The sequence below is a fragment of the Thermoleptolyngbya sichuanensis A183 genome (genome assembly GCF_013177315.1).
Taxonomy (GTDB): domain Bacteria; phylum Cyanobacteriota; class Cyanobacteriia; order Elainellales; family Elainellaceae; genus Thermoleptolyngbya; species Thermoleptolyngbya sichuanensis.
Genome location: NZ_CP053661.1, coordinates 861,376 through 919,046, shown reverse-complemented (window position 1 = coordinate 919,046; position 57,671 = coordinate 861,376). Strand labels below are relative to the sequence as shown.

49 protein-coding genes, 1 pseudogene and 1 other annotated feature (2 of these 51 only partly in view) are annotated in these 57,671 nt (G+C 57.3%); of the genes and pseudogenes, 21 read left to right on the top strand and 29 right to left on the bottom strand.

The annotated features are described in order from the left end of the window. Together HPC62_RS04015 and argG are read right to left on the bottom strand one after the other, a co-directional pair. Positions 1-1,331 carry the 5' end (the start) of a GAF domain-containing protein gene (locus HPC62_RS04015; RefSeq protein WP_172353854.1) on the bottom strand. Its footprint begins 1,408 nt before the window's first position, so 1,331 of the gene's 2,739 nt are visible here — the first part of the coding sequence; it begins with the start codon at positions 1,329-1,331; its stop codon lies off the left edge, out of view. Positions 1,332-1,996: 665 nt separating this feature from the next. Beyond that, positions 1,997-3,235, bottom strand: a complete 1,239-nt coding sequence (gene argG, locus HPC62_RS04010) for an argininosuccinate synthase (RefSeq protein ID WP_172353853.1) — start codon at positions 3,233-3,235, stop codon at positions 1,997-1,999. Positions 3,236-3,501: 266 nt separating this feature from the next. Here argG and HPC62_RS04005 point away from each other — a divergent pair, with 266 nt between their 5' ends. Together HPC62_RS04005 and HPC62_RS04000 are read left to right on the top strand one after the other, a co-directional pair. Further along, the gene (locus HPC62_RS04005) at positions 3,502-4,104 is read left to right on the top strand and encodes a CHRD domain-containing protein (protein ID WP_172353852.1); all 603 of its coding nucleotides are present in this window, start codon (positions 3,502-3,504) and stop codon (positions 4,102-4,104) included. A gap of 227 nt (positions 4,105-4,331) precedes the next feature. Beyond that, on the top strand, positions 4,332-5,033 hold the full coding sequence (locus HPC62_RS04000) for a hypothetical protein (RefSeq protein ID WP_172353851.1): 702 nt from the start codon (positions 4,332-4,334) through the stop codon (positions 5,031-5,033). A 67-nt stretch (positions 5,034-5,100) separates the two neighbouring features. On the opposite strand, the gene HPC62_RS03995 is transcribed toward HPC62_RS04000, so the two are convergent. The 4 genes from HPC62_RS03995 to HPC62_RS03980 all read right to left on the bottom strand — a co-directional run bounded on the left by HPC62_RS03995 (position 5,101) and on the right by HPC62_RS03980 (position 11,804). Further along, positions 5,101-5,547, bottom strand: coding sequence for a tellurite resistance TerB family protein (locus HPC62_RS03995; protein ID WP_172353850.1), 447 nt, complete (start codon positions 5,545-5,547; stop codon positions 5,101-5,103). Positions 5,548-5,722: 175 nt separating this feature from the next. Then, positions 5,723-7,657, bottom strand: coding sequence for a sensor histidine kinase (locus tag HPC62_RS03990; protein WP_225910605.1), 1,935 nt, complete (start codon positions 7,655-7,657; stop codon positions 5,723-5,725). Between the two features lie 224 nt (positions 7,658-7,881). Continuing rightward, positions 7,882-8,820 carry a hypothetical protein gene (locus HPC62_RS03985; RefSeq protein ID WP_172353849.1) on the bottom strand — a complete coding sequence of 313 codons (939 nt, stop codon included), beginning with the start codon at positions 8,818-8,820 and terminating at the stop codon, positions 7,882-7,884. A gap of 176 nt (positions 8,821-8,996) precedes the next feature. Then, positions 8,997-11,804: a CBS domain-containing protein gene (locus HPC62_RS03980; protein ID WP_172353848.1), complete on the bottom strand. Its 2,808-nt coding sequence runs from the start codon at positions 11,802-11,804 to the stop codon at positions 8,997-8,999. 107 nt (positions 11,805-11,911) lie between these two features. On the opposite strand from HPC62_RS03980, the gene psbZ reads away from it, so the two are divergent. Both psbZ and ribH read left to right on the top strand, forming a co-directional pair. Further along, entirely contained in the window at positions 11,912-12,100 is a 189-nt protein-coding gene (gene psbZ, locus HPC62_RS03975) for a photosystem II reaction center protein PsbZ (protein WP_068508879.1), read from the top strand. Positions 12,101-12,120: 20 nt separating this feature from the next. Then, the gene (gene ribH / locus HPC62_RS03970; protein ID WP_172353847.1) at positions 12,121-12,699 is read left to right on the top strand and encodes a 6,7-dimethyl-8-ribityllumazine synthase; all 579 of its coding nucleotides are present in this window, start codon (positions 12,121-12,123) and stop codon (positions 12,697-12,699) included. A 30-nt stretch (positions 12,700-12,729) separates the two neighbouring features. On the opposite strand, the gene murB is transcribed toward ribH, so the two are convergent. The 3 genes from murB to HPC62_RS03955 form a co-directional block, all read right to left on the bottom strand. Continuing rightward, entirely contained in the window at positions 12,730-13,671 is a 942-nt protein-coding gene (gene murB, locus HPC62_RS03965; RefSeq protein WP_390819953.1) for a UDP-N-acetylmuramate dehydrogenase, read from the bottom strand. A gap of 314 nt (positions 13,672-13,985) precedes the next feature. Beyond that, positions 13,986-15,590: a UDP-N-acetylmuramate--L-alanine ligase gene (gene murC, locus HPC62_RS03960; RefSeq protein ID WP_172353846.1), complete on the bottom strand. Its 1,605-nt coding sequence runs from the start codon at positions 15,588-15,590 to the stop codon at positions 13,986-13,988. Between the two features lie 723 nt (positions 15,591-16,313). Beyond that, a complete protein-coding gene (locus HPC62_RS03955) occupies positions 16,314-16,469 on the bottom strand; it encodes a hypothetical protein (RefSeq protein WP_172353845.1) in 156 nt (51 codons plus the stop codon). Between the two features lie 197 nt (positions 16,470-16,666). Between HPC62_RS03955 and nadD the strand changes: the two genes are divergently transcribed. From nadD to HPC62_RS03905, 10 genes are all read left to right on the top strand, one after another. Then, positions 16,667-17,344, top strand: a complete 678-nt coding sequence (nadD, locus tag HPC62_RS03950; protein WP_172353844.1) for a nicotinate (nicotinamide) nucleotide adenylyltransferase — start codon at positions 16,667-16,669, stop codon at positions 17,342-17,344. 162 nt (positions 17,345-17,506) lie between these two features. Further along, positions 17,507-18,130: a TetR/AcrR family transcriptional regulator gene (locus HPC62_RS03945; protein ID WP_172353843.1), complete on the top strand. Its 624-nt coding sequence runs from the start codon at positions 17,507-17,509 to the stop codon at positions 18,128-18,130. 163 nt (positions 18,131-18,293) lie between these two features. Then, positions 18,294-18,968 carry an HAD family hydrolase gene (locus tag HPC62_RS03940; protein WP_172353842.1) on the top strand — a complete coding sequence of 225 codons (675 nt, stop codon included), beginning with the start codon at positions 18,294-18,296 and terminating at the stop codon, positions 18,966-18,968. A gap of 144 nt (positions 18,969-19,112) precedes the next feature. Further along, a complete protein-coding gene (locus HPC62_RS03935; RefSeq protein ID WP_172353841.1) occupies positions 19,113-20,684 on the top strand; it encodes a hypothetical protein in 1,572 nt (523 codons plus the stop codon). A gap of 1 nt (position 20,685) precedes the next feature. Continuing rightward, complete coding sequence (locus HPC62_RS03930) at positions 20,686-21,765, top strand: HAMP domain-containing protein (protein ID WP_172353840.1); 1,080 nt, start codon at positions 20,686-20,688, stop codon at positions 21,763-21,765. 218 nt (positions 21,766-21,983) lie between these two features. Then, complete coding sequence (locus tag HPC62_RS03925) at positions 21,984-23,306, top strand: hypothetical protein (protein ID WP_172353839.1); 1,323 nt, start codon at positions 21,984-21,986, stop codon at positions 23,304-23,306. 111 nt (positions 23,307-23,417) lie between these two features. Next, entirely contained in the window at positions 23,418-24,512 is a 1,095-nt protein-coding gene (gene blsG, locus HPC62_RS03920; RefSeq protein WP_172353838.1) for an arginine 2,3-aminomutase, read from the top strand. A 188-nt stretch (positions 24,513-24,700) separates the two neighbouring features. Beyond that, positions 24,701-25,462, top strand: a complete 762-nt coding sequence (locus HPC62_RS03915; RefSeq protein ID WP_172353837.1) for a MinD/ParA family ATP-binding protein — start codon at positions 24,701-24,703, stop codon at positions 25,460-25,462. A 57-nt stretch (positions 25,463-25,519) separates the two neighbouring features. After that, positions 25,520-26,230 carry a diacylglycerol/polyprenol kinase family protein gene (locus HPC62_RS03910; protein ID WP_172353836.1) on the top strand — a complete coding sequence of 237 codons (711 nt, stop codon included), beginning with the start codon at positions 25,520-25,522 and terminating at the stop codon, positions 26,228-26,230. Between the two features lie 285 nt (positions 26,231-26,515). Further along, complete coding sequence (locus HPC62_RS03905) at positions 26,516-27,817, top strand: valine--pyruvate transaminase (RefSeq protein WP_172353835.1); 1,302 nt, start codon at positions 26,516-26,518, stop codon at positions 27,815-27,817. Positions 27,818-28,078: 261 nt separating this feature from the next. Here HPC62_RS03905 and rplL read toward each other — a convergent pair whose 3' ends face one another. The 10 genes from rplL to deoC form a co-directional block, all read right to left on the bottom strand. Further along, positions 28,079-28,477, bottom strand: coding sequence for a 50S ribosomal protein L7/L12 (gene rplL, locus HPC62_RS03900; protein ID WP_172353834.1), 399 nt, complete (start codon positions 28,475-28,477; stop codon positions 28,079-28,081). A 102-nt stretch (positions 28,478-28,579) separates the two neighbouring features. Further along, complete coding sequence (gene rplJ / locus HPC62_RS03895) at positions 28,580-29,113, bottom strand: 50S ribosomal protein L10 (RefSeq protein WP_172353833.1); 534 nt, start codon at positions 29,111-29,113, stop codon at positions 28,580-28,582. Positions 29,114-29,179: 66 nt separating this feature from the next. Continuing rightward, positions 29,180-29,336, bottom strand: a sequence feature (ribosomal protein L10 leader region). A 96-nt stretch (positions 29,337-29,432) separates the two neighbouring features. Further along, complete coding sequence (rplA, locus tag HPC62_RS03890) at positions 29,433-30,149, bottom strand: 50S ribosomal protein L1 (RefSeq protein WP_172353832.1); 717 nt, start codon at positions 30,147-30,149, stop codon at positions 29,433-29,435. A gap of 115 nt (positions 30,150-30,264) precedes the next feature. After that, positions 30,265-30,690 carry a 50S ribosomal protein L11 gene (rplK, locus tag HPC62_RS03885; RefSeq protein WP_172353831.1) on the bottom strand — a complete coding sequence of 142 codons (426 nt, stop codon included), beginning with the start codon at positions 30,688-30,690 and terminating at the stop codon, positions 30,265-30,267. A 7-nt stretch (positions 30,691-30,697) separates the two neighbouring features. Then, the gene (gene nusG, locus HPC62_RS03880; RefSeq protein ID WP_172353830.1) at positions 30,698-31,351 is read right to left on the bottom strand and encodes a transcription termination/antitermination protein NusG; all 654 of its coding nucleotides are present in this window, start codon (positions 31,349-31,351) and stop codon (positions 30,698-30,700) included. Positions 31,352-31,365: 14 nt separating this feature from the next. Further along, positions 31,366-31,560, bottom strand: a complete 195-nt coding sequence (secE, locus tag HPC62_RS23340) for a preprotein translocase subunit SecE (protein WP_225906908.1) — start codon at positions 31,558-31,560, stop codon at positions 31,366-31,368. A 380-nt stretch (positions 31,561-31,940) separates the two neighbouring features. Further along, complete coding sequence (locus HPC62_RS03870; protein WP_172353828.1) at positions 31,941-33,143, bottom strand: glycosyltransferase family 4 protein; 1,203 nt, start codon at positions 33,141-33,143, stop codon at positions 31,941-31,943. Between the two features lie 58 nt (positions 33,144-33,201). Beyond that, positions 33,202-34,881, bottom strand: coding sequence for an MFS transporter (locus HPC62_RS03865; protein WP_172358768.1), 1,680 nt, complete (start codon positions 34,879-34,881; stop codon positions 33,202-33,204). Positions 34,882-34,903: 22 nt separating this feature from the next. Then, positions 34,904-36,073: a DNA repair protein RecO gene (gene recO, locus HPC62_RS23335; RefSeq protein ID WP_172353827.1), complete on the bottom strand. Its 1,170-nt coding sequence runs from the start codon at positions 36,071-36,073 to the stop codon at positions 34,904-34,906. A 75-nt stretch (positions 36,074-36,148) separates the two neighbouring features. Continuing rightward, entirely contained in the window at positions 36,149-36,850 is a 702-nt protein-coding gene (gene deoC, locus HPC62_RS03855; protein WP_172353826.1) for a deoxyribose-phosphate aldolase, read from the bottom strand. Positions 36,851-37,468: 618 nt separating this feature from the next. Here deoC and HPC62_RS23820 point away from each other — a divergent pair. Further along, positions 37,469-37,597: a hypothetical protein gene (locus tag HPC62_RS23820; protein ID WP_255548856.1), complete on the top strand. Its 129-nt coding sequence runs from the start codon at positions 37,469-37,471 to the stop codon at positions 37,595-37,597. Between the two features lie 164 nt (positions 37,598-37,761). Then, a complete protein-coding gene (locus tag HPC62_RS03850; RefSeq protein WP_172353825.1) occupies positions 37,762-38,838 on the top strand; it encodes an FG-GAP repeat domain-containing protein in 1,077 nt (358 codons plus the stop codon). Positions 38,839-38,876: 38 nt separating this feature from the next. Here the strand turns inward: HPC62_RS03850 and HPC62_RS03845 are convergent, their stop codons facing one another. From HPC62_RS03845 to HPC62_RS03835, 3 genes are all read right to left on the bottom strand, one after another. Further along, positions 38,877-39,140: a hypothetical protein gene (locus tag HPC62_RS03845; protein WP_172353824.1), complete on the bottom strand. Its 264-nt coding sequence runs from the start codon at positions 39,138-39,140 to the stop codon at positions 38,877-38,879. A 7-nt stretch (positions 39,141-39,147) separates the two neighbouring features. Then, complete coding sequence (locus HPC62_RS03840; RefSeq protein WP_172353823.1) at positions 39,148-40,404, bottom strand: hypothetical protein; 1,257 nt, start codon at positions 40,402-40,404, stop codon at positions 39,148-39,150. A 305-nt stretch (positions 40,405-40,709) separates the two neighbouring features. Continuing rightward, entirely contained in the window at positions 40,710-42,122 is a 1,413-nt protein-coding gene (locus HPC62_RS03835) for a metal-dependent hydrolase family protein (protein ID WP_172353822.1), read from the bottom strand. A 597-nt stretch (positions 42,123-42,719) separates the two neighbouring features. On the opposite strand from HPC62_RS03835, the gene HPC62_RS23005 reads away from it, so the two are divergent. Both HPC62_RS23005 and HPC62_RS03825 read left to right on the top strand, forming a co-directional pair. Continuing rightward, positions 42,720-42,881, top strand: a complete 162-nt coding sequence (locus tag HPC62_RS23005) for a hypothetical protein (RefSeq protein ID WP_205370427.1) — start codon at positions 42,720-42,722, stop codon at positions 42,879-42,881. A 364-nt stretch (positions 42,882-43,245) separates the two neighbouring features. Next, on the top strand, positions 43,246-44,841 hold the full coding sequence (locus HPC62_RS03825; protein ID WP_172353821.1) for a DEAD/DEAH box helicase: 1,596 nt from the start codon (positions 43,246-43,248) through the stop codon (positions 44,839-44,841). 655 nt (positions 44,842-45,496) lie between these two features. Here the strand turns inward: HPC62_RS03825 and HPC62_RS03820 are convergent. Then, on the bottom strand, positions 45,497-46,276 hold the full coding sequence (locus tag HPC62_RS03820; protein WP_172353820.1) for a DODA-type extradiol aromatic ring-opening family dioxygenase: 780 nt from the start codon (positions 46,274-46,276) through the stop codon (positions 45,497-45,499). 5 nt (positions 46,277-46,281) lie between these two features. Then, positions 46,282-47,025: a dienelactone hydrolase family protein gene (locus HPC62_RS03815; protein ID WP_216655322.1), complete on the bottom strand. Its 744-nt coding sequence runs from the start codon at positions 47,023-47,025 to the stop codon at positions 46,282-46,284. A gap of 187 nt (positions 47,026-47,212) precedes the next feature. Between HPC62_RS03815 and mgtA the strand changes: the two genes are divergently transcribed. Beyond that, complete coding sequence (gene mgtA / locus HPC62_RS03810; protein ID WP_172353819.1) at positions 47,213-49,861, top strand: magnesium-translocating P-type ATPase; 2,649 nt, start codon at positions 47,213-47,215, stop codon at positions 49,859-49,861. Positions 49,862-49,997: 136 nt separating this feature from the next. Here the strand turns inward: mgtA and HPC62_RS03805 are convergent, their stop codons facing one another. The 4 genes from HPC62_RS03805 to HPC62_RS03790 form a co-directional block, all read right to left on the bottom strand. After that, a complete protein-coding gene (locus HPC62_RS03805) occupies positions 49,998-50,192 on the bottom strand; it encodes a hypothetical protein (RefSeq protein ID WP_172353818.1) in 195 nt (64 codons plus the stop codon). A gap of 144 nt (positions 50,193-50,336) precedes the next feature. Next, positions 50,337-52,385: a serine/threonine-protein kinase gene (locus tag HPC62_RS03800; RefSeq protein WP_172353817.1), complete on the bottom strand. Its 2,049-nt coding sequence runs from the start codon at positions 52,383-52,385 to the stop codon at positions 50,337-50,339. Between the two features lie 245 nt (positions 52,386-52,630). Further along, the gene (locus HPC62_RS03795; RefSeq protein ID WP_205370422.1) at positions 52,631-53,788 is read right to left on the bottom strand and encodes an esterase-like activity of phytase family protein; all 1,158 of its coding nucleotides are present in this window, start codon (positions 53,786-53,788) and stop codon (positions 52,631-52,633) included. Between the two features lie 265 nt (positions 53,789-54,053). Then, positions 54,054-54,812 carry a response regulator gene (locus HPC62_RS03790; protein ID WP_172353816.1) on the bottom strand — a complete coding sequence of 253 codons (759 nt, stop codon included), beginning with the start codon at positions 54,810-54,812 and terminating at the stop codon, positions 54,054-54,056. Positions 54,813-55,378: 566 nt separating this feature from the next. On the opposite strand from HPC62_RS03790, the gene HPC62_RS03785 reads away from it, so the two are divergent. Together HPC62_RS03785 and HPC62_RS03780 are read left to right on the top strand one after the other, a co-directional pair. After that, positions 55,379-55,627, top strand: a complete 249-nt coding sequence (locus HPC62_RS03785) for a DUF6761 family protein (protein ID WP_172353815.1) — start codon at positions 55,379-55,381, stop codon at positions 55,625-55,627. 101 nt (positions 55,628-55,728) lie between these two features. Next, a pseudogene (locus HPC62_RS03780) lies at positions 55,729-56,637 on the top strand (ADP-ribosylglycohydrolase family protein). 7 nt (positions 56,638-56,644) lie between these two features. On the opposite strand, the gene HPC62_RS03775 reads toward HPC62_RS03780, so the two are convergent. Beyond that, positions 56,645-57,671 carry the 3' portion of an ABC transporter permease gene (locus HPC62_RS03775; RefSeq protein ID WP_172353814.1) on the bottom strand. The gene runs 38 nt beyond the window's last position, so the window shows 1,027 of its 1,065 coding nt (coding positions 39-1,065); its start codon lies beyond the right edge, outside the window; it ends in the stop codon at positions 56,645-56,647.

The following is a 57,671-nucleotide window of genomic DNA, read 5'->3' as shown; positions in this document are numbered from 1 at the left end:
GGCGGATGGTCGCCCTGCTTTTTCTTATTGATCAGTTGAGTGACGGCGATTAGTTCGCCATCTGCGTTGAACACGGGCATACACAACATGCTGCATGTGCGATAGCCCGTCTTTTTGTCGGTTTCCTTGGCAGTGTCGGAGTTGGGGTGGTTGTAGAGGTCGTAGGGAATGAGGACTGGCTCACCCGACATCGCCACCTGCCCCGCAAAGCCTGCATCCATCGGGATGCGAATTTCTTGCAGCACGCCGTTGATCGGCAGCTTTGTCCAGAGCTGGTGCTGGTCGCGATCCAAGAGCCAAAGCGTGCTGCGATCGGCCTGCATCAGTTCCTGGGCCTCTTCCATCACGCGTCCCAGGGTTTCCTCCAGATCTAGGCTGCTCTGGCTGAGAGATTTGGTCGCCTTCATCAGCGCCGAGGCGGCCCGCTGCTGCTGGGTTGCCTTGTAGAACGAGCGGGACGATTCCAGAATCAGCCGGATCGAGGGCGCAAACTCTTCAAACACCTGCTCATCTTGCGCGGTAAAGCCGCCCAGGTCGATGCGCTCGTCTAGGTGCGCTTGCAAATCACAGTTGGGCTTGAGCTTGTTGATCAGTTGCACGACGGCCACCAAGTCGCCCTGATCGTTCAGCAGGGGCATGGCCAGCATGGTGTAAGTGCGGTAGTGATTTTTCTTGTCGAGCGCCTGAGCCGCCTTAGAGCGGGGATCGTTGTAAAAGTCGTAGGGAATGTTGACGACCTGCTTGGTGGTGGCGACTTCGCCCGCAATGCCGACATGCTTGGGAATTCGCAGTTCCAGGTTATTGCCGTTTTCGTCTTCGGCGACGATCGCCCACAGTTCGTCTTTCTCGTCGTCTAGGAGAAAAATAGTGGCGCGATCGGCGTTCAGCAGTTCCCCCGTTTTCAGGGTGATGGAATGCAGCATCTCGTTCAAGATGGCATCAAATCCCTGAGAATCCATCAGGTTGTCGAGCATCGAGAGGGTTTGATTAACCACTCTTAGCTTTTGCTCAACATCGGTAACGACCTGCTTGAACGTATCCTGGGTCAGCGGCGCGAGAAAGGACGAGAAAGATCCCTTGGTGGTGGCCAGGGCGCTGCCGGGGTTGGGTCTGCTGGAGGGGCTGGTGGCGCTTGGGTCGCTGTTTGGATTGGGGGGAGGGACGGGGGGGGAAGCGGGTGATTCTGGCGGCTGCGATCGCCCACTCAATTGCCCAGCACTCGAACCATCGGTGAGGACTTCTACCTCTACCGTAACCGTTGCATTGTCCCCATCAAGCGGGTCGGCCGATGGGGAGGATGTGGAATGTAGATGCGAGGAGGGGGCGCTCATGGCAGTTCCAGGTAGAAACAGGGCGATGCGTCTGACTCAACTTCTTTCAAGTTACCCAAACGCCATTACGGATTCACAGCCAATGAATTCGACAGTCCTATGCATCTCCTGTGCATCTTATGCAACGAACCATGCAATGAGGGCTTAGGAGAAGCATCTGACGGGGTTTTGAGGTGGCGATCGCCCTCGTATTTATCCTACCAAGGGGCGATCGCGCAACTCCATCCCCATCCGCAAAATGCCCAAGCTGGATGCACTCATTAAGACTCTAGCCGCCCAACTGGGGATCGACAAGGCGCAGAGGATACGGAATCATCCAGACATAGGCATCCAGACATAGGATTGTTGCTCCCTCAAAACCCCCCTTATCATCAGCGGCGGCGTGGGTGAATCCCTGTTCATCTGATTGGTGATTTATCCACCGCTCCAGTTCTTCCTCCAGTTCTTCATTGCTTGCTTAGTTTGCTTAACGAAGCCCTTGAGCATCTGGTATCGGGCAAGGCGCGGTATCGGATTGTGCTAAAACGTTAGGATTTCGCCTGCCGATGTTTAGCCTGCCAAAGCGCAAAACTCTAGAGATGCGAGTTGACTGCTTGGGTGCATCGCACACAAACAATCAACTCGCATCCGGGTTTCGGCCCACGTTCAACGCAGTCCTCAGTTCTTCAAAGACCGACCTGACCGCTGGTGGCCAACACGCGGGCGCTCACGCCAAAGACCCGCAGCAGCCCCTCCGAGTCGCCGTGGTTATAGTCGCCCACGCCCTCCATTGAGGCGTTTTCTTCGGAATAGAGGATGTGGGGCACGTCGTCGGCCGCCACGAAGGAGATATTGCCTTTGTAAAGGGACACGCTGATGGTTCCGGTGGCGAGTTCGGCCGTGTTGGCGATCGCCGCCAGCATCATCTGCGTTGCCCGGTCAAACCAGTAGCCCTGATAGATTTGCTTGGCCACCAGGAGCGAAAGCTGGTCATAAAACTCCCGCGCCCGCCGATCCAGAATCAGTTGCAGCAGATAAGCATAGCAAGTGCCCAGGGTTTCTACGCCGGGGCTTTCGTATACGCCGCGCGACTTGATGCCCACAAAGCGGTTTTCGACCAGGTGCGTGCCGATGCCGATGCCGTGCTTTCCGGCGATCGCATTCGTCTTCAAAAACGCATCCACCAGATTCACCGATTCCCCATTCACGCTCACCGGACGACCCTTTTCAAACCGCACGGTAAAAGCTTCTGGCGTGTCGGGCGCATCCTGCGGATAGCAGCCCATAATCGGCTTCACAAACTGGGCCGGGGTGGTCAGCGCCTCCAGCATTCCCGATTCATGCGTCAACCCCAGCAGGTTGGCATCGGTGGAATAGGGCTTGTCTTTGGTAGCCGTCACGGGCAGCCCGTTTTCCTGACAGAAATCAATCATCTCGCTGCGGCCGGGGAACCGCGCCAGAAAGCTCTCGTCGCGCCAGGGTGCATACACCTCAAACTCTGGAGCCAGCATATTGGTAATTAGCTGAAACCGCACCTGGTCGTTGCCGCGCCCCGTTGCGCCGTGGCTAAAAATCGTCAGCCCGCGCTGCTTCATTTCCAGAATCATTGCCTTGGTCAGGGAACAGCGGGCGATTCCCGTGGTGTTCCAGTAGCGCCCTTCGTAGCAGGCCTGCGACTGGATCACCTTGAGGCCGTCTTCGGCGATCGCCTCTCGCACAGGCAGCAGCACAAAGTCCACCGCGCCCGCCTTCAGCATCCGCTGGCGCACCGCATCCATGTCTTCTTCATCCGGCTGCCCCAGGTCGGCCGTAAAGCACACCACGTTTACGCCCTGGTTTGTCAGCCAGCGCGTAATGGTGCAGCTATCTAGCCCGCCCGACCCGGCAAACGCAACGGTTTTTCCCTTTAAATCTTGCACTTTCATGAACAGCCTTCCTCAATCTAAGCAGCGCCTTTGCTTGAGCAGCGCACGACCAGTCGTGATGGGTTCAAATACTGGCGATCGCCTCACCCAGAACAGAGAGCATTATCCCCTGTCTTTTGATAAATTCTGTCGGGCTGGGTACAGATTTCTGATGCAGATTCCAGGCTAAGGATGAAATCACACATCCAAACAGCAGTTTTGGGCGTAGTGTTCATTAGGATTCATCGCGAGTCTTGATTCCAAGCGCTATCGAACGCCTCAAAGCCATGATTCATCCCAAAAAGATTCTTTTCCATTTCGTTCTGGGTGCGCTGACGTGCCTATCTCTCATGGGGCTGTCTACCCCGTCCCTGGCCCAAGCCGTCTCTGGCAGGATGCGTCCGGCAGACCCCGCCCCCATCGCAGAGGTGCGTCAGGCAGAAACTGTGCTGCTGGCGCAGGGGATGACCCGCTCTTCTTTACAGCGCTTTTCGGCAACCCTGAGCCGGGGTGCAGTGGTGGGCGCGTCTCCCTCTGGTCGGGCGACAGGTGTGGCCGGGGCCGTGCTGGCGGGCGATCGCCTGGTGGTGCGGGGCGACTTTCGCAATTTGGCTGGTCCCCTGCGCGACTATACCGTTGACCCCACCGATCCGCCCAACCCCAACATCACCTCAGCCGTGCATATCCATCGGGGCGAACCCACCGCCAACGGCCCCTTCCAGTATGCGCTGACGGTGACGATGAGGGGCGATCGCGACGGTCGCTTTGCGGGAGAATACACCCTCACGCCAGAACAACGGCAAGCGCTGGAAAGCGGCAATCTCTATCTTGATCTTCACACCACGCGCAACCGGGCCGGCGAACTGCGCGGCGTGCTGCGTCCTTACTAACGCCCGGACTCGCCCAAGCCTCCGCCCGTTCCTCCGGGTCTAAAGGACGTTGGTTCTCCGCTGGCTCTTGACAAGTTGGCTCTCAAGCAGAAAGGTCTGCCCCCACTTCCCAATCGGTGAAGTGGGGCTTTTTCATTGCGGAACCTGCTGCCAGAAATTGTAGACCTAATAAAAGAAGACCCCAGAAATTGATGGTCTGGGCTACGAGGGTTATGGCAAAACGATTGATGACTCATGCAATTCGGGTGAAGTGGGCGGCGGCCGTGGTGCTGACGGCGGGGCTGGGAACGGCCATAGCCTGCACCCCGTCTGCGCCCGACGCAGCCACTCCCGATCCTGCTGTGGTGCTGCATCCTGTCGATGCGCCGCTACGGCCGCCGCTGACAGAAGACGCACTCCGTCAGGCAGAGGCCGAGATGCAGCAGCGGATTCAGTCCGATCTGGACTTGCTGGGGCTGGGCAAGATTGGTTCAGTGGGGTCGCCGATTTCTTCAGAACTGGTCGCCTATCGGCAAACCTGGGCAGAGACAGACCCAGACATGGCCCCGTTTTTGGGAACCTGGGCCAAAGAGTGGGATATGCTGCCCCATTACTTTATGACGGTGTTTCCGTCGGAAGTACCAGGGCGCGTGTGCCTGGTGCGCTATAGCAAGCAGGAAACGGCAACCGTGCCGTTTGAGGTGTATGACACGCCGCTAGAGTTTTCCGTGGCGCAGGTGGCGGAGGGGCAACTGCTGGCTAGCAATACGCAGTCTACGCGATCGCTCTTGCGGCAAGTGACGGTCTCAAACTACGACAGCGAGTTTCTGGCAACGGTGGAGCCAACGGGAAACATGCAGGTCTATGCGTCCCAGCGGCCCCCTGCGATCGACCCCACCTGGCCCACAGCGCTGATGGAGCAGTTTCGTGCGGCTGGGTGTCGGGAGTAGAGCGATAAAAAAGGGCGATCGCCTCTTGCGCTGGGCGATCGCCTCTTACGATGAACCGACTTGCAACCTAGCCGCGATTTTTAATGAGCATTACGTCTACAATCTTCTCGGCCGCGGCTTCGGAAATGCCAAGGGCTTGATAGAGATCGTTGAGAAACTGCTGCTCTTCCTGGGTGACACGGCCGTCGGCCAAAACCAGATCGGTGGCAACTGCAAAGGCCGATTCCTTCAGTTCAAAGGGGAGAGAGTCTTTGGCGATCGCAAACAAAACGCCGACCCCATCCCGCCGCAGGATGCTGAACAGCTTGTCAAACATCCGTCGCATAATGTCGCTTGAATAGCTCCGGAAGAGCTGCATGCGGTTCAGCGTACTCATCAGACCCGATAGCTCCTCGTCTGCCAGATAGCCGTCAGAAGCAACTGCGGCCAGGGCGATCGCTGCATAGGCTTCGGCTGGGCTAAAGGTTTCCTGAACTGTGTTTTGTACGCCAAACATTCGGTCGAACAAACCCATAGCAATATCTCCAAAGTAGAAGGAATGAGCCGCGCCGACAGCCTGTTGGTCTGATGGCTCATCTTTCAGCCAGTCTGAGCAGCTACGGCCTAATTCAGAGTTCCCTCAATTCCTCCAACTCTCTCCGCCTTTGCTCGGACTGGCGACCAACCGCATAAGTTCTACTTGCCTAAGCCTAAGCCTGGGTCTGTTGGGGCTGGTTGGCAGGCAGCTTCAGCGGAATCTCAAAGCAAAATTCTGACCCCTCAGCGGGGCAAGAGGTGCATTTCAGCGTACCGCCGTGGCGCTCGGTAATGATTTGATGGCAAATTGATAGCCCCAGCCCGGTTCCGCGTCCCACAGGTTTAGTGGTGAAAAAGGGATTAAAGATCCGCTGCTGCACGTCCGTCGAAATGCCAATTCCATTGTCTGCGATGCACACCGAGACGCGATTCCCTTCGACCAGACGGGTTCTAATCCAGATGGTGGGAATCTCGTCTTGTTCCTCTGGCAATAAATCCTTGGCCCAGTCCATGCAGTATGCCGGGGAATGAGCCTGCCCAGCGGCGCTGCGTAAACCATCCACCTGTTCTCGCATCGCCTCCAGAGCATCGACCGCGTTGCTCAAAAGGTTCATAAACACCTGGTTAATCTGTCCGGCGTAGCACTCGACAAGCGGCAGATCGCCGTATTCCCGAACAATGCGGATACCTGCTCGACTAGGAGTGCCCCGGAGACGGCTATTGAGCAACAGCAGCGTACTGTCCAGCCCTTCATGCAGATCAACGGACTTGACCTCAGACTCATCCAACCGGGCAAACACACGGAGCGATCGCACGATTTCACTAATCCGCTGCGTGCCAACCTGCATCGACCCCAGCAGCTTGGGCAGATCATCCTGAATGAATTCCAGCCCTAGTTCCTCTGCCTTTTCGCAGATCGCTGGCACCTTTTGGAGATGGGTCTGATAAAGGTTCAGCATCTCCAATAAGCACTGCATGTACTCGCGGGCATGGAGCAAATTGGACTGAATGAAGCTTAGGGGATTGTTAATCTCATGGGCTAGACCTGCCACAAGCTGCCCCAAACTCGACATCTTTTCCGTTTGAATCAGTTGCGACTGAGTGGCCTTGAGATCTCGCAGGGTTTGCTCAAGGTGGGCGTTGTTCTCTTCTAGCTCCTGGGTGCGTTGCCGGACTTGTTCTTCCAGGTTGCTGTTGGCGCTGGCCAGGTCTGCCTCGCGCTGCTGCACCTGCTCTACCATCCGCTCAAAGCTGCTTGCCAGTTGGCTAATCTCATCTCGCACATAGCGACGATGAAACTGTGTCAGCGCCCGATCGTACTCGCCTTGGCTCATTTGCTCGGTGGCATCGGTCAGATCGATAATCGGTCGCGTAAAGGAGCGAGCCAGCAGCGCCACCAGACCCAGCAGCAGCAGGTAGGTGCTGCCAAAGGCGATCGCCAAGCTTTTGCGAATGTCTCGCTCAACACTGTAGATCTCGTCAGCCTGAAAATCGATCCCCAGCAGCCCAATCACCTGCCCTTCAGCATTTTTAATCGGGCCATAGGCAGAAATCCAGTTTCCCCAAGAGTCGGTGTAGGGCGAGAGCGTCAGCGTCACCTCCGAAAATCCCTGATAGAGGCGAGTTTCGTCCGGTGTGGCGAGGTAGGCTTCCCGAAAGCTTGTGGCGTTCTCCGGCTGCAAGACTCGCAAGCTATCCCCAATCCAGAGTGCTTCGTAGGGTTTGGCTCCCTTCACCAAGGTATAAGGATTGGCCCGTGGCTCTACGTTGTGAATTCGGATCAGCCATTCTTGATGGCGCTGATAGAGCGGGTTTGAGGCGGGCACTGGCTCGCCCTGCGGCGCAGGCAACTGGGAAAGCTGGGAAAACTCGGTCGCATCAACACCGGCGATCGCCCCGTCCAGCGTATTCACCATGTCCTGCCTTAGCCCCTCCCTCACCCGATTTAAAGCTTTGCTATAAAGCCAGCCGTATAACCCGACAAAAACCAGCCCGCTGACCAGCGCAAAGCCCAACATGAGCTTGAACTGGAGGCTGATAAATGGAGAGCGAGGCTGTGAAGTAGAGCAGCTAAAGCGGCCACTGCGCGGCAAAAAGTCTAAGGACATAACTGGCACACTCTCGATCCAGGTTAGGAAGGCCAGCGCTGGGATGTGCTGAATCTCGCGATGAATCTCACTACTTAAGATGCCCGATTTTTCAATCGTTTAACAGAATAACCCGCGAAAAACTCTCACTTCAGAGCATCCATTCGTTGGGATGTCCTGAGCCGCTAGCTTGTGGCAATGGCTTCCTCTCTCTGAGCAGCCCAAAAAAGGCAGGGGCCGGGGGGCTAGGGAGAGGACGGCGACGAGGGGGCTGGCAAAACCGGGATTTCGACGGACTGAGTTTGTCGAGGGGGTTCGGGTATGTCGGAACTGGGCTTGGTTTTGTGAATGCTCTCTGAGAGAGGAGGCGCTTGCACAGGAGGGGGAGGTTCAGGCGGAGCAGGCTCCGACGAAAAGCGGGAAGGGGCGGGGGGCTGTGAAACTTGAGGAGGTGGCTCTACAGGAACCGTATCTGGCGCGGCCCAGGCCGGTTCATCGACTGGGGGAAGACCTGATGGATCGGCGAACTCTTCTGGAATTTGGCGGCGGGTCTGGATTGGAGGAGACTCTTGAAACTGTCGTTCTCGAATCGGTGCTGTATGAGGGGGCGCTTCGGGTAGCACCTCTTCCGAAAAGGCTTCTGGGGAATACCGCCTGACTGGGTCATCTCCCACCCAGCCTTCGATCGGCGGAAAGGATTGCTCATTATTCACGAACGGATCGAGCAGCGCCGGTGGCTCTCCGGCATGAGGATTTTGAGAGTGGTGGCGGATGGCCCAGCCCAAGGCTGCACCCCCTAGACCAGCAACCACAGAGGTTAGCAGCAGCGACGCGATTAGCCAGCCCTGTCTGCCCTTGCCAGACGATGGGGGCGCAGAGGTTGGCGAAACTATAGCTGGCGAAACTATAGCTGGCGAAACTATGATCGTTGTTTTGGGCTTTCCCCTTGCTGCATCGGCGATCGCCCCCTGAGGTAGCTTCTGGTGCAGCTTTTGGGGCGGCTTTTGGGATGCTGCCTGAGTCGTTGCCTGAGTTGTTTCTTGAGTCGTTTCTTGGAGCGTTGCCTGAGATGACTCCAGAGGCGATTGGTTGCCACTGCTGCTAGCCCCGCTGCCGTTCATCTCTACGTCGATGCGGTCGGATGGGGTGATGGAATTGGAGCCAGAGTCGTTGGGTGGAGTCATAGGCGGAGTTGTGGGGAGGATCACTGCGGATTGTTGGGCAAGCATTTCCAGAGGATGGCCATGGATTGCTTGTGAAGAACAGCCGCCGCGCTGTTTAGAATACTTCACCATTCCCAACCATCCTACCGTGATCGGGATGCTCCTATGTTTACAGCAATTTACCGCGATTTTCAGCGCTAGCGCTGGGGAAATTGGCAAGCTAGGAGATGCTCTGCCTGTTGGCGCAGGGTCTCTGGGTCGCCCTGCAACTCGCCGTCCAGCGTCGCCGCCAACAGCCTATCTAGCATGGGTTTGAACTGCTTGCCGGGTTTGTATCCAAGGCGCTTGAGGTCGTTGCCGTCGAGGGGCGGTTTCACTTGCGACCAGACGGTGAGATAGTGCCAGATTAGGCGGCGGCGGGGGCGCGGGCTGCGAACCGTTAGCAGGGCCAGCGTGGGCAGGTCATAGGCGGCGAAGTGGCGCACGATCTGGCTGGGACGCAGCGGTTCGGCAGAGTGGTGCATTGACTGCTCAAAGTCATCCAGGGCAGTTTCAACGGCGTGCAGGCTAGCGAGGCGCTGGATGCTGTCGGCAGGAAGCTGGAGTCCAGCGGCGATGCGCTCTCGGACGCTAGACGGATCGTTGGGTGCAGCAGGTTCCGGTGCGTCTGTGGCGGAATCGGCGGGCAGGTGAGCGATCGCCACTTCTAGCAGCAGTAGCCAGTGTTCTAGCCGATGGTCAGGGTCAAACCGGGTCAGCCAGCGATCGCCCAAGCGCAGTTGCCGCCACAGTTCTGCGTCCAGCGTCAGGGCGGGGTGCAGGCAGCGCAGTGCGTCCAGGTCAGCCAGTTGCCGAATGGCTGCTTTCCAGTAGGGCGCTTCCAGGATGAACTTGAGTTCGCGCCGCAGACGGGTTTGCAGCGCTGGGGCCCGGTTCATTTCTTCCTGAATGCGGAAATAGACCCCGCTGGCGATCGCATGGCGAATTTGCGCCTCCGTTTGCGGGTCGAGGGTGAACCCCAGGCGCACAGCAAAGCGCACCGCTCGATAGATGCGGGTGGGGTCTTCGATAAAGCTGTTGGCGTGGAGGACTCGAATCTGGCGATCGCGCAAATCCAAAATGCCGCCGAAGAAGTCGAGCAGTTCCCCCCGGCGCGGTTGGGTCAGACGAATTGCCATTGCGTTGATGGTGAAATCGCGGCGATAGAGATCCTGGCGAATTGAGCTGGCTTCGACTTCGGGGTTGGCAGCGGGGTAGGGATAAAATTCGGTGCGGGCGGTGGCGATGTCGACCCAGAGCGAGCCAAGCTGGGGATGGTGATGCCAGGTGAGGGCGGCGGTTTGAAATTTGCCGTGAACCTGGAGGCGGGCTTCGGGATGCTGCTGCTGGAGCGATCGCGCCAGTTCTACACCTGCTGCCTGATCGGCCGCCTGGTGAAAGCCGTCTACAACTAAGTCAATGTCTGGCAACAGCAGCGGCCCGTGGGTTTGCAGCAGCAAATCGCGCACCGACCCGCCCACCATGTATAGCTGCCAGCCCCGCGCTGCGGCTAGGTCGGCCGTGTCTCGCAAAATGTCCCACAGGGCGGGCACGAGGCGATCGCCCAGCATCTCCCAAATCGCCTCCGGCAGCGGACACAGGCCGCCGCGCCCGGTTGTGCCATTCAGCGCCTCGCCTTCCCGCTGCTGCCACACCTGCCGCAGCACGTCCGTCCGCGTCACAATGCCCACTAGGCGATCGCCCTCCAGCACAGGCAGTCGCCCAATGTCGTAGGTCACCATGAGCGATTCGATTTCTGGCAGCGGCGTACTAGGGGTGATGGTTTTCACATTCGTCGTCATGTAGCCCTTAACCGGGGCGTGCCCAAAGCCGTGGTGAAAGGCAATGTCCAGATCGCGGCGAGAAATCACGCCCACCAGCCGATCCTGCTCGTCTACCACCGACAGACCAGAATGCCCATAGCGCAACAGAATTCGCTGGGCCTCGGCAATGGTGACATCGGGACGAATGGTGCGGACGGGGGACGACATCAGGCTGCGGGCCGTGGGCGGGGTTGGAATCGCAGTGCGTAGCCGCTGCACCAGTTCCGTTAGCGTGGCTTGAGGAGCGCTCGTTCGCAGCGTTACCGCCGCTGCCGTGGGATGCCCCCCGCCACCCAGCGGCTTGAACAGGGCCCCCAGGTCTGCCACTGCGCCGCGACTGCGCCCGATCACCGTCAGACGCGACTCGCCCAGGCGTTCCTCCGACTCGCCCGATTCAACTTGGCCATACTGCGCCGCCAGCAGCAGCATGTCACTTTCCGTCAGCGTGGTCAGGTGGCTGGTCAGGCTGGAGAGGCCGGGAATATAGTCTGCCGTGGGCAGCAGCACCCACGCCAATCGATAGCCCTGCACGGTTTCGGTGTGGAGCTGATCGAGGGCGATCGCCAGCAAGTCTTGAAGCTGGGGCGACAGACCCGGTTCCACATAGGCGGCGATCGCCTGCACGGTCGCACCCTCCTGCATCAGCCAGGTGAGCGCCGCCGCATCGCGCACGGTGGTATGGTCGTAGGTCAGCGACCCCGTATCGACATGAATCCCCAGCGCCATCACCGTTGCTTCCGCAGGCGTGAGGCGAATTTGGCGCTGCTGCAAAGCTTCCGCGATCAGGGTCGTGGTTGCCCCGACAGCTTCGATCTGCTGCGTTTTGGCAGGAATGTCGCCGCCGCCCTCTGGATGATGGTCGTAAACGGTGATTTCTACCGGGAGACCTAGCCATTCCGCTGCTTTGCCGAGGCGATCGCGCCATTGTGTGTCTACTACGGCGATCGCCCGAATATTTTGCGGGTTCACGGCCCGCCGCTCGATCAGCGCATACTCATCCCGGTGCAGTGCCAAAAATTCCTTGACCGCAGGATGACTGCCCCCGGTCAGCACAATCCTCGCCCCCGCCCACAGCCGCGACAGCCCGACCGCCGCACCCAGCGTGTCGAAATCAGCCGTGGTATGGCAGAGGATGAGATCCATGAGGGTTCAATTTCTGATAGCTTAACTACTGGGGCTATTGGGGCACGGGGTTTGCTTCTAGTCTGCCTTATAACATTTCATCTTTAGCTGTGTTGGGAGGAAACGCGATGTCCATTTTGTTCCAGCTTGCGCTTGCCGCTCTGGTCTTGCTGTCGTTTGTGATGGTGGTGGGAGTGCCTGTGGCCTACGCTTCGCCCCGCAACTGGGATCAGTCCAAGCAGCTTCTATTCCTGGGTTCCTTTGCCTGGGTGGCGCTGGTGATTGTGGTCGGTGTGCTGAATTATTTCGTGGTATAGAAACCAAGTCTGGTAAATTCATGGCCGTTTTTGAGGGAACGTTTACCCAAACCGAGTCGTTGCGCTTTGCCATCGTGATTGGGCGGTTCAACGATTTGGTAACGGGTAAGCTGCTGGAGGGCTGTCAGGACTGCCTGAAGCGCCACGGCATTGATCCAGATCCGCAGGGCACTCAGGTCGATTATGCCTGGGTGCCAGGTTCTTTTGAGATTCCGCAGGTGGCGCGGCAACTGGCGCTGACTCGCCGTTATGACGCGATCATCTGCATCGGCGCAGTCATCAAAGGGCAAACGCCCCATTTTGACTATGTAGCAGGCGAGGTGTCGAAGGGCATTGCAGCTGCCTCGTTTCAAACGGGGGTGCCGGTCGTGTTTGGCGTGTTGACGACAGACTCGATGCAGCAAGCGCTGGAGCGAGCGGGCATCAAGAGCAATAAGGGTTGGGATTACGCCATGAGCGCGATCGAGATGGCAACGCTGATGCGCCAGATCCGCACGGCAAATCCTGATCTGGGCAACGGGCTACCAGCGGCAAACAACCCGCAGTTGCCGTCGCCGTTGAAGAGTGCGATCGCCCCGACCGATCCCGACGGATTCTAGCGCCCGACTGGTTCTAGTGTTGGTGAGCCACTAAAACTCTCCCCAAATCTTCACCTCTGGCTCCAGTGTAATGTCCCAACGCTGGGAGACTTTTTCCTGGACATGGCGAATCACGCGGTACACGTCACTAGCGGTGGCGTTGCCCAGGTTCACGATGAAGTTCGCGTGCATAGGCGACACCTGCGCCCCGCCAATCTGGAAGCCCTTTAGCCCGGTTTGCTCGATGAGCCAGCCCGACGTGCGCGGTTCGGGGTTGCGAAAGACACTGCCGCAACTGGGCAAATGGTAGGGCTGAGTGGCGTGGCGGCGCTCCTGGCAGGCGCGGGTTTCAGCCGTCACCACCGCAGCGCCCGCACCAGGGCAGAGCTGGAAGGTTGCCTGCGTCACCAAACGGCTGGTGTCGCCTTGAAGAATGGACGTGCGATAGCGAAAGCCTAGATCCGCTGGCGAGAGTTCCTGCGTTTCACCCGCTTGCGTCACCAGCTGAGCCTTTACCAAAATATCGGCGGTGCAAGCCTGGTGTGCGCCTGCGTTCATGGCCACTGCGCCGCCAACGGTGCCAGGGATGCCCACGGCCCACTCCAGCCCGGCCCAGCCCCGATCCGCCGCTTTCCAGGCTAGACGGGCGATCGGTTCTCCTGCGGCGGCCGTCAGCCGTCCAGTTTCTTCATCAAACTGGGTTTGGCGCAGATGGCGCGTACAAATGACCAGCCCTGGCAAGCCGCGATCGCTCACCAGCAGGTTAGACCCCAGCCCCAGCAGCGTGAGGGGCAGCCCTTCCGCCGTTGCCCAGGCAAAGCACGCCCGCAAATCCTCCACGGTGCGCGGCGAGACGAACCATTCCGCTGGCCCACCGACTCGGTAAGACGTGAACCCGGCTAGAGAAACCATCGGGCGAACCGCACAGGTCGCACCAATGGGCGTAAAGGGAACGCGAGGTTCAAAACTGGGCTGAGGGACTGGGTTGGCCAATGTTATAACCTGAGGAAACGCAGTGCAGGCGCTAGAGCGCACAAGACTCTGAGTCAAGACTCCAGGCCAAGACCCCGGGACAAGACTCCGAGCGCGGCAAAATGGCAGACGGCTTCTTGCTGCACCGTTCTGATTCATGCCGCTTTTCAGTTTAAACCCGGATTGAACCGGGCCCAAAGCACCCCTGCGAGAATCTGCGCCAGAAGCTCTCAGCGCTGACCCTGGCATCGACCCCAGAACTGACCGCTATGCTGCCGGAAGACGACCGTTTTAGGCAGACTTTCAGGCAGACTGATAGAGCTTCAAGCAGACTGTTAGGCAGACTGATAGCTTGCCAGTGCGGTCTGGGCTTCCAGGGTTTGATGGGCAGACACCAGTTCTGGAATGATCCGGTTTAGGTTGCCCGCACCCAGGAACAGCGCCAAGTCCCCCGGCTTGAGGGCGCGGGCCAGGAAGGCAGACACGTCATTCAGCGTGGGCTGGTAAATGACGTTGGGATGGTGCTGGGCGATCGCCGTTGCCAGGTCTTCTCCAGAAATCCCCGTCGGATTGACTTCGCCTGCGCTGTAGATGTCGGTGGTAATTACTAAATCGGCATCGCCAAACGACCGAGAAAATTCTTCCAAAAAGACCTGCGTGCGGCTATAGCGGTGGGGCTGGAAGATCGCCACCACGCGCCGCTGCTCGCTGGCAAAAGACTCGACTCGCAGCCGCGCCGCCGCCAGCGTCACCTGAATTTCGCTGGGATGGTGGGCGTAGTCGTCGATAAAGAGGATTTCGTTGGCTTCGCCGCGCAGCTCGAACCGACGACGGGCCCCCTGAAAGCTCTTGAGAATCGTGGCGATTTGGTCAAATTCCAGGTTGAGATGGCGACCCACGGCGATCGCCGCCAGGGCATTGCTCAGGTTGTGGCGACCCAGCACCGTCAGCTTCAGCGTACCCAGCAGCGTGCCCCGCTCCCACACGCGGGCCGTCGTCCCTGCGGCTCCATACACCACCTGATCCACCGTGTAATCAGCGCCCAAGGCAGGATTGAGGCTGTAGCTGATATGCGGCGGCACTTCCGCCCGCAGCAGGTCACAATCCCAGCAGCCCACCAGCACCTTGCAGTTATCAGCAAAGGCTTGGAAGGTTTTGACCACTTCATCCACCGTGGCATAGTGGTCGGGATGATCTAGCTCGATATTGGTGATCACGCCGATTTCAGCCGCCAGCTTCACCAGCGAACCGTCCGACTCGTCCGCCTCAGCCACCAGATACTCGCCCTGCCCCAGTCGCGCATTGCCCTCCCAGGCGCTGACCTCGCCCCCGACCACAATTGTCGGGTCAATCCCTGCCCGCAGCAGCAGATAGCCAATCATGCTGCTGGTAGTGGTTTTGCCGTGGGTGCCCGCAACAGCGATGCCGCGATATTCCTGCATCAGCGCCGCCAGCAGGTCAGAACGATGAAAAATCGGACAGCCCAAGTCTAGTGCTGCCCGGTATTCAGAATTATTGGGGTTAATAGCGGTTGAGCAAATAACCTGCGGCAAGAGTTGGGAACTAGGGGCGGGATTCGGGGCGATCGCCCCACGAGCCACGGGTTCTGCACCCACGCTAATCACGGCCAGATTGCCAGCTTCTTCGGGAACAGCCCGCACCACTGCTTTGCCGTTGGCATCCGCTCCAAAAAATTCCAGGTTAGAGGCATCCTGGCTCAAAAAGATATGAGCGCCTTCTGCCTGCAATCTTCGAGTAATGTCATTTAGGCAGATATCTGACCCAGAGACGGGCAGGTTCCGCTTGGCTAGGATGTAGGCAAGCGCCGACATACCAATACCGCCGATGCCGATGAAATGGAACGGCATACCGCTAAAATCAACAGGATTCAACGTCCTCACTCCTTCTACACCACACCACACAATGTCACGCGATATCATAGCAAGAATTACTTTTTCGGGATAGCTAATGGGGCGATTCACGTCCTGAGTCAGATCAGAGGTATTGACCGAGGGGCTGAATGGCTCAAATAACTGGTTGGTTAATATCTTGAGCCAAATCTTGAGCCAAATAGGGTTGACGACTAAACGAAGCATCATCTGAAAGAACCAAATTAAGAACTAGGTGCCCCCATTGAATAACTGCCGATAATGACTGCCAACTTGCAGCGCTTTGTAAAAAGAGTCAAGTAAAAAGTCAGCCTACCTGCCGATCTAAAACTTGCCTCTAAAGTATTGCCTTGAATAACTGCACAAATCTAGTTCATAGACTCATTTAGTTGAGTTTAGGAACTCCTTGAAAGTCAGCATTTGGTAAACCTCTGAAGCCCCTGACTGGCTGTTTCATGGAGCGTTCGTAGGGGCAAGGCAATGCAAAATCTGCTCTGCTTTTGCCCGCGCGAGGCGGATTAAGATCCAGCTTTGCCCGATCCTCCCAGTTCTTAATCGACACACTCCGAAACGAGACATAGATTGTGTATAAACGCTTGAACCGACACTTAATCAGCTCTGAACTTTCTGCAAATCTGAACTTTCTGCAAAATTCCCTAAAGAACTCTGCCCTAGAGAATTTTGTCTTGTTGCACCACAAAGACTTGAAAAACTACTGGTTGCCTCAGAGGTAGGCTGGAATTTACACAATCTTACTCAAGATTCCCAAATTTATTACGGTAATTGCTGAAATTGCTGAATCTTTGAGCCTGTCTTGAGGCGTACCACAGTCTGAGGGAGTGGCTTGATTGGGCGATCGCCCCGATGCACCTCGTTGCCAAGCAAGTCGCCAAGCAGTTGCCAAGCAAGTCGCCAAGCAATGGGATACATCCCGACGCGCCCATCGAATGACCCTGATAATGGCGACCCCTGATAATAGCAGAAGCGGGCAAGTCCGCCGCTCGACAGTTCTGTTATCTGGCAATACTCATGAATACAGCGCCCACGTCCCTGATTTCAGGACAAGTTTGATTTCAGGACAAGATTCGGACAGGCTTGAGATGTCCTGCCCGTGATTTCAAACCCCTATGCAACGTCTGGGCATTTTTGGAGGCACGTTTAACCCACCCCATTTTGGGCATCTGCATATCGCGGAGTCTGCTTTGCGCCAAGTGCAACTCGACCGGGTGCTGTGGGTTCCTGCGGCGGTGCCGCCCCATCGCCAGGGACAGGATCTGGTGTCGATCGCCCATCGGCTGGAACTAGTGAAGCGGGCGATCGCGCCTCACAAGTCCTTTGCACTCTGCTGCGTCGATCCCAAAACAGCGGGCGATCGCTCCTACGCCATCGACCTGCTCCATCAGCTAGAAACGCAATACACGCAATATATAAGTAACGATCATGAAATCGAAGCTGCCGATAATCAATGGTTTTGGGTTATCGGGCAGGATGCCTTTGCCACGCTGCCCCGCTGGTATCGTCGTCGGGAACTCATTCCCCGCTGCACCTGGCTGGTTGCGCCGCGCCGTCCCAGTAGCCTTGCCGCCACTGCCGCTGCTACTCCCGCTACCACTCCTGCCGCCACCGTCCAGATTCTCCAGTCCCAGGGGATTGACATCCGCTGGCAGCAGCTCGACCTGTCGCCGCTAGACATTTCCTCTAGCCAAATCCGGCAGCGCGTGGGCGATCGCCTGTCTATTCACACCCTCGTCCCCGATGCCGTGCGCGAATACATCGAAGAGAAGCAGCTTTATTCAGTGCCCTAATCCCTAATTTCTGTAACAGGTGTGTCTTTTCTGGGTTTCCCGATCGACAATGTTGCATACGGATAAGCGGTGGGGCGATCGCCCTTCCGTCTTCCATTTCTTGACCACTTACCCCACAACTCTCTCTATCTCCCCCGCTCCCCGTCCCCTCCGACTGGCGCTATGCCTCTCTTTCAGCGACCCCCCCAGACCGAAGGCGAAACGCGCACGCGCATCCTGCGGGCGGCGCAGCGGCTGTTTGCGCGGCGGGGCTACGACGGCACAACGACACACGATCTGGCAATCGAAGCAGGGGTGGCCGAGGGGACGCTGTTTCGACACTTTGAAAACAAGAAAGCAATTTTGGTGGAAGTTGTAACCCAAGGCTGGGTGGGACTGCTCACCGACTTGCTGACAGAACTCAGCGAAATGGGTAGCTCTAGGGCGATCGCCCAGGTGATGCGAAAGCGAATGCTGAACCTGCACCAAAACGCCGACATGCTGCGGGTGTGCTTTTTGGAAGCACAGTTTCATCCCGATTTGCGCGATCGCATCCAGACCGAAGTCATCAGCAAAATGACCGATGTCGCCGAAGCCTTCTTCCAGACCGCGATGGACAACGGCATCTATCGCCGCATGAACCCGCGCACGGTTGCCCAGGTATTTCTAGGGATGTTTACGGTGGCAGGCTTTAGCCGCGACACGATTATGCCCGAACAGTCCTCCCCCGCCGCCATGCAGGAAATGGCCGAAGGCATCGCCGATATCTTTCTCCACGGCGTGCTGGCAGACTCCAGCGAAGCATGAAGCGATTTTAGATTGCCGATTTTTAGATTGCCGATTTTAGAGTTTGGATTGTTGACTTGCCTCGCCCAAAATCCAAAACTCAAAATCCAAAACCCAAAATCCTTTCCCTCTCTTCTTTCTGTCATACTGCGGGTGACAAGACGCAGGCAGAGGGACGTTTGGTATGTTGAAAGCGCTATTGTTTGACCTGGATGGAACCGTTGCCAACACAGACCCGCTGCACTACCAAACCTGGAAGGCGGTGATGGCAGAGTTGGGCATGGAAATCGACCGCGAGTTTTATGATGCCCACTTCAGCGGGCGGCTGAACGAGCAGATTGTCCGCGATTTGCTGCCGCACTTATCGGCAGAGGCGGGTGCAAAGCTGAGTGCCGAAAAAGAGGCCCGATTCCGCGAACAGGCCACGGGCATGGAACCAACGCCGGGACTCTGGGACGTATTGCACTGGATGCAGCATCACGAGTTGCAGCGGGCTGTGGTGACGAATGCGCCCGTGGAAAATGCAGCGTTCATGATGAAAACCCTGGCCCTAGAGCCGCTGTTTTCGGTAGTGGTGCTGGGTGATGAGTTGCCCAAGGGCAAGCCCGATCCGCTGCCCTACCAAACGGCGCTGGACTGTCTGGGCGTGTTGGCAACCGAGGCGATCGCCTTTGAGGATTCGCCCTCTGGGATTCGCTCGGCGGTGGGTGCGGGCATTCCCACAATCGGCATCGCAGCAACCCATTCGGCCGAGGAACTAACCCAGTTGGGTACGCTGCTGGTGGTTCAGGACTTCACCGATCCGCGTCTGTGGAGCCTGCTGGAATCAGCCAGGAGTCTGCAACCTACCCATTCCTAAACACCGGGCTTCAAATCCCCAATTCTGGAGGCGCGTTCCTTCACGAAAGCTTGTTGTCAGGCTGGTGAACTCGCTCCGATTCCGGGCAACCTACGAAATAGGACAGACTGCGAACTTCATTAGACACAGCGTCGTGATGTAGGGGTGCCTCTCCAGTGGCGATCGCCCGTGCAGGTTGCAAGGAACTCTGGATCAAACCCAAGTTGGGCCGCCAAGAGCGTTGTCAGCGAATATGCCGTCAGCGAATATGCCGTCAGCGAATATGCCTGGCGCTTTGGGCAAGGTTCGCCCTGCATCTCCGCGATCGCGACCCTGTGCTGGCTTTCGCCGGAATCCTCCCAGAACTGCGGAATCACCCATGCCCTTGCCATGCCCTTGAATGTTAATCAATTTCTGAACGTGCGAGCCGACGAAACCAGGCTGGTGCTGACGCTGGGCTTTGCGCTGTTTGCCAATGCCCTCGCCCAAAAGGTGTCGGAAATCGCCTCCCTGAGCAACTTTCTGGTAGACGTGGGGCCGTCGCAATTTTTGGTGGTGCTGGTTCTCAGCAGCCTGATTACCATCGCCATGACGGGATTACAGTCTCTCTGGGTCGATCGGTTTGATCGACTGACGATGGTGCGCGGCATCAGCGCGATTTTGGCGCTGTCGTTCATGGTGTTGCGGCTGATGTTTTTGCTGAGAACCCCCGGCTGGCTGAACTACGGGCTGTTTTATCTGCTGTCGGATCAGCAGTTGATTTTCTTCCCGATGGCGTTTTGGGTGCTGTCGAGCGATGTGTTTGACGTGGCACAGAGCAAGCGGCTATTTCCCCTATTGGGCAGCCTGGGATTTGCAGGCAGCCTTGTAGGAATTGGGATTACGGCGCTGTCGCCGGGGCTATTTTTGCATTTGCAGATCAAGCCAGAGGAACTGCTGATGCTGAATATCCTGCTCTATTTCCTGATGTATGTAGGGCTGGAAATGGGGCTGAAGGACACCAAATTGCGGCAGATTCAGCAAAAGTCGGAAACTCTGCGTGAGGCCCTGTCTGAGGGCTGGGAGTTTGTTAGCCAGGTGCCTGCGTTCCGCTATTTGATGGTTTCCATTCTGGCGATGATCGTCTGCGAAACGATTGTGGAATACCGATTTTATGCGGTGTCGGGCGGGGCGATCGCCAATGCGGGCACCTACCAAACCTTCCTCAGCCTGTTCACGCTGGGGCGCACGGTCGCCTATCTGGGCATCCAGACCTTCCTGACCCAGCGGCTGATTACCCATCTCCAGCTTAAGGATCTGTTCCTGGTTCAGCCCGTCAGCAGCCTGCTGGGCGCTTCGGCGATGCTGGCAATGCCGGGACTGGGCGGGGCGATCGCCGGAGTGTCGCTGCAAAAACTCCCTCAGTACAGCATCGACGAAACTGCTCGCAAAGCCTTTGCCGGACTGGTTCCAGAGGAGCGGCGGGGGCGGGTGAGCCTGTTGCTAGACAGCTACTTGGTTTCCTTGGGCAGTATTCTGGGAGCGCTGATGACGGGAGCCATCTTGCTGGTGGGGCGCTTGGGATGGGGCGATCGCCTGCCTCCTCACCTGCTGTATCTGGGCGTTGCTGGGCTAATGGCGCTGCTGTCGCTGTGGGCCGTGTTGCAGATGCGAGCCGTGTATGACAAAAGCCTGCTCAACTGGCGGCTAAAGCGTCGTCAGCGCGGCAAGAGCGTCCTCGACAAACTGGAGTTTTAGCGTGCAAAAGGTTGCCATGAGCCAGATCACCTCCTCTGCATCTGCTGCCAAACTGGCGGAGAGACAGCGCTTTTGGAGTCTCCGCTGGAAACTGCTCACGGGCTTTACGCTGGTGTTCAGCACGGTGTTTGCGGTGGTGTATTGGTGGTTCTACAACTTTTCCACCGAAAAGGCGATCGCCCGCCTCAAGCAAGATCTGGAAAGTACCGCCATTGGCACTGCCCACGACATCGACGCAGAGGAACTGCTGGCACTGTATAAAACGGGCGAACGCAACGCAGAGGGCTTTTCAGACGATCCGCGCTATCTGCACCAGTTGGAATGGTTTGAAACCGCGCACCGCATTTCGCCCAATGTCTACGCCTACAGCTTCATCTTGGGCAAGCCGAGCGAAAACCGCCGCATCGGCAAACCAGCCACGACAGGCGATGAACTGGAGGCGATATACCTGGTGGATTCCCTCTGGCGATTTTTGCCAGAACGGGCGCTGCCGTTTTTGGAACCCGACAAGCCCTCACCCTACTCGCTGCGAGCCTTTCAGGAGGGCGAAACGGTCAACCGCGACCTCTACACTGACCAGTGGGGAAGCTGGATTTCCGCCTACACCCCCATCCGCGACAAGAATGGAAAAATCGTCGCTGTGCTGGGAGCCGACATCGAAGCCGATCACGTATTTGAAGTACAGCAACAATTGCGCGATCGCCTTTTGCTGTCGTTTTTGGCAACCTACGGCACGCTGTTTAGCCTGGTCTACCTGCTGTCGGGCATTTTGTCTCGCCCGCTGAAGGAACTATCCGCCGCCGCCGAGCGCATCGGGGAAGGCGACTATAGCCAGGATCTCACTGCACTGAGCAAAAGCGAGGTGCAGGACGAAATTTCTACCCTTGCTCGCGTGTTCCAACTCATGGTAGACAAAGTGCGCCAACGGGAAGAATCCCTCAAACAGCAGGTCGCCAGCCTCAAAATCGAAATCGACCAGGTAAAACGCCAAAAGCAGGTGCGGGAAATTGTGGAAACTGATTTCTTTCAGGATTTGGTCGTTAAGGCGCGGAGGCTGCGAAATCGGCCAATGGAAGAATAAATTTGGGGTGAGTTGTTGCCTGGCGACGCGGCGTAGCCATTCACCTGCTCAGCCAATTGACGCAGGCTGATCTGCTCAGCCAATTGACTCAAGCTGATCTGCTCAAGCTGATCTGCTCAAGCTGATTTACTCGAGCTGATCTGCTCAAGCCAAATGGTCTTGGCATTTGCCAGGCTGCGTCACCATTCACCTGCTCAATCACCTGCTCAATCCCAATCATGCTCGCACCTACCACTCCCTTAGTCATTCTGGGCAATACGCTAGAGGCAAACGGCTATCTGCTTTATCGAGAGCCAGATTTGGCAAGGCGGGAGGCGCTGATTCGCGGATTTCGGGTGGCCAATGAGCGATCGCTCTTGTGGCTGGGCGATCGCAAGCTGGTGATCACCGAAGCGCCCGTTGCTCATGTGGACTATTTGCGAGATCGGCTGGGCTATTCGCAGCTTCAGCACGCCTGCCCGGAGCGTTCCTCAGATTCCATCTGTGCCGATATTTTGCGAGAGTCTGCGCTGCTCCAGCGGATCGTAGATTTTGCAGACGATGCGGGCGCACTGCAACTCATTCCCTACGCCACTACGCCTGCGGTTCACAAGCTGGCGGATCTGCTGCGACAGACCTATGGGCTGACGGTGTACCTGCCGGAAAGTCCTGCCCCCGATCGGCTGTGGCTGCGGGAGTATGTGCAGACGAAGCTGGGCTTTCGGATGCTGGTGGGGCAGTGGATGGGGAATTGGCTGCCGGAGGGCTATGTGGCGCGGAGTGTGGAAGAAGCAGGGGTGATCGCCCACACGTTTCTTCGGCGCGGTCAGGGCTGCATCGTCAAGGCCAATACGGGCTTTTTGGGCATTGGGCATACGGTGTTTCGCCCAGAAGCCGCCCCCAGCCTGGACGAAATGCAATCAACACTCCGGCAAAATCCTTACTACGCCAATGATCTGCTGATTGTGGAGGCGCAGATTCCTAGCGCTCAGGCGCTTTCTCCTTCAGCAGAAGTCGTCGTACCTGCGAATCGAGCTGAGCCGCCCTATCTGGCGGCCATTTGCGCCCAGCAGGTGCTGCCATCGGGCGCTTATGCAGGGGAACTGGTCAGCCCGTCCTGGGCCGATGCATCCTGGTATGCCGACCTGAGTGCCGCCGCCTTAGAAGTCGGCAAAAAACTCCAGGCAATGGGCTACATTGGGCACTTCGATCTCGATGGAATTGTGGATGATGCGGGAACCCTATACCTGTTGGAGGTAAATGCCCGCCGCACTGGAGGAACGCATGTGTATGAATTGGCACGGTTTTTGCTGGGAGAGCGCCGGGCGCAAACAGCGACCCTGCTCAGCCGCACCAGTGCGCCATGTCCTGCGGTGAACTGCTGGGCTGACCTGGAAAGGGCGATCGCCGATCTGCTGTTTCCGCAAGCTTCGGGCTGGGGCGTGGTGATCACAAACAGCGCGGGGCTAGTCCGGCATCAAATCGGCTACGCCATTCTGGCGGCCAATCAGGCTGATGCGCTGGCTCTCCAACACGCGCTCACAACTCGACTATCTCTCTAAGCGACAGGGCAGCAAAGTGTAGAAATTTCGATTCTCAGGGACTAACCGCGCAAATCTGCGTAACTGAAGCCCTTTGTCGTAAATTTTGGCTGAAATCGGGGGAATTCATCAATGCCGAAAACACAGGATTTGGTTTGGTCAGACTGGCGATCGCAGCTTCAGCACCGCATCCAGACCCTCGAAGACTTGCAGCAGTGGGTCCACGTCACACCCAACGAGGCAGAGGCAATCCGGGCTTCGGCTGGGAAATATCGCTGGAGCATCACGCCCTACTATGCCTCGCTGATGGATCGCGACGATCCCAACTGCCCGATTCGCCTCCAGTCTGTGCCCGCGCTGCAAGAGTTCCAGTTCTTTCCTGGCGCGGAACCCGACCCGGTCGGCGACACGGTTTATCGCAAAACGAACCGCGTCGTTCACAAATATCCCGATCGCATCGTGCTGCTGGTGACGGAGGTATGCGCTGTATACTGCCGCCACTGCACCCGCAAGTTTCACACGACCGACCTGGAGGGCACATATTTTGAAACCAGCGAGGCAGCCTCCTGGGAGCAGGATTTTGACTATATCGCCAGCCATCCCGAAATCCGCGACGTGCTGCTGACGGGCGGTGATCCGCTGACCTATTCTGACGAAAAGCTGGAGCTGATTATTTCCCGATTGCGGAAGATTCCCCACGTAGAGGTGATTCGGATTGGCAGTCGCTATCCGGTGCTGCTGCCGATGCGGATTACGCCAGCGTTTTGCGCCATGCTGGAGAAATATCATCCCATCTGGCTGAATACGCATTTCAACCATCCCAAGGAGATCACGCCGGAAGCGGCTGAAGCGTGCGATCGCCTCCTGCGGCACGGCATCCCGGTGCAAAACCAGAGCGTGCTGCTGAAGGGCATCAACGATGACCTAGAGACCATGCGATCGCTCCTGCATGGACTGCTCAAAATCCGCGTCCGCCCTTACTATCTCTATCATTGCGACAACGTGACGGGCGTGTCGCACTTCGCCACCAGTGTGGAAAAAGGGCGAGAAATCATGCGAGGATTAATGGGTCATACCACCGGATTTGCCGTGCCCCAATATATCGTCACTACGAAACTAGGCAAAATTCCCTTGTGGGAAACCCAGGTTCATCGTGACGAGCAGGGCTACTGGCTGGAAAATTATCAGGGTGAAATCCTCCGCCTTGCCAAATCAGACGGATACTAGCAGCATCCGGGATTGAGCGATTGCCCGTATCACTCTTTCTGTATCGCTCTTTACTGCATCGAATCGATCGGTCTGTATCGAGCTGTATTGATCTGGATCGGCTGCCAGTACCCGCCATTTCCGATCTATCATTTCCGGGTCTACCATTTCCTACCCGCCCCGCCGACGCATTTTCTTCGAGGTTTTTCATGTCCAAAGTGGTTTCCGTTCACTCCTATCGAGGCGGCACCGGAAAGTCCAACACGACCGCAAATCTGGCCACCATGATTGCGCGGCAGGGCTATCGCGTGGGCATTGTAGACACGGATATTCAGTCCCCCGGAATCCATGTCCTGTTTGGCTTTGCAGAAGACGACATGGAGCGATCGCTCAATGATTACCTCTGGGGGCGGCGCTCGATTTCTGATGTAGCCTACGACGTGACCTCGGTGCTGGAAGGCAAGGGGGGCGATCGCAGCAAAGTCTACCTCGTCCCCTCCAGCGTCAAGGCAGGAGAAATTGCCCGCGTGCTGCGCGAGGGCTACGACGTGGGGCTGCTGAATGAGGGCTTTCGGGAACTGATCGAAACCCTCAAGCTCGACTATCTGTTTATCGACACGCACCCCGGACTGAACGAAGAAACCCTCTTGTCGATCACGATTTCTGATGTGCTGGTGCTGATTCTGCGTCCCGACCAGCAGGACTATCAGGGGACAGCAGTGACGGTGGATGTGGCCCGCAAGCTGGAAGTGCCCAAGCTGCTAATCGTCGTGAACAAGGCTCCGCAAGTGCTGGATTTTAACCAACTCAAGCAGCGCATTGAGGAAACCTACGATGCGCCTGTGGCAGGCATTTTGCCCCATTCGGACGACATGATGGTGCTGGCTAGCACGGGCATTTTTACAATGAAGTATCCCAACAATCCGCTGACGAACGTGGTAGAGGCGATCGCCCATCAGGTCATGGCCTAGTTGCCGCGTGGCTCGCCGGATGGATACTCCACCAGATATTCCACCAAAGGATAACCCTTGCTGAGTGCCCTCCCCTGGTATGCATCTGCTCCGCCGCTGTGGCTGCAACTGGCGGCGGCGGCGCTGTGGGTGGCGGGAATTACGCTGCTGGCGGAAGGGCTAAATCGGTTTCAGCTATTGGAGCCGGAAACCGTCCGCAAAATCGTCCACATCGGCACCGGTAACGTGATTCTGATTGCCTGGTGGCTCAAGATTCCGCCCTGGGTGGGGCTGAGCTTTTCGGTGTTGTTTAGCCTGGTGGCGCTGGTGTCCTATCGGTTCCCGATTCTGCCTGGGATCAACAGCGTCGGGCGCAAGAGCCTGGGCACTTTTTTCTATGCCGTCAGCATCGGCGTGCTGATTGCCCTGTTCTGGCAGGCGCGTCCGCACTATGCTGCGCTCGGCATTTTGATCATGGCGTGGGGCGACGGGCTGGCGGCGCTGGTGGGCCAGTCCTTGGGGCAACGCCGCTACAAAATTGGCGACATCGAAAAAAGCTGGGAAGGGACGCTGACGATGGCGCTGGCGAGTTTTTTGGTCGGTGGGCTGGTGCTGGGAATTTCTCAGGGAACCGCGGCGCTGTGGGGCGTGGCGGCCCTGGTGGCGATCGCCGCGACGGTTCTCGAAACTTTCTCAAAATGGGGCATCGATAATCTCACCGTGCCCATCGGCAGCGCCCTGCTGGCCTCTGCTTTGGTGGAACAAGTTGGGCTGGGCGGTTTGGGTTAGAAACAAGGGCGATCGCCCTCCTCCCTCTCAAGTTTGCCCGCCGCCCAGAACAATTCCATCCAAAAATCGCCCCAACTGTCGGATTGACAGAAGCCCTTTTGTCGCGCACATTACATAAATCTGGACATTAAATCTGGATATAAATCTGGAGGCCGATCTGGAGTCGAGGCTCAGGTGCAAAGGATTGGTGCCGCTTGCCTCTTCCTACATCCCGTCGATCCCTGTTCGAGTCAGCGTTTCGGAGCCGTCTTTCCCCATCTCTCACCCCTCACCCCTTACCCGCCTATGCGTCCTGCTCTCACTCAGTTTGGCGAACAGATGTCCCACCTGACCGGGGTGCGGGCGATTATGAAGGACATTATCGAAACGCTGCGAACTGCCCAGGGACGCGAGTTTATCAACCTGAGTGCGGGCAATCCGGTGATTTTACCAGAGGTGGAGCAGCTTTGGCGCGACTGTACGATAGAACTGCTGGACAGCCCTGAATATGGCGAGGTGGTGTGTCGCTATGGCTCTAGCCAGGGCTATCAGCCGCTCATTGAGGCCGTAATCGCAGACTACAATCAGCGGTATGGGCTGAACCTGGGCGATCGCAACATTCTCATCACCCCCGGTAGCCAGTCGCTCTACTTTTTGGCAGCAAACGCGCTAGGCGGCTACACCACCGACGGACGGCTGAAGCAGATCGTGCTGCCCCTCAGCCCGGACTATACAGGCTATGGCGGCGTGACGCTGATTCCCGAAGCGCTGCGGGCCTATCGCCCCCGTTTAGAAATCGATGCCGCCGCCCATCGCTTCAAGTATCGCCCCAACTTTGACCAGCTTGAAATCAACGCAACCACGGGCTTTGTGCTGTTTTCTCGGCCCTGCAACCCCACGGGCAACGTGCTGACGGATGATGAGGTGCGGAAAATCGCGGCAATGGCGGAACCCTACGATGTGCCTGTGTTTGTCGATTCGGCCTATGCGCCGCCGTTCCCGTGTTTAAATTTCACCGAGATGACACCGATTTTTGGCCCAAATATTGTTCATTGCACCAGCCTCTCAAAAGCAGGATTGCCTGGTGAGCGCGTGGGCATTGCCATTGGCGACGAGCGTGTGATTCAACACCTGGAGGCATTTCTCACGAATCTCTGTCTGCATTCGCCCCGCTATGGACAGGCGATCGCCTCCCGTGCTATTCGCTCTGGTCGCTTAGCCGCCATTTCCGAGCAGGTCATCCGCCCCCACTATCAGCAGAAATTTGCCGCCCTAGAGGCTACGCTAGACGAGGCCATGCCCACAAACCTACCCTGGTTCTTGCATCGGGGCGAAGGGGCGATCTTTGCGTGGCTCTGGCTCAAAGACTTGCCAATGAGCGATTGGGAGTTTTATCAGCAGCTGAAGCAGGCGGGAGTAATCGTCGTACCCGGTAGCCCGTTTTTCCCCGGCCTGCAAGAGGACTGGACCCACACGCAGGAATGCTTCCGGATCAGCCTGACTGCCTCCGAGTCGGAGCTGGCTGAGGCAATGCGCCGACTCGCGCAAGTCGCCGATCGGGTCTATGCTCAATCGAGCATCAGCCAAACAGAACTGGCAGCCCGTTAGCCGTCGCATCGGCAAAAACGCAAACCAGCAAAAGCAAGCCATCAAAAAAGGTCGTCGCAAATTGGGACGACCTCTTTTATGAATTACGCGGTTGGACGATTTCTCGCGGGCGCAGCCCACGAGAAATTGTCCAAAACCCAGAAAGCCTATCGCAAGTGCGTAAGTCCTGTCTTTTTTAGGTTTGTAGGAATCAAGGCTGTAGAAACGAGGGATCAGATGCCAGAGGCAAAGCCTTTAATGCTGACTTCTAACCCCCAAACCCTACTTGATGGCGACCTTGCCACCGGCTTCTTCCAGCTTCTTCTTGGCTTCTTCGGCGGCTTCCTTGGGCACTCCTTCGCGTACAGCCTTGGGCGTGGATTCCACCACTTCCTTGGCTTCCTTCAGACCCAGACCCGTCAGTTCACGGACGATCTTCAGCACGGCGATCTTCTTGTCGGCAGGTACGTCTTCGAGAATCACGTCGAATTCGGTCTTTTCTTCGACTTCCTCAGCCGCAGCCGCGCCACCGCCCGCGCCCGGAGCCATCATCATCATGCCGCCAACAGGAGCCGCAGCCGTCACGCCGAAGGCTTCTTCGATTTGCTTCACCAGCTCGGCCGCTTCCAGCAGGGTCAGCGTCTTGAGCTTTTCCAAAATTTCATCGGTTGCAGTAGACATAGTTTTCCTCTACGAGTTGAATTTCCAAACCACGAAACGATAGGAGCAAACATTGGAACCATTGGTCAAAGCGCGATCGCCCCAACCGGGCTACACACTCCACTAGGCAGCATCTTTGTCCTTGTCGGCGATCGCCTGCGTCACGCGAGCCAGCGAAGACGGCACTTCCTTGATGCCCACAGCCACCTTGGTCGCCACCGCGTTGATTGCGCCTGCAATTTGCCCCATCAGTTGTTCCTTCGACGGCAGATCGCCGATGGCTTTCACGTCGTCTTCGGTCAGGGCACGCCCTTCCATTACGCCGCCGCGCAGCACGGTCTTTTTAGAGACCTTCTGAAACTCCTGATAGGCTTTGATCGCGCCGCCTACGTCTTCTTTGATTAGCAAAAAGGCCGAAGACTCTTTGCACAGAGCTGTCATCGGTTCCCAAGTTGCGTCGCCCTGCACGGCAATCCGCATGAGCGTGTTCTTGGTTACTTTGCACTCTGTTCCCGAAGGACGCAGCCGCCGCCGCAAATCGGTAATTTCGGCAACGGTTAGCCCCCTGTAGTCAATCACGACGGCCATTTGAGACTGGCTCAAACTCTCTTTGAGTTCTGCGACAATCTCTTTTTTGTCCTCTAGTGTTCTACCCATCTCTGTCTCACCTCCTTAGCTTTGGGTGTGAATCACCAAACTTGGTTGCGCTGAATCCTGTACATGAAACGAAAAGAAAAAGCCCCGGCGATCGCCAGGGCAAGTCCAGACAGAGTTAACCACTCCACCATTTGGCGAGTTCTAACCCAACATCAACACTTGACCTCGGCAGGATGATTAAGCCATTTGCCCCTGCTGTCTCTGGCCACCAGGATTCAGTTGTAAAACGGTCAAACTTTGAATCGGCGTTTATGCTCCTGAGATTGGAAACAAGCCTAAAAGAAACGGCTCCTTGGCTCCTTGGATGAAGACTCAGCGCTCAGGCTGCGTCACTCGCCTTCATGTCGCGCAGTGCCGCAATGTCCACTTCGATCGAAGGCCCCATCGTGGCAGCGACGTACATCGTTCGCCAGTAGCGACCCTTCGCGCCCGAAGGACGGTTGCGGTCGATGGTTTCTTGCAGCGCCTTCAGGTTGATCAGCAGGTCGTCGGGCGAAAAGCTGGCTTTGCCAAACATCACATGAACAATGCCCGACTTGTCAGCCCGAAACTCCAGCTTACCCGCTTTAAATTCGTCAATGGCTTGAGCCAGATCAAAGGTCACCGTGCCGCCCTTGGGAGAGGGCATCAGACCACGAGGCCCAAGCTGACGACCCAGCTTTGCCACCTGCGGCATCACGTCTGGCGTGGCAATCAGCACGTCAAAATCCATCATGCCTTTCTGGATTTCGTCGATTAGCTCCTCAGATCCCGCCAAATCTGCCCCTGCATTCGTGGCTTCTGTCACCTTCTCGCCGCGAGCAATAACTGCCACCCGCACGACCTGACCCGTGCCCTTGGGCAGTGCCACCGTGGTTCGGAGCTGCTGATCCGTGTACTTGGGATCGATCCCCAAGCGGATATGGGCTTCGGCAGATTCCGGGAACTTCGCCGTAGCGGTTTCCTTGAGCAGGGCAAGCGCCTCTAGCGGGGCGTAGGGGCGATCCTCAACCTTGGCTTGCAGTTCCCGCAAGCGCTTCGATACCTTTTTCACCATTTTGAGAGTCTCCTTGGGGTGTTAACGGGCGATCGCCCTCCCCCGAATCATGAACGAGTTCAACAAAGCAAACCAAACAGCAAACTCAATCACACAAAACTCAATCGCGCCGATTCTAGTCGGCAATCGTCACACCCATGTTCCGGGCCGTGCCTTCCACAATTTTCATCGCCGCCTCAACGTCGTTCGCGTTCAGGTCAGGCAGTTTCGTCTGGGCGATTTCCCGCAGTTGAGCGCGAGTAATTGAACCAACCTTCTTCTTGTTTGGCTCACCCGACCCCCGGTCAATCTTAGCTGCCTTGGCAATCAGCTTGGATGCCGGAGGCGTTTTCAGCACAAACGTAAAGCTGCGGTCTTCAAACACCGAAATTTCTACCGGAATCACCATGCCAGCCTGATCAGCCGTCCTGGCATTATATTCCTTGCAGAACATCATGATATTGACCCCGTGCTGACCCAGCGCAGGGCCGATCGGCGGCGCAGGGTTTGCTTTGCCTGCATCAATTGCCAGTTTAATAATCGCGACTACCTTTTTTGCCATTGCCCCACTAACTCTGCTTTTGAACCTGGTTAAATTCCAACTCGACCGGGGTATCTCGCCCGAAGATTGAGAGCAGTGCCTTGAGCTTGCTGCGCTCTGGGCTGACCTCAATCACCTCACCTTCAAAATCCTTAAACGGCCCCGACAAGACCACGATCTTGTCCCCAGCCGCCATATCAATTTTGACGACTGGCTTTTGCTCTTGGGCACGCTTGAAGATTCTCTCTACCTCCGAATGACCGAGCGGCATTGGCTTAACATGCCCGCGCCCCCGTCCATAGCGGCGCTTCTGCTCTGCGCCAACGAAGTTAATGACGTTGGGCGTGTTTTTCACGACCTGCCATGCTTCGTCATCCATCACCATGCGGATCAGGACATATCCCGGAAACACTTTTTCTGCTGCCTCTTTGGGTTTGTTGCCCTTTTGCGGCTTTAGGATTGGCGTTTGGGGAATCTCAATTTGGAGAATGCGATCGGCTACATCGAGCGTCTCGATTCGCTGCTCCAAGTTCATCTTGACCCGGTTTTCGCAGCCTGAGGCAACCTGGACGGCATACCAACGGGGCGTTCCACGGGGCGACGACTCATCTTCGTAATGCTCGGTATTGGCGGCTTCTTCCTCAACAGACAGCAGATTGTCTGACTCATCCGATGCAAGCATGATTCAGAACCCCCTTAGAACACCTTTCCGGCAGCCCAGATGAAGAAATTATCAAATAGATAAATGATCGTAGCGGAGAGGGTCACCATCAGGATGACGGCAAGCGATTCACTGACCAACTGCTGGCGGCTCGGCCAGACGACCTTATCCAATTCTTCTTTGGTTCCTTTGAGGAACTCAGAAATGTTAAACCCTGATTTTTCGGCGATCGCCTTTGAGTCAGCCCCCTTTGCAGGCTTCGTCTCCGCAGACTTGACGACATCCTGAGCCGTTTCCTCTTTTTTCTCTGCCACGATCACACTCCTTGCCTGAACGGGGAATAGATGGAGAAAAACGCGCATCTTCCAGAGCGGACGACCTGCCTACCAGCGTCAGAGCGCTTCACACCAGATTGCAAAGAGAGACAGAATAAGTCAGAGTGCAGAATCACTCTAAACGTTTTTTATCCCTGCTTAGCCTATCCAAGGCACACCCAGCCGCAGCAGCAACCCCTCTAGGCCCAAATTGCGCTTTCCCATCATAGCACAGAGAATTTCTGAAATGATTCTGATGCAATAAAGTCAAGAGGACTGAGCAGACAAGTGGCTGTCTAGTGGCTGTACCAGTTTCGCTGAATCGACGGGGGCGACGAGATCAGCTGAGTTCGATGCTGGGCTAGCACCTGTCGATACAGATCTTCGAGTCGGCTGATGTTACGGCTGAGGGTATAGCGATCTAGCACGCGCTGGCGGGCCTTTTGCCCCAGCAGCAACGTCATTTCGGGATGATCGCCAAACAGCGGCAGCAGCGTTTGCAACTGAGACAGCACGCGCTGAGTGCTGAGGACGATGCCCGCGCCTGCCTCCAGCACTTCGCCATCGGCCCCGGCATCCGTTGCCATGCAGGCGACCCCGCAGGCCATGGCCTCCAGCAGCGACAGCGACAGACCTTCCACTAGAGAAGGCAGAATGAACACATCGGCTCCCCGCAGGATTTCAATACGCCGCTGCTCATTGGCAACAAAGCCCAGCCACACGATGCCCAGATCTTCGCCATAAAACGGGCGCAGCGTCGGCGCAAGCGGCCCATTGCCCACGATCGCCAACTTACTGCCGGGGGGCATTTCCGACTGTTTCCATGCCTTGAGCAGCGCTTCTACATTCTTTTCGGTTGCGATGCGCCCCTGGTAAACAAACAGGCGACGGGCATCCAATTCTGCTTTGATGTTCGATGGGCCGGGTGAATATTTCTCCACGTCTACGCCGTTGGGAATCACCGCCAAACGGTTATCCGGAACTCCCAGCCGCACCAGCAATTCGCGCTGAATTTCAGAGAAGATGATGACCCGGTGGTAGTGGGCCAGAAATGGCGCGTAGAGCTGATACATCAAGTGCTGGGTGCCCGATGTCAGGTTGCGACGCTTGCGGTCAAAGGGTGGGTGAAATGTGGAGACTAGCGGTAGGTTTAGCTCTTCGCAAATTTCTGGCAGCACAAAATCCAGCGGCGAGAGCGTCAGAGACGCATGAACTAGGTCGGGTTTGAGCCGCTGGAGCGCCTGGGTCAGCACTTTGCTCGACTTGGGCGAGGGAATGGTGTAGATCTGTGACTTGTAGAGACAGGGAATGGAGACTTCTTGAAGTTCTTCCTGGATTTCCTCCGGAGGCTCTGCCTGAGATTCTGGAGGGAATTCCTCCTGGGCAAAGTGGAGAAAGCTAACCTGATGCCCCCTCTCTAGGAGCGCGTTTGTGACTTCGCGCCCGTAGGTGACATTGCCACAGAAAGGAGATTTTTTGCCAAGCCAAGCAATATGCATTCAACTTATCGAAAGAATAATTGAGAAAAGTTGGGGTATGAATACAAGAATTTAATCATCATTTAATCGTTTGCGATACGGTGGCAGGATCGGAGCCGCCGACGGATTGGGTGAGGACACCTGCGGCGATCGCCACTGCGGCCAGCCCCAGAAACACTACTCGCAGCCCTAGTAGCGTTTCTGCCACGCCCGCCAGCGCCAGCGGCAGACTGAGGGCAATGTTCACCGCGTTATTTTGCAGCCCAAACACCTTGCCCCGCATCTCTTCTGGCGTTTCTTCTTGAATCACCGTTTGCAGCGGAATCGCCACGATCGCCGCGCAAGCGCCAAACAGCACCAGCAGCAGCAGCGTCGGCACCAACTGCTGCGTAAAGAAGGACAGCGCCGCCAGGGCTGCACCCATGCCCAGCGCCCCGTAGAGGCTGAGGCGATGTCTCCGCAGGCGCATGCCCGAATGCCCCAGAGTCACTGCGCCCAGCGCCATGCCGACCCCACCCGCCGCCAGCAAGAAGCCAAACTGCGATGACTTGATGGCGGGCATCACCTCCGCCAGCCGCACCGCCAGCACTGCCAGCGCCGCAAAAATAGAGAACAGCACAATGAGCTGGATCAGCGCCGCCCGCACTCGCCGTTGCTGTTTCAGATAGCGCAGCCCGTCGCGGATGTTTTCCCAGACGGGGGGCAGGTCGTCTTTGGACTGGTCAATGGTTTCGTGCGGCTGGATCAGCAGCAGCAGCAGGCCTGCCAGGGCGTAGCTTAGACCAACAATGAGTTCCTTGCCGATGTTCAGGGTTAGCCCAAACTGGGACGCAACGTGGGCGATCGCCCCATCGGCCAGCGCCAGCAGCGGTTCCCCCACGGCAAACCCAACGATCACCGATGCCATCATGGTGGTCGTATAGAGCGAATTGGCAGACAGCAGATGCTTGCGCTCTACCAGCATGGGAATCGCCGCCTGCTCTGCCGGGGCGAAAAATTGCGTCAGCGTGGACACCAGAAACGTCACGCTCAGCAGCGCCAAAAAGCCAACCGGAATGCCCGCCAGTGGCGACCAGCCCTGAGAAATCCACAGCAGCGGCGGCAATACTAGCACCAGTCCGCCCCGCAGCAGGTTCGTCGCCACCAGCACGGCTTTTTTAGACCAATGATCGACAAACACGCCAGCTACCGAGCCAAACAGCACCGCCGGAATGGTGAACGCCACCATCACCGACGACACCCAGCCGCTCACCGTTTGCCCCGCAGACTGAAAGCGGCTGGTGATGAGCATGATCATTAGCACCAGGTAGACCTTGTCGGCAAGCTGGGAAAACACCTGCCCACTCCACAGCGCCAAAAAGTTGCGGTTTCGCAGCACGGGCAAAAAGCCGCGCTCCGATTCTGGCGTGTCGGAGTCCTGAGAGTCGTCTCCTATAGATTTTCCCGCGTGGATAGTGACAGCGCCCGGTTTGGCAGGTTCGTCGGCTTGGTGTCCGCTGGGTTCTGGGCTGGTTTCCAGCAGAGACGCAGCCGAGGGTTCAGGCAGGGCAAAATCAGGGGTATCCGCCGCCTTGCCATTTTGAGAAGACTGGCCATTCTCCGGCAACTTGCCATTTTTCGCCGTGTTCTGGAGGGGTGACGGATCATCGGGTGTAGAGGATTCCCACTGTCCGACCTGGCCTCGATAGCTATTGGGACTGTGCCGCTCAGCAGTGGTGAGCGGCTGGGGGCGATCGCCCGCTTGATCAGAAGCGATCATCCGCAGAGGAACCAGGTCAGGATCAATCCGTTGCATCTTGCGTAGGTAAACAGGACGAGGGCGAAACAGCCGCAAAGCAGGTTTCGATCAGGGCGGCTGACTGAATCGGGCGGTCAAAATGGTACTGGGCATAGTGGCGCAGCAGCCGCTCCACCCGCAGCCAGACTTCCTCTGGGGTCTTATAAGCCGACAGGGAAGCGGGCGCTGGCAACCCGTTTGTCTGCATCCAGTTTGCCTGCATCCACATGGAAAGCAACTCCGGATCACTCAGGCGCTGCAAAGCCGCAAGCTCAGCGGACGAGATGGGCGTACCCAGGCGAGATCCAGCAGTGGATTTGGGCAGGGAGCGGGCGATCGCATATCGTCCTTCCGGTTCTGCCAGCGTAGCGCGGCCTTTTGCTGCGGGAGTCATAGAATCGCCGGATGCTTTGACCTTTTTAATAGGCTTTGGCTTGGGGCGAACAGCAGCATTCAGGCTCTCTCTATTCTCAAGCACAGCGGCCGTCGATGCTAGGGCAGGGTTATGCGGATTTTGCGAATCCTGCGGATTTTCAGATGGATTTTCAGAGAGAATCTCCCCAGGCTCTAGGCGGGACAGCACCTCCCAGGACACGACCCCGCCGGCCGCTGCGTGAAATCCTGCCCGCCATCCCTCAACCTCTGAGTCACCCCTTCCCTCAGGACTCACCCCATCGGGTGGCACAATCGGCTGCTGAGTCACGCAACAAGTATGAACCTGCGGCGCAACGCCCGCTAGTGTTAGCAACTGGTAGGTCGCTTGCACCAAACAAAGCAGGGTGACGCTAGCAGGCAACTGCTCGATGCGGCGCAGGGACTCACTGAGCTGGGTAAACAGTTCATCCTGCGGCTGGTTGCTGAGTGCCTGACAAAGTGCCAATTCTGCCAGATATTGCCCAGCGGTGAGCTTTCGCAAATCCTGGCTCAGCCCCGTGAAAGCCTCGATCCCTTCTGCCTGAATAATCTTGTCTAGCGTCCGTCCCTTGGCAATCAGCAGTTGGTTTACCACAAACAGGCCGCTGCGTCCCCGCAGGCTGGACTCGTGTTTACGCGATCCGGGAGCCACCAACCGAATCAGCCCGTGTTCGCGAGTCAGCACGGTCAGGAGGCGATCGCTCTCGCCCATCGGCATTCCTTTGAGGTTGATTCCAACGGTTTTGTAAGTGCCGCTCATGGGGAGAGGGAGGGAGTGATGGGGGGCAGGGGAGTGGCGTATGGAGGGGAATAAAAGCTCAGGTAATCCGTTACTTCACCTTTCGTCGCTCCCTCCCGAAGCGCCTCGATCCAGGGTATCAAACTGCTGAACCAACTCTGGGCCGCGAGAGGTGCCGATGCGGGTGGCTCCTGCCCGGATCAGGTCAAGGGCCTGCTGGGCCGTGCGGATGCCGCCGGAGGCTTTGATGCCAATGCGATCGCGCACGATCTCCTTCAGCAGGCGCACATCGGCAACCGTTGCCCCCCCATTCCAGCCCGTGCTGGTTTTCAAATAGGCGGCTCCCGCATCCATACAAATCTCTGCCGCCAGCCGCTTTTCTGTCGGAGTTAGCAGGCCCAATTCCAGAATTGCCTTGACCGTTTGCCCCGTTGCCTCGCAAATTTCCGCCAGTTCTCGGTGCAGCGCGTCGGTTTTGCCTTCCCGCAGCCAGCCCAGGTTGATTACCACATCCAGTTCAGTTGCGCCATTTTCGACGGCTTCTTGAGCTTCATAAAGCTTGGTCGCAGAGGTAGACGCACCCGTCGGAAAGCCAATCACGGTGCAGACTTGGGGCGATTTGTGGTGCAGCAGAGACACCGCCTGCCGGACATGCGCCGGAAACACGCACACTGCTGCAAACTTGAAGCGGTCAGCGGCTTCGCAACACTCGGCCACTTGCTCAGACGTGGCCACTGGGCTGAGCAGCGCCTGATCAATAAACGCGGCGAGGTCGATATCGGAGTGAGAACCTGGCATAAGCCGAGATGAGTCAAGACGGCGGACAGTGCCGATCACAATGCTGAAGAAAGCATGGCATGAAACGCCAAAAACTAAATCCTTTTTTGGAATGAGTTCGTAGGTAAAAGCAGGTCGGGTGGGCGTGCTGTTGATGGCATGGTAAACGGGCTATGCACCCATCGGCTGACACGGCTGGCGATTTTGCCAGATTCCGCCAAATGGACTATGCTGCACTTTGTTGAGAAATGTAAACATTGAAACTGCAACTGAATTCAAGGATGTCTCTTGCGTGAACGTGTGTTAAACACAGATGCAACTTAGGACAGATGCGAATTAAGCGGGAATGACCGAAGCAGGTGTGACCGGAGCAGGTCTGACTGATACAGATAACGCGATGTGCAGCTTGCAAACTGCCCTCATCCCCCAACCCCTTCTCTCAAGTCGGGAGAAGGGGAGCAAGAGAGGCTTGAAGTCCCTCTCCTCCGCTGGGAGATAGCTCAAAGTCTGCGGCATACCAGAAAAGGGTGAGGGGGATCGGCAAAGCTGCACATTGCGTACAGATACATACAGGTACAACAGTGCAACGGTGCAAATTATAGGGAAGGAGCGCTTATGAAGCTGAGGATCTCTGAGGCGATGGCAAGTCGGTTACTGGGTCTGTTTCTGTGCGTGGCAACGGTGGGTGGAACGCTGGCGCTGTTTGGGAGTGTTCCTTTGATCGCGCGAGTGGGTGCGGAGATTCAGGCAGCAGGCCAGTCGCGCTAGTGGCGATGGGCAAACAAATCGTGCATCTGTACTTTCAAGGTTTGAAGGCATTAAAGCTCGACGACGGAAGCGCCCGGATCTTGAGGAGAACCGTTAGTACGCTGATCTAGAGGGAGTCTTATTGGATGACTCTGATGCAGGGTCTGTTTCTTCTGGAGGGCGGGATGAGCCGAAGTGCAGGAAAATGGCAGCGATTATCAACTGATTCGCCGAGTAATTTGCCCAGTGACTCGGCGAGTGATTTGCCCAGTGGTTTACCCAGTGATTTGCCCAGCCAATTTATCAATCGCGGGTGGAGCCACGGGACGAATGTTTGGCGGCGATCGCTCTCTGTGGCGATCGCGCTATGCCTGAGCAGTTGCGCTGAAACGGCGATTGAGGCGACTGGGGTTGAGACCCAGAATGTACTCGCAGGCGAGCCAGCCAGCGACGTAGCTGCCACAACGACCAAGGCGACTGAGGTAGAACTGAACGACGCGCTAGAGCAGCCGAGAGAACTGCATGAAGGGCCAGTGCAGGTGCGCTTTCGCTATCGCCAAGATGCCGAAGCCTGGGGCGGCGAAGTCCAGTATACGCTGCTGTATAACGGGCAGCCCCAGCTAGAACAAACCCAGGAAAGCACGGCCTACGGTGGAGTAAGTTTGCAAGACCTAGATGCAGACGGCACGGCTGAAGTGATCATCCGCACCTATTCCGGCGGAGCGCACTGCTGCACCTCCCACATCATCCACCGCTGGCAGGGCGATCGCTTCGAGACAACCGACACAGGCTTCCGCGATGGCGAAGGCGGCAGCTTTCGAGATCTAGATGGCGATGGGCGACTAGAGTTTGTCGCATTTGACAATGCCTTTCTCTATGCCTTTAGCAGCTACGCTGGCTCGTTTCCGCCCTCCCAAATCTGGGCGCTGCAAGACGGGCAGCTTGTAGACGTGACCCGGCAACATCCAGCAGAACTGCGGGCGATCGCCAACCAGATGCGCGAAGCCGTACTGACCGTTCAAGCAGACACCAACGAAGTCAACGGCATTCTGGCGGGCTACGTGGCGCAGATGATCCTGCTGGGCGAATATGAGCAGGGCTGGGCATTTATGCTTGCCAACTACGATCGCACCTCAGACTGGGGTCTAGAAATCTACAAAGACGGGCAGGTTGTCTATCGATATCCCGACTTTCCTGCCGCCCTCGAAGCATTTTTGACTGAGCAGGGCTACCTTCCGGCTGGAGGTTCCGCCGCCCGATAGTCCGGCGCTGCCCTGGCTCAGAATCCCAGAACAGAACCCTAGAAGCGAATAGATAGCCACAGTCCTAGGCCGTGCTGATCCAGGTCGATTTCGCTGCGTCTGAGGCCGCTGCCGTCGCAAAATTCGTAGCTATTGTAAACGTAGGCTACCCGCAGAGTGACGGAGCGAGAAAAGCTGTAGCCCACGCCAGTCTGAAAATTAAAAGTGGTGTCGCGTTCGGCGTTGATGTTGAACCCAGACACGGTGCTTTCCAGACCCAGGCTCCAGCGTGGCGAAAGCTGTAGCCCCACTCGAAGCCCCACCAGCGGCTCAAGGGTAGTGCGGGAGGAACTGAATTCTCGATTGATTGGGATGGTGTTGGGGCCTGATTGGGATGGTGTTGGGGCCGATCCGCACCTCGTCCACTTCAATTTCCTGTCTCGAAATATTGGTGCGGAGTCCGAGAATGGGATCGACGACCAGAAAGGGGAACGGGTTAGCGGGGGTGGGCGATCGCCGCAGGGATCGATTAACCACGCGGTAGTAGGCGGCCAAATCGATCTTGCCCTGGCGCAGAGAGGCACTGGCATCGGCCCGGCCCTCTACCTCAAAGGGAATGCCAAAGCGCAGAAGGCTTCCTGCTGGGAACGTGACGGGCAGCGTGCCACTCTGGGCCAGCGACAGATAGAAGCCATCGAGCAAAATCCCAAATCGCCCGTTCTGGGCATCAACCCGCAGGCCGCCATCGAAGGCGCGATCGAGGTTCAAAAAGTCGTCTAGGTCGGCCCGAATTGTAGTCGATCGCCCCACGGCCGAAATGTCTGCCCTCACATCCAGTGGGATAAAGAAATACGGCTCTACAGTAACCTGCCAGCGGCTGCCCGATCTAGACCCTCCAGACCCCGCGGAACCAGCCAACTGTCCTTTAGGATCAAAGGGTGCAGATTCAGAAGAAAACTCACCTTCGGGCAAATCGGCGGGTTCCAGTTCCGGCAGGTCAACAGGCTCCAGCGCAGGCTCAGATGGCTCAGCCAGCGGATCAAGCGAGGTCTGCGCCAGGGACGATTCATCCAGGGAAAATTCATCAACAATGGGTTCTGCGGCTGGCAACTCATCTAGAAGCAACTGTGCAGTGAGTTGTGGCTGCGGTTCGAGCGCTGGCGGCTGTGCAGGGGTTTCCCGCTGGATTTGCTGGATTTGCTGGATTTGCTGGATTTGAAGGTCTGCAATGGTTGTAGGTTCGGGCTGAGAGGAAGCAGCGGGGATGGAATCAGGATGCAGGGTGATGGATGAAAACTTAGAGGTTTCGTGCAACTCTCCTAGGGCAGCATCTTCAGAAACCGCCGCCAGTGCTGGACTTTCTGGAGTATCCCGGTGAATGAATTCAGCCGATTCGGGGGCGGATGGACGCGGTTCCGTGGCGTGGGCTGGGGCAACCCATACGACCGCCGCCACCGACGCTGCAATAGAGAGCGTCTGGGCGATCGCCCTCATGCGCCTCTTGGATGACCGACACTCCTCCAGCCCCCCAGTTTGGGAAAGATGCTGAGAACAATACCCCCAGGACAATGCAAATTGGCGAAGCATGATAAAAACTCTGAAAAATGGCAAATTGAAATGCAAAACACATAGCACAAAGTTAAGTGAAACCAAAGTTCAGTGAAGCGAGTTTGTCAAAACCGAAGTTTCGTAAAACCAGCTCAACAGACCTAAAACTTCAGCAAAACATTTCACAAGATATCAGTAAAGCAGTGGGCAACAAGCTTAGAATTCGACAATTTAGACCATTGGACGGAACCACGGGTTGCAGATTGGATGCAAGAACCGGAGCGCAATGCAATCTCATCCATCTGTCCTCCTAGAAGCCAGATGGATGAGCCAGAGAATCCCTATTAGCTCAGCAGATTTTTGTAAATCTTGCCGTCTTTCATAATCACCAGGAAGTTTTCAGCAGGATTATCAATCAGCCGAATGTTTTCCAGAGGGTCGCCATTCACCAACAGCAAATCTGCCAGAGCGCCCTCTTCGACCACACCGAGCTTGCCTGGATAGGGATTGCGTGGCCCAGACATCGCCAGCAGTTCTGCATTGTCGTGCGTTGCCATCTTCAGCACTTCCGCAGGCGTATACCAGCGCACCATTTTCGACAGCAGCCTGCCCCGACGAGCCGTTTTTGCAGGGTCATACAGGATGTCGGTTCCCCAAGCAGTTTTGATGTTGTATTTCTTGGCTAGCCCGTAGGAAATATCCGTGCCCTCTGCCACTTGCAACTGCTTCCTGCGGCTTTCACTGCCTTCGGGATAGGGGTTGGCATCTTCGTCATCTAGAAAGGGCTGCATACTCAGCCAGACTCCCTTTTCGGTCATCAGTCTGGCCGTTGGCTCATCCATCAACTGACCATGTTCAATACACTTCACCCCGGCTCGAATCGCAGTCTGAATTGCTCTTGGCGTATAGGCATGAACCGTGACGTAGGTGTTCCAATCTGCGGCCGCATCCACGGCAGCGCGAAATTCATCCTCGGTGTATTGGGATACATCGAGGGGGTCATAGACCGAAGCCACACCGCCACCCGCCGCCAGCTTGATTTGAGTAGCCCCCCGCATTAGCTGCTCACGGGTTGCCCGGAGGACTTCGGGCACACCATCGGCGATCGCCCCCACGCCATATCTCTCAGCCAGACTCAGTTCCGAAGTCGGCGTTCGGAGCAGTTCATCCAGCGTGCGAAAGTCCCCATGGCCCGACGTTTGAGAAATCATCGCGCCCGACGGCCAGAGTCGCGGCCCCGCGAGTTGACCCTGGTCGATCGCCTTCTTCAGATCAAACACCGGCCCCGCCATGTCCCGCGCACTCGTAAACCCGTTCATCAGCATCTGAGTAGAACTCTCAGCCGCAGCCCGAAACACCTGCTGAACCAGGGCATCTCCCCCAGCCCCCGCCTCGAACAGAGCCGCCTGACCCGCAACCCCTTCCAGAAACAGGTGAACATGGGCATCGATCAATCCCGGCATCAGCACTTTGCCTTCCCCGTTGATCAGGAGGGTGCGGAGATCGGCAGGAACCGGAATTGGCGAGGTAGAAATGCGCTCGATTTTATTGTCAATGACTAGTACATTGGTCGGGCCCGAAAGCCGAGGAGAGGTGCCATCAAACACCCGCACATTTTGAAACAAAACGCGATTGATGCCCGGATTTGGAAGGGTCACAGCAGGTTGGCTCTGCGCCCAGCCCACCTGCGTTGCCAGACCAATCAGAATGAGTAAAACGACTCCTAAGATAGCCGAGTATCGAAATCGGGAACCCATATGCCTTACGACCTATTCACGACTTAACGTAAACTCAGTAGCTTTTCCAAAGCGAGCTAAATTTCAAAGCTAGCTCGATGCACTTTGCTACAAAATCTGCAATTAGGATTTAATTCCAAATTCGTTCCAAATTAGTTCCAAATCTTGTAGCCACTCGCAAACCTAGGCTGATAAAACGAGACAGATCACCAGATGAGAGCTAATTTGTAAAGGAGCCTGAAAGCCTTGTTAATCAAGGATTTCCGAGAAACCGCTTTTCCTGGGCAAACATGACCTCAAAGCCACACATGCCAAGAGTTTCAGGCTTCTTAAGATTTGCTTCATAAATTAGCTCTTAGGGAGTCATCATGTTGTCGCCTTGATGCCATGGCAGGTTGAGGGCTGGTTGACTGACAAAAGTTGTCTATAAGCTGCTGAACAGCTTGTGGTGCTGTAGTTTCAGAGAACTGAGGAGAGAGAGGGGAGCCAGCGTTCTAAGCTTAGATACCACTCAAAAGCATAGATGTTGTGAACTCCCCTCTCTACAATGCCTTGAACACTTGGCTGGGTCAATCGGTACCCTGAGCGCATCGTGGGCATCTGACGACCTGCCTGTGGATGGTCATCGCCTTACTCCAGCGCGGAGAGGTCAACCTGACGCGGTGGCTTGCCCTATGTCCCCTGTCGAGGAGTGCAGGCACAAAGCAAACAACGACGGCTAAGCCGCTGGCTGCACAACAGTCGTCTGAACGTCCATCGCCTGTACAAGCCGTTGATTGAGGCAGCGTAAATCAAGCTCTGCTTCCCTCCTGGCTTTCGTTCCAGCTTTAACCTGTTTTGTCAGTCAAACAGGGGGGAGGGCGCATCCCAGTTCTGCAAGTTTGCCCTCATCCCCCAGCCCCTTCTCCCAAAACGGGAGAAGGGGAGCCAGAAGGGATTTAGGGTGAGGGTTGCAAAAGTGGGATACACCCTGTAGGGACTACCCTTTCGCTGAGCTTTTTGATCGCGATGGGTGACTCGTTTTCTGGAAGCCGCAGCACAAGGTTCTAGCGGCTTCCAGTACACGCGAACTCTATTCCGGGCCGTCCTTTGCTACAGTAAGCCTTAGAGATTTTGCCTGTTGCTTGCCCACAACGCTTCGTGCATGACTGCCCAAAACGCGACCGCTCCCACGCCGCCGACGCTGCGCCCCTATCAGGTGCAGTTGATTAAGGATCTCTACAACAAGCTGGGCGAGGGCTATAAGCGCGTAGCGGTGATTGCTGGGACGGGCGCAGGGAAAACGGTGATCGCCGGGCAAATCTGCGCCCATGCGGAGGCGCGGGGCTGTCGGCTGCTGTTTTTGGTGCATCTGGATGTGCTGGTGGGGCAGACCTACGACAAGATGCAGGCTTTTGGGCTGCACTGCGGCTTTATTAAGGCGGGCTGGAAAGAAGACCCGACTGCGCCAATCCAGATTGCCAGCGTGCAAACCATGACCAAGCGCCACTGGTGGAAAAAGTGGCACGCCGATGTGGTGCTGTTTGACGAAGCGCATACGACGGTCTTTAGCCAGGTAGGGCAACAGGTGCTTTACAAAACCCATCCCCAGGCGGTGCATCTGGCGCTGACGGCCACGCCCTATCGCCTGGGCAAAGCGCAACTGGGCGACCATATGGAAACGCTGGTAGCTTCGCCAGTGCCGTCGGTGCTGCAAAAGATGGGCTATCTCGCGCCAATGAAGTATTATGGGTTGTCACCGGAGCATCAGATTGACCTGTCGGGCGTGGGCACGGTGGCGGGCGACTATGACGAGCGGGCGCTGAAAAATGCGTGCGATCGCCCCGAACTGGTGGAACGCATTGTGGAAGAATGGCTACGGCTTGTTCCCGACAAGCGCACGATCGCCTTTTGTGTAGACGTGGAACACGCACGGCACGTTGCCGAAGCCTTTAACCAGGCCAATGTTCCCGCAGCAACGGTGGATGGCGAAACGCCCATCAAAGACCGTCAGAAGCTCTACGCCGAACTGCGCGACGGGCACATTCTGGTGCTGACTTCCTGCAATGTGATCAGCATTGGCTTTGATGAGCCGAGCGTGGAGGTGGGGCTGCTGCTGCGGCCCACCCAGTCGCGGGCGCTGCACCATCAGCAGATCGGCCGCGTCATGCGAATTGCGCCGCACACGGGCAAGCTGCACGGCACGATTCTTGACCAGGCGGGCAACCTGGCGCGGCTGGGCTTTCCCGAAGACATCGAGTTCTATCACCTGCCTACGCGAGAAGACACAGAAGGCGAGGGCATCGGCAGCGCTCCTATTAAGCAGTGTCCTGCCTGTGGCCGCATCGTGCCCATTTTTTTGATGACCTGCCCCGACTGCAAGCACGAATGGCGAGACGAGAGCCAGGTATGTCTGGATGACCTGGAAGAGGTGCTGAGCGACGAACAGGTGCGGATGCTCGAGGAGCAAGAAATGCTGCGCTTTTTCCATGCTCAGCGCAAGCGCAGCTATCAGGAAGGCGCGGCCCCCTCCTGGAGCGATCGCCGCTTTTTTGAAAAATTTAACTGTATGCCCAAGGATGCCTGGTGCCTCGGCTCCATCTTTGGCGCATCGCCTACGCTAGAAGACAAGCACAACTATAAGAATTACCTGATGCGCGTTGCCCAGCGCCAGGGCAAGTCGATTGCCTGGGTGATCAGCGAGTTTCAAAAAGAATTTGGCCCCCACGGCTGGGAGGCGATTTTTCTCAAAAATGCCTGACTCAACATGCCTGAGTTTTTCCCTGAGTTGTTCTATGCGTCCAAATGCAAGAAGCAGACAGCCAGTAGCCCCCACCGCTGTCTGCTTCTGCGAGGATGATCGGAGCCACCCTCCCGTTTAGAATAAACGGTCTGGCAAAAAATGGTATGAAGGCAACCATTGATTTTTGAAAATATTTCTTGAGGGATTTGTCAGAAATTAAGAATGATGGGTAAAGACTTCGGACATTGATGCGGAGGGCGCATTCCAGTTCTGCAAGTTTGCCCTCATCCCCCAGCCCCTTCTCCCAAAACGGGAGAAGGGGAGCCGGATTGGCAGTCCCTCTCCCGCTTTGGGAGAGGGATTTAGGGTGAGGGTTACAAGGGATTTAGGGTGAGGGTTACAAAAGTGGGATACACCCGATGCAGACATTGATTCGGACATTGATACTGATATCACTTCTCCTGAGTGGGGCGATGAATGAAACGGCTGGACATTCCGTAAAGGTTTGACTCGCAATCTAACTGGCAATCTAAGATGGCAAATCCAAAGTCGCAAATCCAGAATCGAGAATCGGTATGACCGCTTTGCACGCTAATGCAACGCTAATGCAAAAGGGGGCGCGTCAGCAGTGGCCAGACGCAGGAGCGTTAATTTTTTCCTTGAACGTTTGGCTTTATTGAACAAGCCCATAGGCGGCCATGCTGAGGATGCCGTAGGTGGTGCTGTGATGAAGTTGGATGCCGCGATCGCCCCCTGCCCCCATCGCCACCAGCAGCGGCAAAAAGTGTTCCTCGCTGGGATGATTGTCGGCGGCGTGGGGGGCGACTTGGCGATAGTGCAGCAGTGCGTCAGTGTCTCCCTGGGCGATCGCCGCTGCGAGCCACTGGTCAAATGCTGCTACCCAGGCGGGCGGGGCTGCGTCGAAAGCATAGCCGCCAAAGGCCCGCAGGTTGTGCGTGGCGGCCCCACTGGCAAGGATCAGCACATCGTCCTCCCGGAGTGGGGCGATCGCCCGGCCCAGTTGCAGGTGATGGGCCGTGCCCAGCCGCGGCTGCACCGAAAGCTGCGTCACGGGAATGTCGGCTGCTGGATACATCAGCATGAGTGGCTCCCATGCACCGTGATCGAGTCCCCGACTGGGGTCGAGGGTGACGCTCATGCCCGCTTGTGTCAGCAGTTTTTCTACCCGCTCTGCCAGTTCCGGCGCACCGGGTGCGGGATATTGAAAGGCATAGGTTTCTGGTGGAAAGCCGCCAAAGTCGTGAATCGTCTCTGGGTGGGGCGCGATACTCACGGCGGGCGATCGCGTCTCCCAGTGGGCCGACACAGCGAGGATGGATTTGGGGCGCGGCCACTGAGCGCCCAGATGCTTGAGAAATTCAACGGCAGGCGCAGTTTCATAGAGCGGTAAATCCGGTGCGCCGTGGGAGACAAAGAGCGTGGGAAGAGACATAAGACTTAGGAAACCCTGTTGAGATGTTGATGGAGAAACTGGGTTAGCGCTTGCCACGCATCCTCAGCGGCGGCGGCATTGTAGGACGATCGCTCGTGACAGAAAAATCCGTGGTCGGCATCGGGATACACTTTGAGCCAATACGCTTTGCCCAGGTCTTTGAATCGCGCCTCGATGTGCTGTACGCGCTCCGATGGAATAAACGGATCAGCGCCGCCGTGAAACAGGTAGACGGGCACAGTGATGTCTTTGATCGCCTCTACCCAATCGTCCAATACCATGCCGTAAAACGGAGCCGCCGCTGCGATGTCGCTGGAAAATCGACACGCCGTTAAAAAGGTCAACCCCCCGCCCAGGCAAAACCCGGTAACGCCAATTCGGTCGGGTGAAACGTCGGGTTGCGCCTTGAGGAAGGCGATCGCCGCCTTTAGGTCCTGTTCTACGGGCTGCCCAAAATCCATGCGATACATGGTTGCCATCGCCTGTTCCACCTCGTCATAGCCAAATTTATTGTGGGGCCATTCGCGGTAGTACAGGTCTGGCGTGAGGACGACGTAGCCCTTGGCGGCGGTGCGAGTCGCTACGTCCCGAATGTGGGGGGTTAGCCCAAAGGCTTCCATCAGCAAGAGAACGGCGGGGCTGGAGGCCGACGCAGCGGGCGCAGCGGGGCGATAGAGAAAGGCGGGCATCTCTCCACTGGGCGTGGGGATGATTGCCTCAGTTTCCACGATGGCCGTTTTGAGAACCATTGGGCATCCTCCTGCATAGGCTATTCAGCCTATGGTAGGGTAGGGGTGCTGGAATTGACTTTTGCAGCGTTGGGATGCAGCAGGCTTGTAGCAGCAGACTTGTATGGGTCGGGGTATGGCTGGACACGTCGGCGATCGCCCCAGCACGGCATCATGAAAAGCAGACCTCTGGCGAGGTGTTTGCCCTATGCCCTCCTGGTTTTCTGTTGCGTCCCGTCGCGCCCTGCCTGCTGCGTCTGGCGGGTCGTTGCTGCCGCTTGCGGTAAACGCGGCTCAAACTGATCCTCATCATCTGCTAAACCAGCTTGAAACCCATCCCTACGGGCTAACGGCCGTGCAGGCCCGCCAGCGTCGCCGCCAGTTTGGGCCTAATGAAATTGCCCACGACACTACCCCCGCTTGGTATCAGCAGTTATTCCGCGCCTTCAATAGCCCGTTTGTGTATCTGCTGCTGGTGCTGGCGATCGCCGCCTGGCTCACTCGCGATCTGCGGGGTGCAGCGCTACTCCTGGGGATCGTGCTGCTCAGCGGGGTGCTGCGGTTTGCGCGGGAATATCGCTCTAGCCGCGCCGCCGAAAAGCTGCGGGCCCTGGTCGAAACCACCGCCACCGTCAGCCGCTACGACGATCTGCTGCCGGCCGAGCGTCGCCAGGAAGTCCCCATTCGCAAGCTGGTGCCGGGGGATGTCGTGCATCTGGCACCGGGAGATATGGTGCCTGCGGATGTGCGGCTGCTGGAGGCCAATCACTTCTTTGTGGGCCAGTCGATCCTCACGGGGGAGTCGGATCTGGTGCAAAAATACAGCGCCGTTCGCGCTGCGACATCGCCCAACGGAGACTGGTGGACGCTGCCCAATCTTTGCTTTATGGGAACCACGGTATTGGGCGGCAGCGCTCGCGCCGTGGTGATCGCCACCGGAGCGCAGACCTATTTGGGACGGCTGTCGCAAGCGCTGATCGGACGGCGATCGCCCACTAGCTTTGACACGGGTATCAACCAGATCACCTGGCTGCTGATCGGGTTCATCGCCATCATGGCTCCCAGCGCGGTTTTGCTCAACGGCCTGGTTCGCGGGCAGTGGACAACTTCCCTGATCTTTGGGGTGGCGGTTGCTGTAGGTCTGGTGCCAGAGCTATTGCCTCTGATTCTCAGCATCGGCTTGACGCGCGGGGTCAGTGCCCTGGCCCAACAGCAGATGCTGGCCAAGCGGCTGGATGCGGTGCAAAACCTGGGCGCAGTTGACCTGCTGTGTACCGACAAGACGGGCACGCTCACCCAAAACCAGGTGTCGTTTCACAGTGCGATCGCCCCTCTGGGGCAGTCCAGCCCCGATCCGCTAGCCGATGCCTATTTGAACAGTTATTACCAGACGGGCATTCAAAACCGACTGGACGATGCCATTTTGGAAGCGGCCGACGCGAGTGCCTTGTCCCAGTCTGCGTTGACCCATCGCAAGCTGGGGGAAGTGCCCTTCGATTTTGCGCGGCGGCGGCTGTCTGTGGTGGTCGAGCAGGAGGGTTTTCCGCGGCTAATCTGCAAAGGGGCTGTGGAAGAGGTGCTGGGTCTATGCAGCTACATCCAGCATCAGGGAGAGCCAACGCCCCTGACCGAAGCGCTGCATCAGCAGACCCTCCAAACAGCCCAGCAGTTTAGCCAGCAGGGGTTTCGGGTGCTGGCTGTGGCCTGCAAGCGGCTGGATGCGCCGCAGGATCACTACGACCCGACAGATGAGGCGGGGCTAAGGCTGGTGGGATACCTGACGTTTCTCGATCCGCCGCAGGAGACGGCAAAGGGGGCGATCGCCGCCTTGCAGCAATACAACGTGCGCGTCAAGGTGCTGACTGGGGACAATGAGCATGTTGCCCGCACGATTTGTCAAGAAGTCGGGCTGCCCGTTCAGCAAGTCTGCCTTGGCTCGGCGATTGACCCGATGAGCGATGAGGAACTGGCCGCCGTTGCCGAGAACACAACCCTATTCGCCAAGCTATCGCCCCTGCAAAAAGCCCGAATTGTGCAGGTTCTCAAACAGCAGGGACATACGGTGGGCTATTTGGGCGATGGGGTCAACGATGCGTTGGCTCTGCGAGAGGCGGATGTGGGCATTTCGGTAGAGTCGGCGGTGGATGTGGCCAAGGAGTCGGCCGATGTAATCTTGCTTGAAAAGAGCCTGCTGGTGCTGGAGCAGGGCATCGTGGAAGGTCGCCGCACCTTTGGCAATATCATCAAGTATCTGAAGATGGCGACCAGCTCCAACTTTGGCAATGTGCTGAGCGTGATGGGGGCCAGCGCCCTGTTGCCCTTCTTGCCCATGCAGCCGCTGCAACTGCTGGTGCAAAACCTGCTGTACGACCTGTCCCAAACGGCGATTCCCTTTGACCGAGTGGATGAGTCCTACCTAGCCCAGCCCCAGCGCTGGTCTGTGGGGGATTTGCGACGGTTCATGCTGTGCCTCGGGCCTGTCAGTTCCATGTTTGACTATGTGACGTTTGCGGTGCTGTGGGGGGTGCTGGGGTTCAATGTGCCCGCCGATGCGGCGCTGTTTCAGTCGGGCTGGTTTGTCTATGGGCTGCTGTCCCAAACCCTGATTATTCATCTAATTCGCACGGCTAAGGCTCCGTTTACGGAGAGTACGGCTGCCTTGCCCGTGCTGGGGATGACGGGGCTGGTAATGGCGATCGCCCTGCTGCTCCCCTTTACGTCTGTGGATGCGAGTATTGGGCTGGTGCCGCTGCCGGCCCGCTATTTCCTCTGGCTGTTTGCCATTCTCCTCGGCTACTGGCTGGTCACTCGCGGGGTCAAAGCTGCCTATATCCGCCGCTTCAAGACCTGGCTTTAGAAGGATAGAACTTACGCAGTTGGACGATTTCTCGCAAGCGCAGCCCGCAAGAAATCGTCCAAAACCCAGAAACCTTAATCGCAAATGCGTAAGTCCTAAAGGATTCATCTGCTGGATGTGCCAGCATTCTGCACGCCTATGCCGATGTCCGCCGCCGCCAGGTGAGCCAGCACAGCAGCGCCGCCATCACCCCCGTCGGGGTCAGCACGATCGCCCAGACGATGCCAACCTTGTCAGGCACGAGCGCCAGCGGTGGAAAGTATTTGATGGCGATCGCCCCCAGGGCAGAACCGCCCATGACCTTCGCCAATAGCCCCAAACTATCTCTCATGCCTGCCTAAATCAGGATTAATGGTTCTAAGTAGGTGGACATTAATAAATATAAAACCCAAAGACCCTGCGCCGCCCGCGCAGCGGGCGGCGCAGGGTTCGGGATCTGTTTTTTAATCTGGTCTATCTACTTAGTTAATCGATTCTAGTTAATCGCTGTCGCCCGCAGCACGTAGTTCACAGTCTGGTTGGCGCTGACATCGATTTGGTAGCGGCCCGACTGCGACAGCCCCGGCCCGATTTGCAGCGTGCCGCCCGACGCACTAGAGAGCGATCGCCCATTCGGGTCGCGGATCTCGACCTGCACATTGCCCTGGATAATATCGACGATTAACCCCTGATCGCTCTGCAAATCCACCAGATAGCGACGCATCCGATTCGCCCGCACCTGGTTGTCTACCTCCCGCGACTCTCCCGGCGACAGATTCAGCGTTTCGGTGCGGATATCGACTTCCGGCGGTGGCTCTGGCGTGGGTGACGGATCAGGCGGCGGCGGTGGTGGCGGCGTGGGACTCGGCGGCACGCCTTCTAAACTCAGAGTCAACGCATAGTCCGTTCGAGAAATGCCCGATAGCGGCTTCACCTGCACAACGTAATCCCCCGCATAGGCTGCCGTGCCGCTCCACTGCAACACCTGCGAAGCCTGTCCGTCCACAGGCTGGCGATCGGGATTCAGCACCGTCATGATCACGCCGTCGCCATCCAGCCGCGCCGTCAGCGTCTCCCCCGCTTCCATCGAAATTAGGTAGTTAATCGTCTGATTATCTCGCAGACTGCCCCGTGCCGTGGTGTTGGAACCGGGCCGCAAATTGAGCCGCTGGTCAAACTCGACGGGCTGGCTGGGCGAGGGGCTGGGCGAGGGCGAAGGCGTTGAGATGGGGCTGGGCGAGGGCGACACCGTCGGGCTGGGCGCAACCGTTACGGTCGGCGATGGCGTTGCCACAGGCGGACTGCCGTTCAGCAGCGCACTCACCACCGCCCAAGACGCAATGCCTGTAATCGTTGCCAGCCCAATGCCAATCGCCAGCACAGCCAGCGGATTGTCCCACACCGAGGTTTGGCGCGGCGCAGGAATCGAGCGATTCGCTTGCCGACCCGCACTGCCCACTGCCTGCGTGTGCGCTGTCGTGGTGCTGGGCGGCACGGGGCGGCCCACGGCCACCGTCTGCATCTGCGAAAGGGGGTCGGGCGGCGGGCTGGCGACGGGCTGGGGCGTTTGGGACGGGTGCGCGGCCGGATAGCCCGGTTGCGAATAGCCCGGCTGCGGATAGCCCCCTTGGGGATAGCCGGGCTGGGGATAGGTGGGCGGCTGGTAGCCAGGCGGCTGGTAGGTGGGCGGCTGCGTTGCGGGATAGGTCGCCGCATTGGTCACTGCCTGGAGCGCCTGGGCCACTTCGGCTACCGATTGATAGCGATCGCCCGGCCGATAGCTCAGCATCTTGTTCAACACCTGCGCCAGTCCGGGGCTGACGTTGGCGTAGCGCTGCCAGTGCCAGGTTAGGTTCATATCATCGTAGAGTTCCTGCGGCTCTCGCCCCGTCAGCAGCACCACCGCCGTCACCGCCAGCGCGTAGAGGTCGCTGTTGGGATAGGCGCGTCCCGTCTGCATTTGCTCGCTCGGCGCATAGCCCAGCTTGCCGACGGTCGTGGATTGGGTCGCCGTTTGCAGCCGCGTGGCAATTTCTTTCACCACGCCAAAGTCAATCAGCACCGGAAGCTGATCGGCCTGCCGCAGCATGATGTTATCTGGAGCAATGTCGCGGTGAATAATGCCACGGGCATGGATATGGGCCAACACAGGCAGCAGTTGCCGCAGCAGTTGCACCACCTCCGGCTCCGAAAACGCCTGCCCGCTCAGCTTGCGCTCCGTCAGCAAATCGCGGTAGGACTTGCCTTCTACATAATCCTGCGCCAGAAACAAACGCTGATTTTCTTCAAACGTGGCGCGAAACTGAGGAATTTGCGGGTGCTGAATTTGATACAGGATTGCCGCCTCTCGCTGAAACAATTCCTTCGACTTTTCCAGCGCATAGTCCCCCGACTGCGAGGGAATAAACTCCTTCAGCGCACACCGCTCGCTAAACCGCCCCAAGTCTTCTGCCAGATACGTGCGCCCAAACCCGCCCTGGCCAAGCAGCTTGACCAGGCGATAGCGATTTTGCAAAACGGTTCCAGCGGACAGGGGAGGTTGCATGTTCAAGAGCGGGGGGTGAAAGAGTCGGGAACGGGGAGTTTATTTCAACAAGTTCAACATTATAAATACACTGATTGCGGGGTTGATTTCGGAAGGAGACGGCTTGGGATTTTGGATTTTGGATGGATGGAGTTGATCTTGGCAGGGGACGGCTTGGGATTTTAGATTTTGGGTTTTGGATTTTGGATGGATAGCGTCCTTGGCTTGCTCTTGTGATCCAAGATCCTTTTGCTCAAGCCTGCTCTTTACCGCAGGCGAAATAGCAAAAACTGCGTCACCTGGAGTGGGTTAAAGTTGTCGTCGCTGACCAGCAGCAGGGTCGCGGAGCCGTCCGGCAGGCGGGGACCGAGGGTCATGGCTTCTAGGTTATCTAACCGAATGCCCAGGTCGCCTAGGTTGAGCAGGCGGCGTTTGCGGACGGGCTGGATGCTGCTCAGGTCGCCCTGGAGTTGGGGCATCCCAGAGGTGTCGGTGGCATTGCCCATCACCATCTGGAAGAGTTGCGCGGTCACGCCCGTTTGTGGGGTAAAGGCCCGCTCTAGGCTGAGGAACTGACCGCCTGCGTCGATCGCTAGGAGTTCCGTCAGTCCAGGTTCGCCCTGCTCTGGCGGCAGCGCGTCTCGGTAATAGAGATGTTCTGCCAAGAGCGTTGCCTGGTCTTCGCCGATGAGGTAGTGCAGCAGGCGCAGGGGCGGCAACTCCCCCGGCGGGCCAGCGTCCAAATCTTGGAGCAGCGAAGACTCGGTGGCGGCAAACAGGCGAAAGGGTTCCAGATAGCCCGCTGTGCCCAGGGCGCTGGGGTCGGGGGTGAGAGATTCAAAACCCAGGTTTTCCTGAACTCCCCTGGGCGAGGCATCGGCGGCGGGCAAGTAGCGCTCTGGAAGTTTCAGACGAGATTTTCGGCGGCCGGTTTCCAGGTCGAACTCGTCGATGAAGGGGGGAATGTTCTGGCTGGGAATGCCCTCGCTGGCGATGTAGACGGTTTGGCGGGGCGTGAGGGCGATCGCCTCTGGATCGACCGTTCCCGCTGCAAAGGGCTGGCCGTCTTCATCTAGCAGCGGCGTGACAGATTCCACCTCAACGGAGCCGATGCGGGGATTTGCTGGGTCAGACTGATCTAGCGTGAGATGGAGTGTGTAGAGTCGGGCGGGGCCGAAGTTGCTGCGGTCGTCTGACAGGGCATAGAGGCGATCGCGCTGACGGTCGTAGGTCAGCCCCGACAAACCGCCCACGGGCGCACCTTCAAACTCCTGCGGTGGCAGCCGATATTCCCCCAGAAAATCCACCGCTAGCGGCAAAAACAGCCGCTCCTCGGCATTGACGCGGGGCAGCGTGCAGCCCGTGATTCCCAACAGCAGCAGGCACAAAACGGGAAGGGCGATCGCCCTTCGTCCGTTCAACATGCTATTCAACATTCTGCTATTCAACATTCTGCCGAGCCACTGCGCCAAAACTCGCAGCCCGACTTGCAGCCCTACGAGCAGTCCATTCCCTCGCAGCGGCGGCTGAACGCTAGAACTCCCTAAGAAAAACCCGAAACCCATAGCAACAGCAGACGAGCGCAGCTAGCAGCAGCATACCGCAACCCCCGGCTTTTCCGCCGTAATGAAAGCAGATGAAATGAAAGCAGGTGAAAGCAAACCCTAAAGTTTGGGCTATGGTTTGGGTTTAGGACAAGGAATGCATCGCGGCCCGATGATTGTGGTTTGGGTTGGGGTTGGACGCAGCGACCAGACCGGGCCCGGCAACCTCGGTGTTAAAGCGATAGCCGACATTCCGAACAGTTTGGATTAAATTGGGCTGGCGCGGATCGACCTCAATTTTTTTCCGCAGCGAAAGGACGTGCGTATCCACGGTGCGGTGATTGTCAATCGCATCGGGCCAAGCTTTGCGGAGCAGTTCCGAACGGCTGAGGGGCAAACCACCCGCCTGCGCCAGCACATAGAGCAGGCTAAATTCTTGCGGAGTCAGGTCAATGAGCTCGTGCTTCAGATGGACGCGGCGCTGCACTAGGTCAATTTTCAAATCGCCATAGTCCAGAATGGCCGGGGCAACCATGGGGCGACTGCGACGGGTCAGCGCTTCTACCCGCGCCAGGAACTCCTGCATCCCAAAGGGCTTAGTGAGGTAGTCGTCTGCGCCTGCTCGCAGGCCAGCTACAATATCGGACTCGGTGCTGCGGGCCGAGAGAATCAACACAAACGGCTGGCTCTGCTGACGCAGCCATCGACAAAACTCCAGCCCGCTTCCGTCGGACAAATCTGAATCAAGCACCACAAGCTGGGGCTTGCGGTTTAAGTAGACATCTTTGGCCTGCTGCAAGCTGGCAGATTGATAGACCGAATAGCCGACCTGCTGGAGGTGCCACCCGAGAAGCGATCGCAAATGGGGATTTCCCTCGACAATTTGAATGCAGACAGCGCTCACAATGCCCAGCTACGACTTAGCTGATGATACGGATTGTTTCTAAAGCTAACAGAGCGCTTGTCAAGGTTTTGTAACCACTGCTACGGGCTAGGCGACTCAAGCCTTGACAAATGGGCCGTTTGTGGGAATTGGGCTGGCGTGGCTGTGGGATATTAGGCAGTGTCTTAAAACTTTCTAGGTCGTTGATTGCCTTGAGTCGATCCCCCTAAATCCCCCTTATTAAGGGGGACTTAGGGGGATTAAGGGGGACTTCCGGAGTGGTTCGGCTCGGTTCCCCCCTTTTTTAAGGGGGGCTAGGGGGGATCGAAGGGTATTAAAACATGCCTTAGGAAACGCTGTTAGAAACATCGGAAACATTCAGGACTTACGCACTTGCGATAGGCTTCCCAGGTTTTGGACAATTTCTCGCGGGCTGCGCCCGCGAGAAATTGTCCAACTGCGTAAGTCTTAACATTGCTAGAAACTCGGTATTCAGAATGCTTATCGGTCTGGACAGAATCGGGCGATCGCCCCTAGTCACCCCTGTCTTCGAGGTAAAATAGGGCATAGCATTGCACCACCTCTCCATGCTTCAGGACGCACAAATTATCCGGTTCTATCAGCGCCTGACCGACGCGCTGAATGAGCAGTGGCATCGGGGCTATCGCTTCGACGAACTGCGCCTATACCTCGATGGATATCTGGCCGCCCTTCGGCATACGAACGTCGTCGAACCTTACCTGATTCACCAGCTCGAAGAAGAAGCCACTCGCTATCTTTACGACCCCTCCAGCTTCGTTGAGCCGCAGCCCGAACCAGAGGTCGATTTCTACTAGGCTCATTTCTACTAGGCTCTCTGAATCTCACGTTGTCTCCTCTTTTTGACCCAGATCGCCTCTGAGCCGGTTAGTCTGGCTTGTTAGAGTGTCAATTTAGAATGTCAATTTCTCTCCTGGAACGTGCGCGGGGCTGTCTGCTAGGGCTGGCTGTGGGGGATGCAGTCGGCACCACGGTCGAGTTTCAGCCGCGTGGCTCTTTTCCGCCAGTCATCGACATGGTGGGCGGCGGCCCGTTCCGGCTGGCAAAGGGCCAGTGAACCGACGAAACCTCAATGGCGCTTTGCCTTGCGACCAGCCTAGTGGAACGGGACACGTTCGACGCGGCCGACCAGATGGAGCGCTACCGGGCCTGGTTCGAGCGGGGCTATCTCAGCAGCACTGGGGTCTGTTTTGATATTGGCAACACGACCCAACAGGCATTGCAGGCTTACAAAGCCTCTGGCAACCCCTTTAGCGGCTCGACGCATCCCAGAGCGGCGGGGAATGGCTGCCTGATGCGGCTGGCTCCAGTGCCAATTTTTTACTTTCCCGATGGCGATCGCACGCGGCATTTTTCTGGCGAGAGTGCCCGCACCACCCACGGCGCAGCGGAATGCGTAGAAACCTCCCAACTGTTTGGCGAGATTCTGCGTCGGGCACTGGCAGGAGCCAGCAAAGCCGAAATCCTGCTGCAAAGCGACCCGGCATCGTTTGCGGAAGAGGCGGTAAGGGCGATCGCCCAGGGCAGCTATCGACACAAACTCCTCGACCAGATCCACGGCACGGGTTATGTGATTCAAAGCCTGGAAGCCGCCCTCTGGTGCTTTTGGACAACGGAGACTTACGAGCAGGCGATTCTCGCCGCGGCGAATCTGGGCGACGATGCGGACACTACCGCCGCCATCTGCGGCCAGGTCGCAGGTGCATTCTATGGCGAGTCGGGCATTCCGGCCCGCTGGCTGGAACCGCTCACCCTGCGCGAGGAGATTGGGCAACTGGCCGAAAAACTGCTGACACCCACAGGCTAGCCCCCCACTACTGAATACTGCTCAGCTTAATCCGGGGATCAACCGCCTTCAGCAGCAGGTCGGCCAGCAAATTGCCAATGATCAGCATCGCCGCGCCCATCATCAGGCTAGCCATCACCAGATACAAATCCTGCGCCGTAATCGCCTCCAGCACCAGCCGCCCCAGCCCTGGCCAATTAAAGAAGTTCTCCACAATGAAGGAGCCGCCCAGCAGGCTGGCAAACTCGAAGCCCAGCAGCGTCACCAGCGGGTTTAGGGCATTTCGCAGCGCGTGGACGTAGATGACGCGATTCTCTGGCAGTCCCTTGGCGCGGGCGGTTTGAATATAATCCTGCCGCAGCACGTCCAGCAGCTCGCCCCGCGTGATCCGCTGGAGGCCAGCAAACCCGACTAGGCTCAGCGCCAGCGTCGGGAAAATCATGTGCCAGCCGATATCCAGCACCTTGCCAATTGGGGTCAGATCGGCGTGGTTGATGCTAGTCATGCCGCCCACGGGCACCAGCGGTGAGAGTTGCTGCGCCAAAAACAGCAGCAGCAGCCCCATAATCAGCGCGGGCATCCCCTGACCGATGTAGCTGATCACGCGAAAGATGCGGTCGATTAGCTTGTTCTGGTTGACCGCGCCGATGATGCCCAGGGGAAGGGCGATCGCCCAGGTAATCACCAAAGAGGCGATCGACAGCAGCAGCGTTGCCGGAATTCGCTCCCATAGCAGCGAGGTCACCGGACGCTGAGAATAAATAAAGCTCACGCCAAAGTTGCCGCGCGTGAAAATCTGCCGCAACCAAAGAAAATATTGCTCGATCGGCGATCTGTCTAGCCCAAACTGTTCCCGAAAGGCATTCAGCGTGTCTTCCGAAATCTGCGGATTCTGGCGCAGTGTGTCCAGATAATCCCCTGGCGCAAGCTGAATGATGAAAAAGCTCAGCGCCGAAGCCAGCAGCAGCGTCAGCGCCCCTTGCAGCAGCCGTTTCACCACATAGCCCACAGTTTCACTGGCCAAAAACCGTTGAACCTGAACCAGTCCGTCCAAA

Coding starts and splice junctions, on each gene's coding strand:
- argG (WP_172353853.1), bottom strand. CDS start 3,235: ATGAAAGTGCAAGATTTAAAGGGAAAAACCGTTGCGTTTGCCGGGTCG.
- HPC62_RS04005 (WP_172353852.1), top strand. CDS start 3,502: ATGATTCATCCCAAAAAGATTCTTTTCCATTTCGTTCTGGGTGCGCTG.
- HPC62_RS04000 (WP_172353851.1), top strand. CDS start 4,332: ATGACTCATGCAATTCGGGTGAAGTGGGCGGCGGCCGTGGTGCTGACG.
- HPC62_RS03995 (WP_172353850.1), bottom strand. CDS start 5,547: ATGGGTTTGTTCGACCGAATGTTTGGCGTACAAAACACAGTTCAGGAA.
- HPC62_RS03990 (WP_225910605.1), bottom strand. CDS start 7,657: ATGTCCTTAGACTTTTTGCCGCGCAGTGGCCGCTTTAGCTGCTCTACT.
- HPC62_RS03985 (WP_172353849.1), bottom strand. CDS start 8,820: ATGACTCCACCCAACGACTCTGGCTCCAATTCCATCACCCCATCCGAC.
- HPC62_RS03980 (WP_172353848.1), bottom strand. CDS start 11,804: ATGGATCTCATCCTCTGCCATACCACGGCTGATTTCGACACGCTGGGT.
- psbZ (WP_068508879.1), top strand. CDS start 11,912: ATGTCCATTTTGTTCCAGCTTGCGCTTGCCGCTCTGGTCTTGCTGTCG.
- ribH (WP_172353847.1), top strand. CDS start 12,121: ATGGCCGTTTTTGAGGGAACGTTTACCCAAACCGAGTCGTTGCGCTTT.
- murC (WP_172353846.1), bottom strand. CDS start 15,590: ATGATATCGCGTGACATTGTGTGGTGTGGTGTAGAAGGAGTGAGGACG.
- HPC62_RS03955 (WP_172353845.1), bottom strand. CDS start 16,469: ATGTATCCCATTGCTTGGCGACTTGCTTGGCAACTGCTTGGCGACTTG.
- nadD (WP_172353844.1), top strand. CDS start 16,667: ATGCAACGTCTGGGCATTTTTGGAGGCACGTTTAACCCACCCCATTTT.
- HPC62_RS03945 (WP_172353843.1), top strand. CDS start 17,507: ATGCCTCTCTTTCAGCGACCCCCCCAGACCGAAGGCGAAACGCGCACG.
- HPC62_RS03940 (WP_172353842.1), top strand. CDS start 18,294: ATGTTGAAAGCGCTATTGTTTGACCTGGATGGAACCGTTGCCAACACA.
- HPC62_RS03925 (WP_172353839.1), top strand. CDS start 21,984: ATGCTCGCACCTACCACTCCCTTAGTCATTCTGGGCAATACGCTAGAG.
- blsG (WP_172353838.1), top strand. CDS start 23,418: ATGCCGAAAACACAGGATTTGGTTTGGTCAGACTGGCGATCGCAGCTT.
- HPC62_RS03915 (WP_172353837.1), top strand. CDS start 24,701: ATGTCCAAAGTGGTTTCCGTTCACTCCTATCGAGGCGGCACCGGAAAG.
- HPC62_RS03905 (WP_172353835.1), top strand. CDS start 26,516: ATGCGTCCTGCTCTCACTCAGTTTGGCGAACAGATGTCCCACCTGACC.
- rplL (WP_172353834.1), bottom strand. CDS start 28,477: ATGTCTACTGCAACCGATGAAATTTTGGAAAAGCTCAAGACGCTGACC.
- rplJ (WP_172353833.1), bottom strand. CDS start 29,113: ATGGGTAGAACACTAGAGGACAAAAAAGAGATTGTCGCAGAACTCAAA.
- rplA (WP_172353832.1), bottom strand. CDS start 30,149: ATGGTGAAAAAGGTATCGAAGCGCTTGCGGGAACTGCAAGCCAAGGTT.
- rplK (WP_172353831.1), bottom strand. CDS start 30,690: ATGGCAAAAAAGGTAGTCGCGATTATTAAACTGGCAATTGATGCAGGC.
- nusG (WP_172353830.1), bottom strand. CDS start 31,351: ATGCTTGCATCGGATGAGTCAGACAATCTGCTGTCTGTTGAGGAAGAA.
- HPC62_RS03870 (WP_172353828.1), bottom strand. CDS start 33,143: ATGCATATTGCTTGGCTTGGCAAAAAATCTCCTTTCTGTGGCAATGTC.
- HPC62_RS03865 (WP_172358768.1), bottom strand. CDS start 34,881: ATGATCGCTTCTGATCAAGCGGGCGATCGCCCCCAGCCGCTCACCACT.
- recO (WP_172353827.1), bottom strand. CDS start 36,073: ATGAGCGGCACTTACAAAACCGTTGGAATCAACCTCAAAGGAATGCCG.
- deoC (WP_172353826.1), bottom strand. CDS start 36,850: ATGCCAGGTTCTCACTCCGATATCGACCTCGCCGCGTTTATTGATCAG.
- HPC62_RS23820 (WP_255548856.1), top strand. CDS start 37,469: ATGGCAAGTCGGTTACTGGGTCTGTTTCTGTGCGTGGCAACGGTGGGT.
- HPC62_RS03850 (WP_172353825.1), top strand. CDS start 37,762: ATGAGCCGAAGTGCAGGAAAATGGCAGCGATTATCAACTGATTCGCCG.
- HPC62_RS03840 (WP_172353823.1), bottom strand. CDS start 40,404: ATGCTTCGCCAATTTGCATTGTCCTGGGGGTATTGTTCTCAGCATCTT.
- HPC62_RS03835 (WP_172353822.1), bottom strand. CDS start 42,122: ATGGGTTCCCGATTTCGATACTCGGCTATCTTAGGAGTCGTTTTACTC.
- HPC62_RS23005 (WP_205370427.1), top strand. CDS start 42,720: ATGGTCATCGCCTTACTCCAGCGCGGAGAGGTCAACCTGACGCGGTGG.
- HPC62_RS03825 (WP_172353821.1), top strand. CDS start 43,246: ATGACTGCCCAAAACGCGACCGCTCCCACGCCGCCGACGCTGCGCCCC.
- HPC62_RS03820 (WP_172353820.1), bottom strand. CDS start 46,276: ATGTCTCTTCCCACGCTCTTTGTCTCCCACGGCGCACCGGATTTACCG.
- HPC62_RS03815 (WP_216655322.1), bottom strand. CDS start 47,025: ATGGTTCTCAAAACGGCCATCGTGGAAACTGAGGCAATCATCCCCACG.
- mgtA (WP_172353819.1), top strand. CDS start 47,213: ATGCCCTCCTGGTTTTCTGTTGCGTCCCGTCGCGCCCTGCCTGCTGCG.
- HPC62_RS03805 (WP_172353818.1), bottom strand. CDS start 50,192: ATGAGAGATAGTTTGGGGCTATTGGCGAAGGTCATGGGCGGTTCTGCC.
- HPC62_RS03800 (WP_172353817.1), bottom strand. CDS start 52,385: ATGCAACCTCCCCTGTCCGCTGGAACCGTTTTGCAAAATCGCTATCGC.
- HPC62_RS03795 (WP_205370422.1), bottom strand. CDS start 53,788: ATGTTGAACGGACGAAGGGCGATCGCCCTTCCCGTTTTGTGCCTGCTG.
- HPC62_RS03785 (WP_172353815.1), top strand. CDS start 55,379: ATGCTTCAGGACGCACAAATTATCCGGTTCTATCAGCGCCTGACCGAC.